This is a genomic window from Paenibacillus camerounensis (genome assembly GCF_000723885.1).
Classification (GTDB): Bacteria; Bacillota; Bacilli; order Paenibacillales; family Paenibacillaceae; genus Paenibacillus_AQ; species Paenibacillus_AQ camerounensis.
On the sequence record NZ_CCDG010000038.1, the window covers coordinates 1 to 57,671 of the forward strand.

47 protein-coding genes and 1 riboswitch are annotated in these 57,671 nt (G+C 53.7%); of the genes, 9 read left to right on the forward strand and 38 right to left on the reverse strand.

The genetic code is table 11. The features are described 5' to 3' along the window. Positions 1-145: 145 nt before the first annotated feature. The 5 genes from pgmB to BN3772_RS14205 all read right to left on the reverse strand — a co-directional run bounded on the left by pgmB (position 146) and on the right by BN3772_RS14205 (position 8,405). Positions 146-3,196, reverse strand: a complete 3,051-nt coding sequence (pgmB, locus tag BN3772_RS14185; RefSeq protein ID WP_086074577.1) for a beta-phosphoglucomutase — start codon at positions 3,194-3,196, stop codon at positions 146-148. Between the two features lie 25 nt (positions 3,197-3,221). Further along, positions 3,222-4,313: a carbohydrate ABC transporter permease gene (locus BN3772_RS14190; RefSeq protein WP_042200192.1), complete on the reverse strand. Its 1,092-nt coding sequence runs from the start codon at positions 4,311-4,313 to the stop codon at positions 3,222-3,224. Next, complete coding sequence (locus BN3772_RS14195; protein WP_042200194.1) at positions 4,314-5,429, reverse strand: carbohydrate ABC transporter permease; 1,116 nt, start codon at positions 5,427-5,429, stop codon at positions 4,314-4,316. Between the two features lie 94 nt (positions 5,430-5,523). Beyond that, on the reverse strand, positions 5,524-6,948 hold the full coding sequence (locus BN3772_RS14200; RefSeq protein WP_042200277.1) for an ABC transporter substrate-binding protein: 1,425 nt from the start codon (positions 6,946-6,948) through the stop codon (positions 5,524-5,526). A 452-nt stretch (positions 6,949-7,400) separates the two neighbouring features. Beyond that, positions 7,401-8,405 carry a LacI family DNA-binding transcriptional regulator gene (locus tag BN3772_RS14205; protein ID WP_086074578.1) on the reverse strand — a complete coding sequence of 335 codons (1,005 nt, stop codon included), beginning with the start codon at positions 8,403-8,405 and terminating at the stop codon, positions 7,401-7,403. A gap of 420 nt (positions 8,406-8,825) precedes the next feature. Here BN3772_RS14205 and BN3772_RS14210 point away from each other — a divergent pair, with 420 nt between their 5' ends. The 4 genes from BN3772_RS14210 (at position 8,826) to pepT (ending at position 13,450) form a co-directional block, all read left to right on the forward strand. Next, positions 8,826-9,842 (forward strand): LLM class flavin-dependent oxidoreductase, encoded by a 1,017-nt coding sequence (locus BN3772_RS14210; protein ID WP_042200195.1) that lies wholly within the window; start codon positions 8,826-8,828, stop codon positions 9,840-9,842. Positions 9,843-10,319: 477 nt separating this feature from the next. After that, entirely contained in the window at positions 10,320-11,333 is a 1,014-nt protein-coding gene (locus tag BN3772_RS14215) for a hypothetical protein (protein WP_042200197.1), read from the forward strand. Between the two features lie 17 nt (positions 11,334-11,350). Further along, complete coding sequence (locus BN3772_RS14220; RefSeq protein WP_052380505.1) at positions 11,351-12,019, forward strand: sortase; 669 nt, start codon at positions 11,351-11,353, stop codon at positions 12,017-12,019. Between the two features lie 198 nt (positions 12,020-12,217). Continuing rightward, complete coding sequence (gene pepT, locus BN3772_RS14225) at positions 12,218-13,450, forward strand: peptidase T (protein ID WP_042200199.1); 1,233 nt, start codon at positions 12,218-12,220, stop codon at positions 13,448-13,450. Between the two features lie 680 nt (positions 13,451-14,130). Here pepT and BN3772_RS14230 read toward each other — a convergent pair. From BN3772_RS14230 to BN3772_RS14260, 7 genes are all read right to left on the reverse strand, one after another. Beyond that, positions 14,131-15,267, reverse strand: a complete 1,137-nt coding sequence (locus tag BN3772_RS14230; RefSeq protein ID WP_042200201.1) for an NADH-dependent flavin oxidoreductase — start codon at positions 15,265-15,267, stop codon at positions 14,131-14,133. 77 nt (positions 15,268-15,344) lie between these two features. Continuing rightward, entirely contained in the window at positions 15,345-15,719 is a 375-nt protein-coding gene (locus BN3772_RS14235; RefSeq protein ID WP_042200203.1) for a winged helix-turn-helix transcriptional regulator, read from the reverse strand. A gap of 165 nt (positions 15,720-15,884) precedes the next feature. Then, positions 15,885-17,276, reverse strand: coding sequence for an ABC transporter substrate-binding protein (locus BN3772_RS14240; RefSeq protein WP_042200205.1), 1,392 nt, complete (start codon positions 17,274-17,276; stop codon positions 15,885-15,887). Positions 17,277-17,367: 91 nt separating this feature from the next. Continuing rightward, positions 17,368-19,029 carry a response regulator gene (locus BN3772_RS14245; RefSeq protein WP_052380506.1) on the reverse strand — a complete coding sequence of 554 codons (1,662 nt, stop codon included), beginning with the start codon at positions 19,027-19,029 and terminating at the stop codon, positions 17,368-17,370. Then, on the reverse strand, positions 19,004-20,767 hold the full coding sequence (locus BN3772_RS14250) for a sensor histidine kinase (RefSeq protein ID WP_042200206.1): 1,764 nt from the start codon (positions 20,765-20,767) through the stop codon (positions 19,004-19,006). Before BN3772_RS14250 ends, BN3772_RS14245 begins: the two co-directional genes overlap by 26 nt. 50 nt (positions 20,768-20,817) lie before the next feature. After that, complete coding sequence (locus BN3772_RS14255) at positions 20,818-21,636, reverse strand: carbohydrate ABC transporter permease (RefSeq protein ID WP_167336673.1); 819 nt, start codon at positions 21,634-21,636, stop codon at positions 20,818-20,820. Between the two features lie 87 nt (positions 21,637-21,723). Continuing rightward, the gene (locus tag BN3772_RS14260) at positions 21,724-22,620 is read right to left on the reverse strand and encodes a carbohydrate ABC transporter permease (RefSeq protein ID WP_042181576.1); all 897 of its coding nucleotides are present in this window, start codon (positions 22,618-22,620) and stop codon (positions 21,724-21,726) included. A 253-nt stretch (positions 22,621-22,873) separates the two neighbouring features. Between BN3772_RS14260 and BN3772_RS14265 the strand changes: the two genes are divergently transcribed. Together BN3772_RS14265 and BN3772_RS14270 are read left to right on the forward strand one after the other, a co-directional pair. After that, positions 22,874-25,468, forward strand: coding sequence for a heparinase II/III domain-containing protein (locus BN3772_RS14265; RefSeq protein WP_042200207.1), 2,595 nt, complete (start codon positions 22,874-22,876; stop codon positions 25,466-25,468). A gap of 300 nt (positions 25,469-25,768) precedes the next feature. Next, on the forward strand, positions 25,769-26,089 hold the full coding sequence (locus tag BN3772_RS14270) for a cupin domain-containing protein (protein WP_042181580.1): 321 nt from the start codon (positions 25,769-25,771) through the stop codon (positions 26,087-26,089). Between the two features lie 658 nt (positions 26,090-26,747). Here BN3772_RS14270 and hxlB read toward each other — a convergent pair. Continuing rightward, positions 26,748-27,302 (reverse strand): 6-phospho-3-hexuloisomerase, encoded by a 555-nt coding sequence (hxlB, locus tag BN3772_RS14275; RefSeq protein WP_042200208.1) that lies wholly within the window; start codon positions 27,300-27,302, stop codon positions 26,748-26,750. A gap of 6 nt (positions 27,303-27,308) precedes the next feature. Next, a complete protein-coding gene (hxlA, locus tag BN3772_RS14280) occupies positions 27,309-27,941 on the reverse strand; it encodes a 3-hexulose-6-phosphate synthase (protein ID WP_042200209.1) in 633 nt (210 codons plus the stop codon). 275 nt (positions 27,942-28,216) lie between these two features. Here hxlA and BN3772_RS14285 point away from each other — a divergent pair, with 275 nt between their 5' ends. Then, positions 28,217-29,602 carry an MATE family efflux transporter gene (locus BN3772_RS14285; protein ID WP_042200210.1) on the forward strand — a complete coding sequence of 462 codons (1,386 nt, stop codon included), beginning with the start codon at positions 28,217-28,219 and terminating at the stop codon, positions 29,600-29,602. Between the two features lie 113 nt (positions 29,603-29,715). Here the strand turns inward: BN3772_RS14285 and BN3772_RS14290 are convergent, their stop codons facing one another. The 6 genes from BN3772_RS14290 to BN3772_RS14315 form a co-directional block, all read right to left on the reverse strand. After that, positions 29,716-29,964: a hypothetical protein gene (locus BN3772_RS14290; RefSeq protein ID WP_042200212.1), complete on the reverse strand. Its 249-nt coding sequence runs from the start codon at positions 29,962-29,964 to the stop codon at positions 29,716-29,718. Positions 29,965-30,145: 181 nt separating this feature from the next. Next, positions 30,146-30,376 (reverse strand): cold-shock protein, encoded by a 231-nt coding sequence (locus BN3772_RS14295; RefSeq protein WP_042181586.1) that lies wholly within the window; start codon positions 30,374-30,376, stop codon positions 30,146-30,148. Positions 30,377-30,588: 212 nt separating this feature from the next. Continuing rightward, positions 30,589-30,789 carry a cold-shock protein gene (locus BN3772_RS14300; protein WP_036722718.1) on the reverse strand — a complete coding sequence of 67 codons (201 nt, stop codon included), beginning with the start codon at positions 30,787-30,789 and terminating at the stop codon, positions 30,589-30,591. Between the two features lie 299 nt (positions 30,790-31,088). Further along, positions 31,089-31,367, reverse strand: a complete 279-nt coding sequence (locus tag BN3772_RS14305) for a hypothetical protein (RefSeq protein ID WP_042200214.1) — start codon at positions 31,365-31,367, stop codon at positions 31,089-31,091. Between the two features lie 97 nt (positions 31,368-31,464). Beyond that, positions 31,465-32,571, reverse strand: a complete 1,107-nt coding sequence (locus tag BN3772_RS14310; protein WP_042200216.1) for an MBL fold metallo-hydrolase — start codon at positions 32,569-32,571, stop codon at positions 31,465-31,467. Between the two features lie 89 nt (positions 32,572-32,660). Then, positions 32,661-33,374, reverse strand: coding sequence for an HAD family hydrolase (locus BN3772_RS14315; protein ID WP_042200217.1), 714 nt, complete (start codon positions 33,372-33,374; stop codon positions 32,661-32,663). A 150-nt stretch (positions 33,375-33,524) separates the two neighbouring features. Here BN3772_RS14315 and BN3772_RS14320 point away from each other — a divergent pair, with 150 nt between their 5' ends. Beyond that, positions 33,525-34,565 carry a copper amine oxidase N-terminal domain-containing protein gene (locus BN3772_RS14320; RefSeq protein WP_042200218.1) on the forward strand — a complete coding sequence of 347 codons (1,041 nt, stop codon included), beginning with the start codon at positions 33,525-33,527 and terminating at the stop codon, positions 34,563-34,565. Between the two features lie 92 nt (positions 34,566-34,657). Here the strand turns inward: BN3772_RS14320 and BN3772_RS14325 are convergent, their stop codons facing one another. The 18 genes from BN3772_RS14325 to BN3772_RS14410 form a co-directional block, all read right to left on the reverse strand. Continuing rightward, positions 34,658-36,232 (reverse strand): sensor domain-containing diguanylate cyclase, encoded by a 1,575-nt coding sequence (locus BN3772_RS14325; protein ID WP_086074580.1) that lies wholly within the window; start codon positions 36,230-36,232, stop codon positions 34,658-34,660. A 350-nt stretch (positions 36,233-36,582) separates the two neighbouring features. Beyond that, positions 36,583-37,371 (reverse strand): SDR family oxidoreductase, encoded by a 789-nt coding sequence (locus BN3772_RS14330; protein ID WP_042200221.1) that lies wholly within the window; start codon positions 37,369-37,371, stop codon positions 36,583-36,585. 95 nt (positions 37,372-37,466) lie between these two features. Next, positions 37,467-38,330, reverse strand: coding sequence for a diguanylate cyclase domain-containing protein (locus BN3772_RS14335; RefSeq protein ID WP_244444745.1), 864 nt, complete (start codon positions 38,328-38,330; stop codon positions 37,467-37,469). After that, complete coding sequence (locus BN3772_RS14340; protein WP_052380507.1) at positions 38,311-40,407, reverse strand: cellulose biosynthesis cyclic di-GMP-binding regulatory protein BcsB; 2,097 nt, start codon at positions 40,405-40,407, stop codon at positions 38,311-38,313. The genes BN3772_RS14335 and BN3772_RS14340 overlap by 20 nt, the downstream gene beginning before the upstream one ends. Before the next feature lie 42 nt (positions 40,408-40,449). Continuing rightward, entirely contained in the window at positions 40,450-41,700 is a 1,251-nt protein-coding gene (locus BN3772_RS14345; protein ID WP_042200225.1) for a glycosyltransferase family 2 protein, read from the reverse strand. Between the two features lie 29 nt (positions 41,701-41,729). Beyond that, positions 41,730-43,277 carry a hypothetical protein gene (locus BN3772_RS14350; protein ID WP_042200226.1) on the reverse strand — a complete coding sequence of 516 codons (1,548 nt, stop codon included), beginning with the start codon at positions 43,275-43,277 and terminating at the stop codon, positions 41,730-41,732. Further along, positions 43,274-44,809, reverse strand: coding sequence for a glycan biosynthesis hexose transferase WsfD (gene wsfD / locus BN3772_RS14355; RefSeq protein ID WP_042200227.1), 1,536 nt, complete (start codon positions 44,807-44,809; stop codon positions 43,274-43,276). Before wsfD ends, BN3772_RS14350 begins: the two co-directional genes overlap by 4 nt. A gap of 35 nt (positions 44,810-44,844) precedes the next feature. Continuing rightward, positions 44,845-45,990, reverse strand: a complete 1,146-nt coding sequence (locus BN3772_RS14360; RefSeq protein WP_042200228.1) for a hypothetical protein — start codon at positions 45,988-45,990, stop codon at positions 44,845-44,847. 210 nt (positions 45,991-46,200) lie between these two features. Next, the gene (locus BN3772_RS14365; protein WP_042200230.1) at positions 46,201-47,217 is read right to left on the reverse strand and encodes a potassium channel family protein; all 1,017 of its coding nucleotides are present in this window, start codon (positions 47,215-47,217) and stop codon (positions 46,201-46,203) included. 79 nt (positions 47,218-47,296) lie between these two features. Continuing rightward, positions 47,297-47,689, reverse strand: a complete 393-nt coding sequence (locus tag BN3772_RS14370) for a DUF350 domain-containing protein (RefSeq protein ID WP_042200231.1) — start codon at positions 47,687-47,689, stop codon at positions 47,297-47,299. Beyond that, positions 47,686-48,288, reverse strand: a complete 603-nt coding sequence (locus tag BN3772_RS14375) for a hypothetical protein (protein ID WP_086074584.1) — start codon at positions 48,286-48,288, stop codon at positions 47,686-47,688. The genes BN3772_RS14370 and BN3772_RS14375 overlap by 4 nt, the downstream gene beginning before the upstream one ends. Before the next feature lie 25 nt (positions 48,289-48,313). Continuing rightward, complete coding sequence (locus BN3772_RS14380) at positions 48,314-49,531, reverse strand: glutathionylspermidine synthase family protein (protein ID WP_042200234.1); 1,218 nt, start codon at positions 49,529-49,531, stop codon at positions 48,314-48,316. Beyond that, a complete protein-coding gene (locus tag BN3772_RS14385) occupies positions 49,528-50,250 on the reverse strand; it encodes a hypothetical protein (protein ID WP_042200235.1) in 723 nt (240 codons plus the stop codon). The genes BN3772_RS14380 and BN3772_RS14385 overlap by 4 nt, the downstream gene beginning before the upstream one ends. A 29-nt stretch (positions 50,251-50,279) precedes the next feature. Continuing rightward, positions 50,280-50,498, reverse strand: a complete 219-nt coding sequence (locus tag BN3772_RS14390; protein WP_042200236.1) for a hypothetical protein — start codon at positions 50,496-50,498, stop codon at positions 50,280-50,282. A gap of 178 nt (positions 50,499-50,676) precedes the next feature. Next, complete coding sequence (locus BN3772_RS14395; RefSeq protein WP_042200237.1) at positions 50,677-51,810, reverse strand: response regulator; 1,134 nt, start codon at positions 51,808-51,810, stop codon at positions 50,677-50,679. A 24-nt stretch (positions 51,811-51,834) separates the two neighbouring features. Further along, complete coding sequence (locus tag BN3772_RS14400) at positions 51,835-54,924, reverse strand: ATP-binding protein (RefSeq protein WP_042200239.1); 3,090 nt, start codon at positions 54,922-54,924, stop codon at positions 51,835-51,837. Positions 54,925-55,062: 138 nt separating this feature from the next. Then, positions 55,063-56,358: a nucleobase:cation symporter-2 family protein gene (locus BN3772_RS14405; protein ID WP_042181628.1), complete on the reverse strand. Its 1,296-nt coding sequence runs from the start codon at positions 56,356-56,358 to the stop codon at positions 55,063-55,065. After that, the gene (locus BN3772_RS14410; RefSeq protein WP_042200241.1) at positions 56,352-56,957 is read right to left on the reverse strand and encodes a xanthine phosphoribosyltransferase; all 606 of its coding nucleotides are present in this window, start codon (positions 56,955-56,957) and stop codon (positions 56,352-56,354) included. Before BN3772_RS14410 ends, BN3772_RS14405 begins: the two co-directional genes overlap by 7 nt. Before the next feature lie 199 nt (positions 56,958-57,156). Next, positions 57,157-57,260: riboswitch (purine riboswitch) on the reverse strand. A gap of 155 nt (positions 57,261-57,415) precedes the next feature. Here BN3772_RS14410 and BN3772_RS31045 point away from each other — a divergent pair. Further along, entirely contained in the window at positions 57,416-57,556 is a 141-nt protein-coding gene (locus BN3772_RS31045; protein ID WP_209443654.1) for a hypothetical protein, read from the forward strand. The last annotated feature ends 115 nt before the right edge of the window (positions 57,557-57,671 follow it).

Below are 57,671 nucleotides of genomic sequence, written 5' to 3' on the forward strand. Positions count from 1 at the left end.
CTCTTACTCTTACTCTTACTGTTACTCTTTCTCTTACTGTTACTGTTTCTCTTTCTCTTTCTATTTCTATTTCTGTTACAGTTTCTCTTTCTATTTCCGTTTCTGTTACCGTTACTCATTCCCGTGCTGCAATGAGTTTCACCTTCTATGTCCTCCTGCCCTTCCCGCCGAACAGCTCCAGCAGCTTCTCTGCTGTCAGCTCTGCGGTGGAAGGCAGCAGCAGATCAGCTGCGGCAAGCTGCTCCCGGCGGCCGATGCCGACGGCCAGCATGCCGGCGGCTTTGATGGAGGCGATGCCTGCCGCCGCAGCCTCTATGCCGATGCAGCCCTGCGGCGGGACTCCAAGCAGCTCTGCTGCAGTGAGGAAAATCTCCGCATCGGGCTTGCCCTTCTGCAGCGCCGCCGGATCGGCGATGGCCTGGAACCGCCGGCCGATACCGAGCCGCTGCAGAATCAGCGGCGCGTTCAGGCTGGCCGAAGCCAGCCCGCAGGCGATGCCCTGCTGGGCAAGGGAATCCAGCAGCTCCGGGATTCCCGGCAGAAGCTCTGCCGGCGTCAGCTGCTCAAGCAATTGCCTGTAGCCGGCATCTTTTTTGTCCGCCAGCGCCAGCCGCTCAGTATCCGTCAGCCTGAGCGGGCTGCCCTCCAGTATAACGTCCAGCGCATCCATACGGCTGACACCCTTCAGCCGCTCGTTCACTGCCCGGCTGAACGGGATGCCCAGCTCACCGGCCAGCGCCTGCCAGGCCTGATAATGCAGCCCGGCGGTATCGGTGATAACGCCGTCCAGATCGAAGATCACAGCCTCCAGCTGCCGGGCCAGCGGCAGGCTTACCGGCTGCTGCGGATGCAGCAGCACAGGCTGGCCGCGGTGCCTGATCTGCAGTCCGGTTCCTTCCAGCAGCGTATAAACCGCTGCTTCGCTGCCGATCCAGACGTCGAGCAGCTGGCCGCGGGCGGTAACCTTGAAGCGAAAACTCTGCCACTGCTCCGGCAATGCCGGATCAAAGCACAGCATACCGTGAGTCTGCCGCAAGCCGCCGAACCCGTTCACAATCGACATCCAGGAACCGGCCATTGCAGCCATATGCAGCCCGTCCTTGGCGTTGCGGTTAATATCATCCAGATCCATTCGAACCGTACGGTCGAAGTAGCGGTAAGCCGCAGCCAGATCGCCGATCTCGGCCGAAATAATACTGTGGATGCAGGGCGACAATGAAGAATCATGGGTCGTCAGCGGCTCATAGTACTGATAGTTGCGGATTTTATCGACCAGACGGAACTTGTCTCCAAGCAGGAACATGGCCATGACGAGATCGGCCTGCTTCAGTACCTGATGTCGGTAGATCACCAGCGGATGAAAATGCAGCAGCAGCGGGTATTTATCTGCAGGTGTATGCTCAAAATCCCATTTCTGCTTACTCAGGAACGTATCATCCTGAGCGTAAATGCCCAGCTCCTCATCAAACGGAATGAACATCCGGTCGGCAGCTTCCTTCCACAATTCCGCTTCCCCGTCAGTTAAACCGATCCCCTGCCGGAGCCGTTCATAATCAGACGGATACTCCCGTTCCAGCAGAAGGGACGTCTCATAGGCATAGTTAAGCTGATCCTGAACCATCAGATTCGTATAGGCATTGTTATTAACAATCGCCGTATACTCATCCGGTCCCGTGATTCCGTTAATACAAAAGGCCCCGCCGCGTGCCGGATTAAAGTACCCCAGGTCTGCCCAGAAGCGTGAGGTTTCGAACAGGATTTCCGCTCCCCGGCTGACCAGGAACTCCACATCCCCTGTTGCCTGTACATACTGCTTAATTCCGTAGGCAATATCGGCATTTATATGCGCCTGGGCCGTACCCGCCGGGAAATATGCCGAGTTCTCGCTTCCGTCAATAGTGCGCCATGGATACAGCGCGCCTTTCTGAGACAGCAGCCCGGCCTGCTCCCGCGCCTTATCCAGCGTGGCATAGCGGAATTCCAGCAGCTTCCGGGCAGTCTCCGGCTGGGTGTAGGTAAAGAACGGCAGCATGTACATTTCCGTGTCCCAGAAATAATGGCCCTCGTATCCCTCACCAGTCAGGCCTTTGGCGGCGATGTTCGTCACCCCGTCCCGGCCGGTGGACTGCAGCAGCTGGAACAGATTGAAGCGGATGCCCTGCTGCAGCGCCGGGTCTCCCTTGATTTCCACATCGGTATGTGCCCAGAACCGGTCAAGATACGTGCGCTGTTCATCCGCAAGTCCGTTGAATCCGCAGCCTTCCGCCATCTCCAGCACACTGGCGCTCCGCTCCCGCAGCTCCTCCTCCGGGTAATCCTTCGAGGTGTGATACGTTATATATTTAGTCAATATAACGGTTTCCCCGCACTGCATCCCGGCCGCATGGCTGACCGAGATGTGCTGCCCTTCCAGCTGCCGCTCCACCTCGCGGCCCTCCAGCTGCTGCTCCGTCTCGCGGCCCGACGCCGCCTGCAGCCTGTGGCTTGCAGCCGTCAGCAGCGCAAACCGCGTATGCCGCGTCCGCTGCCGCATCCACAACATCCCAGCAGCTTCATCATAGCCGCTGTCCTCCAGCAGCAGGCTCGGCTCGGCACCGCCGGAGCCGAGCCGCGGATCACTGCTGGCCCCGGACCGGCGGATCTCCCCGTCCAGCGCCGAGACAAACTGCAGCGTGCCGGCGAAGTTCAGCGCCGTCACGGCGTAATCAATCGCGGCCAGATGCTTGTGCCGCAGACAAACCATCCGCCGAATCGCGAGCTTCACCCGCTGCCCGGCAGGCGACTCCCATTCCACCTCGCGGTGCAGGAGGCCGGTCTGCATATCCAGCCACCGCCGGCAGCTGTGCACCTTTCCGCTGTCCAGCCGGAAGGCATGCCCTTCAATCTCCAGGCCGATAACCCGCGCGTCGGTCACATTCAGCATCGACTGATTAACCGCAGGCAGCCCGTAAGCGCCCTCTGGATAGACGATAGGCTCTGAATCGTAGAATCCGTTCAGGTAATTGCCGGCCACCGTGGTGCCGGCCGTTCCGTGATAGCCCTCCTCGAAGTTGCCGCGCATCCCGATATAGCCGTTGCCGAGCGCGAACACGCTCTCGCTGCGCTGATTATACTCCTCCTCATAGGTATCCTCACCCAGGCTCCATTCCCTGTACGGGTACAGTGCAGGCGGATGCTCATACGGCTTCATCTTCATGACAGTCCTTCTCCTCCATTCGCTGTTAGCCTTTCACGGAGCCGCCCATCAGCCCTCTGACAAAATACTTCTGCAGCAGGAAGAAAATCGCCAGCGGCATCAGCATCGAGATAAAGGCGGCCGAGGTCAGCAGATGCCAGTCATTGCCGCGCGAGCCGACCAGATCGGCGATTTTCATCGACATAACCTGCACCGACGGCTGGTTGCCGATAAAGATCAGCGACACCAGGTAATCGTTCCATACCCAAAGGAACTGGAAGATGCCAATGGAAGCCAGCGCCGGAACGGACAGCGGCAGAATCAGTCTGCTGAATATCGTAAAATGGCTCGCACCGTCAATAAACGCCGACTCGAACAGATCCTTGGGCAGCTGGCTGATAAAGTTGTACATGAAATACGTAACCAGCGGCAGGCCGAAGGCGGTATGCGCCAGCCAGATCCCCAGATAGCTGCCGTTTAGCCCCAGCGCCGTGTAATCCTTCAGCACCGGGATCAACGCAACCTGAATCGGAATGACCAGCATCGCAATAATGATGACGAACAGGGTTTTGCGGCCCGGAAACCGCAGCCAGGCGAAGGCATACGCGGCAAAAGAGGCTATCAGCACCGGAATAACGGTAGCCGGCACCGCAATCGTCAGCGTATTCCAGAAGGCCTGGGATAAGCCCGTACCCTTTTGCGTTGTCTCACTGCCGTCGGCTTCCTTGAGCTTATACTCCTTGCCGGACAGGACATTATTGTAATTATCAAGGGTCAGCTCAGGGGTTGTCTTCCAGCCCTGCTCCTGCACGTTCACCGTGCGTGCTCTGCGGTTCTCCCAGATCAGGCGGCTGTCATCTGCCTTCACGCCCGCTTTTAGCTCATCATCGCTGTAGGTCTTGCCGTTTATCTCAATGGGAGCGCGCAGGTCTGAATCCTTGGACAGCTGCAGCGTCTCGCCGGCCGTCCACTCCTGATGGGGAAATACCTTCCACCAGCCAGTCTGCAGAATATCCGCCGCCGGGCGGAAGGAGGAGATAAACAGTCCCAGTGTCGGAAGCAGCCAGAGGAAGCAGATCACGCCAAGGGTAATATTAACGAGCGTTTTACCGCCTTTTCTTTTCTTTTTGCCGACCATTTAGAATCCCCCCTGCTTGCGGAACTGGCGCAAATTAATCAGAATAACAGGCAGCACTGCGATCAGGAGCACAATGGCCAGCGTCGAGCCGTATCCGAAATTCCGGTACATAAAGAACTGCCGGTAGAACTGTGTCGCAACAACCTCTGTATCGTATTGACCTCCCGTCATCACCATGACGACGTCAAATATTTTCAAGGTAAAGACAATAATGGTAGTGGTAACTGTAAGAATAGTTGCAGATATGAATGGTATCATAATGCCGAAGAAAATCTTGATTTCACTGGCACCGTCAACGCGTGCGGCCTCCAGAATATCATCGGGAACCCCCTTGATCGCCGCCGAGAAAATAACCATCGCAAACCCCGTCTGCATCCAGATCAGGATGAGAATGAGGAAAAAGTTGTTCCAGGGCTGCAGCATACTCGTCCACGCCTGCGGTTCGCCGCCAAAAAAGGTGACCATCGCATTCAGCAGTCCAATCTGCTCATCGCCCGGCTGATAATAGTAGACAAACTTCCAGATAACGCCTGCGGCCACGAAGGAAATAGCCATAGGCATAAAAATGATGGATTTGGCGATTTTTTCGTAGCTGCTGCGGTCAGCCAGGATGGCAATAAGCAGCCCCAGGCACACACAGGCCAGCGTTCCGACGAATACCCACAGCAGGTTATTGCGCAGCGCGGTAGCCATCAGCCGGTCACTGAAAATGGCAGCGTAATTGCCAAAGCCGACAAACTTTTCCGAGGAGGCATTAAAAAAGCTCAGGTACAGCGTCCGCAGCGCAGGCAGAATCAGCAGCCAGCCAAGAATCAGCACCGCCGGCCCGACGAAAATAAACGGCAGTACCCTCCTGCGGATGTGATCCGGATATTGCTCAGCCGCCCAGGTCAGGGTGTAATAGATCAGATAAACGCCAAGCACGCCCCACAGCACAGCCAGCACAGCAGTAAACAGCGGGTTAAGCGTGGAATCCCGGAAAAAGAGGAAGATCAGCCCGTTCACCACAATGTTCGCCAGCAGTACACCCAGTGATAACAGCACTGCCCTGACACTGATTTTTTGCTTGGCCTGCGTATTAGTAACGCCTGGCTTTGCTTTTAATTGTGCATCCATATTAGCTCCTCCTAATAAGAAGAAAAAGAGAGGCAGGCTGCAATGCGCTGCTGTCTGCCTCTTCATCGTTCATAACATTTCTGCTGTTCCAGCCCTAGTTGTTCCAGCCCGACTGAATCTGCTCCAGTGCCTGATCCAGTGTAGCGGTGCCGCTCACATAATCCGTCATGCCTTTCCAGAACGTACCTGCACCCACCTTGCCCGGCATGAGGTCGGAGCCGTCAAACCGCAGGGTTGAGGCTTCCTGCACCAGCTGCGCCATCCGGCGGTCAGATTCTGATTGATACCAGTCAAGCGATGCATCATTCATTGGAGCAACCACCCCGCCTGACTGTACCCAGGACTTAATGGATTCACCGGTAGTGAAGAATTCCATAACAGCGCGCACTTCCGGACGGTCGTTGAACATGGCATAGATATCACCTGCAACAAGCACAGGCTTGCCGTACTGCTCATCAATCGGCGGCAGGTAGAACCAGTCATAATCTACATCCACCTTGGCCGTTTCCGGAAAGAAGCTGGTGATAAAGTTGCCGATCAGGTTGAACCAGGCTTTTGGCGGATTATCGAACATCGGCTTCGGCGCATCACCAAATGCGGTTGTTACAATGGATTTAGTCCCGCCGTAGACATAGTCCTCGTTAAGCCATATCTTGGACATGACCTCGATGGCATTTTTCACTTCAGGAGAGGTAAAAGGCAGCTCACCGCTGACCCATTTGTCATAGTTCTCAGGCGATGTTGTACGCAGCATAATATTTTCTACCCAGTCCGTTGCCGGCCAGCCTGTTGCTGCACCGCTCTCAATCCCGATAGCCCAGGCGGGATCTCCGTCCTTGGCAATCTGCTCAGTGAGGGCCATCAGCTCATCCCATGTCTGCGGAACCGTGTAGCCTGCTTCGTCAAACTGTTTTTTCGGATACCATACAAGGCTCTTCACATTACTCCGGTTCCAGATACCAGCCATAATTTTGCCGTCTTTGCCATCCATTGTGGACATATCCAGCCAGCTCTGATTGTAATTGCCCTTGAGCTTCTCCTGATCCAGTACACCAGTCAGGTCAACGACCTTACCGGTCTTGGCAATAGAAGCAAGCAGGCCCGGCTGCGGGAAGTCCGCAATATCCGGCGCATTGCCGCCGTCGACACGGATATTTATGGTCGCTTCGAATTCCTTGGAGCCCTCATACTGGATATCAATCCCGGTTTTCTCTTCAAACTCTTTGATGCTGCTCTCAAATTTCACCTGGTCGGCATCCACGAACGGTCCAAACATGGTGACCTTGGTTCCTTTGTATTCGCCCTTCATCGCCAGCTCAAGCGGAGATCCGGGTACTGCAGAATCCGCACTATTTGTCGTATCTTTGTTGTTATCAGCAGCCGGAGCTTCTGTTGCAGCGGGACTTTTAGTCGGCGCCGCATTATTGCTGTTATTTCCGCCGCAGCCGCTCAGCATCATCGTGAACGATAAACACAGTACCATCGCAAGCGACAGCTTACGTCCTGGAGTTTTCCTCATTTGTACATACATCCCCTTATAATCATATTTAGAGATTGCATTATGCTCCAACTTCCCCGGAATCTTCGTCGTCCGGCTGCTGATCCACCTCCTTGCAAAGGTTTTCAGAACTATATGAACGGGTTTATGGCTTTCTTAAATGAAGTCCGTGCCGGCTGTTCTATTCGCTGCTCTTTGCCCACTTCAGGGCACCGACCATTCCAGCCGCACAATTATAGCGCTTACATTTCTAGATTAACACATAATGTATGCGTTTCCAATTATATTATTTTTGGTTCTATTGTCCTTTTTTTGTTTTGAAGCGACAGTATACGCGGTTTGGAGGAGATAAGGAGAAGCTCTTCTTGTGCAAAGGCCAGGTTTTTGAAAAGCTTTTCATTCTAGTGGAGACAGGCAGGTCAACGTGTACACATTCATTGCAGCGCTGTTACATTAACCTGTGCAGGCTAAGCTTACCTTTCCCTGGAGGATTCTCTCACAATCAGCTTATGCTTCATTTTCTCTTTCATTACAGCAACATTGCCCGTTGTCAGCAGTTCATGCAGCTTCTCGGCAGCCCGGTAGCCCAGCTGGTAGATCGGCTGTGCAATTGTCGTCAGCTTCGGAATAAACATCCCGGATATCCGCAGGTTGTCAAACCCGACAACGGATACCTGCCCCGGCACAAGAATATTGCGGTCTTTCAGGTACGAGATTGTACCCATCGCAAATTCATCTGCTACACAGAATACGGCGCTAAGCTCAGGATAATCGCTGAACAGCTCATGTGCCGCCTGATAAGCCTGCTCAAAACGGTGATTGGCATACTTAATCTTTCCGGCATTCCGCTCCAGCCCGAATTCTGTCAGCGCTCTGACGAACCCGGCGGCACGCGGCGGCCCTGACACCGAATTATCATGATTGAAACCAATCATACCGATCTCCTTGTGACCCAGTTCAATCAGGAACTTTACTGCATCATAGGCAGCCAGCTCATCATCCACCTCAAGGGAAGGCACTTCGAACTCATCGGAGTGGGAGGATACCAGGACAAACGGAATCCGGCAATCCGTAAGCTTCTCATAATACTCCGGATACAGCATATCACTTGCGAACACAATTCCGTCCACCTGCTTCTCATGAAACGTATCCATGTAGGACAGGGTACGCTCCAGCTCACGGTCAGTATTGCAGATCATCAGACTGTACCCGAGCTTAATACAGGCGTCCTGCATTCCGCGGATCATACCGGCGAAATACAGATTCTCAATATCCGGTATCAGCAGCCCCAGTGTAAAAGATTTTTTGTAGATCAATCCGCGTGCGAACGCGTTGGGCTGATACTTCAGCTCCTTGATCGCTTCAATAACCCTGCTGCGTTTACCCGGCACAACGGTCTCCGGCGCATTCATGACCCGGGATACCGTACTGATCGACACCTCTGCCATTCTGGCGACATCTCTTATCGTTGGCTTCATAGACTAACTTCCTTTTTTTAGAAAAGCTTTTCAAGGCGATTATAGCAGGGCTTCCGGAAATTGACAAGAGAATAAATTAAGCGTTTACATTTAAATTGGGATCATGATATGCGCCGCATTGAATATGGCGGGTGGACATGCTGCGGCTTTTTTTTAAAAGCTTCCCAAAATCCCCCCCGGCCTACGGGATGCCTGCGATTCACTCCCGCCGCTCCTCCCTGGTCTAAGCTGCTGCCAGAATGGCGAATCCCCTGCTCTGACGTTATTGATTCCCTGTTCATCCACTTCCCTGGCGCCACAAACTTACTTAAAGTGTGTAAATATTATTATTTCATGTTATACTTTTCGGGTAGATTTATTTACAGCTGCAAATACTGCTGAAAGCTTATAAATCGTATAATTCTCATACCTGGAGGGATTATTGTGAAGCAACTGCGGGATATTCCGATTTCTGTGCTGGACCTTGCTCCGATTGTAGAGGGCGGAACAGCAGCGGATTCACTGCACAATACACTGGATTTGGCACGCCATGCTGAAGAGTGGGGTTATCACCGCTACTGGCTGGCGGAGCATCATAATATGACCGGCATTGCGAGCTCAGCAACCTCTGTTGTTATCGGGCATGTAGCTGCCGGAACCAAGAGCATCCGCGTCGGCTCAGGCGGAATCATGCTCAGCAACCACGCTCCGCTGATGATTGCAGAGCAGTTCGGAACCCTGGAATCGCTGTTTCCCGGACGCATTGACCTCGGCCTCGGCAGAGCGCCAGGCTCCGATCAGGCAGCAGCAAGAGCGCTGCGGCGCGGCCTCGGCAGCGACGGCAGTGAATTCCCTGAGCAGCTTAGTGAGCTCAGAGCCTACTTCGATCCGGACGGTGCAGGATCACGCCCGCTCGGGGTACGTGCTACACCGGGCGAAGGCCTGAATGTACCCATCTGGCTGCTTGGCTCCAGCGGTTTCAGCGCCCAGCTGGCCGGACAGCTGGGATTGCCGTTCGCTTTTGCCAGCCACTTCGCCCCTGATTATCTGCTGCCTGCGTTACACCTGTACCGCACCAGCTTCAAACCGTCGGCTGCACTCAACAAGCCGCATGTGATGGTCGGACTCGGGATTACCGCTGCCGATACTGCTCCGGCCGCACGCTGGCTGGCTACTTCGCAGCAGCAGCAGTTCCTGAATATTATCCGCGGCCGCACAGGCAAGCTTCAGCCTCCGGTGGACGATATGGAGCAGCTGTGGTCGCCGCAGGAAAGAGCCCTTCTGCTGGACAAGCAGAAATACTCCATTGCCGGGGATAGAGCCTCTATCAAGGAACGGCTTCTGCAGATACTCGAAGAAACGGATGCTGATGAGTTCATCATTGCTTCCCAGATTTTCGATCATACAGCACGCCTGCGTTCCTATGAGCTGGTATCGGAGCTTGTTAAAGAAAACTAACCAAATCAGCAGATTTTTTGATCATTCAGCAAGACAGTCGCACGGATACCGGCAATCATGCCGCTCCCGGGCAGGCTGTCTTGTTTTTTATATTCACCAGACCCGGATGTTCTCAATAAAACACACCAATAAATACGATATCTAAAGAAATAAAGAACATTCCGAAGTTATCCGGCGTAAATACTGCTTCATATGCATTTTTCCCGATATTTTAAAGAAATATATATAATTTAAGCGTTTTTGTTTGTTCCCTTTATTGATTATACTGTAGTTATTCGTTATAACGAACATACATAAAAAAGATATACGCACCAAGCAGTCGCTTATTATTTCTGCATTCAGATCACCAGTAAAAATAGTAGTTCTCAAAAATACTACTTCTTTCGACAATGTAGTGGAGAAATTACGGGGTATCAGCGTTATTGTGTCGAGCTGTGGAATACGGCAGGGTGTTCGAGAAGAAAGGGGCGGCGGCGGATGAAGAGAATAGGGCAGATCGCCCTGATTGGCACGTATATAATGTTGCTCATAACTGGTGTAGTCTGGCATGCCGGAGGAGTAAGTGCAGAGGATACCATCAAGCTCACTGTTCATTCGAAGTCAAAGAGCACCGCGGTGATGAACAATATGCAGCCCGGAGACGAGAGCTTGTCAGAATACACGATGATTAATGAAGGATCACAGGCACTTGATTATTTTGTAGACTTCAAATTCCTTTCAGGAGATGCAGAGCTATACAACATCCTGGAGATGACGCTGCAAAAAGAGGGAGTAACGCTCTATTCAGGAGTAATGAGCCAGGCTGAAGGCAGGGTTGCCGTCGGCTCATTGGCTGGAGGATCAGAGGAAGCCATTCAAATGGATGTCACTTTTCCTCTGGAGGCAGGCAATGAGTTTCAGGGGAAGACGGTTAGTGTTACTTTTAACTTTACTGCTTCTGCTGTCCCGCAGCCGACAACGGAGCCCAGCCCGCTGCCTTCAGCTACACCTGCACCTTCCGCTGAAGCCACTCCGACACCAGCCGCCTCCGCTACCCCGGAGCCAACCGGAGGTCCGGGCAGTACACCTGAAGCTTCAGCTACACCAGCGCCAACATCTGAAGTAACACCAACGCCTGCAGCCACTGCGTATCCTGGCGGCACTAACACACAGGCGCCTTCGGCAACACCATCCGCCGCTGCCACGGCTGTGCCTGGAAACGGTGAGGTGACTGTAACGGATCCTCCAGTTCCGCTGGGCGGAGATGAAGGGGATAACAGCAGCAAGGCAGGACCGACTCCGGATGCAGGCAGCGTAGATACCGGCAGCACCGCTGCCCCGTCGCCTGACCAGGAGCTTGTAATCGATGATGAAGAGCTTCCGCTCTCCGGGCCGGACACCGGCAACGAGCTGCCGGATACAGCTGAGCCCTGGTATAACCTGATCCTGATCAGCACGGCAGCAGCCATCTTTAGCATCATCCTGCTGCGCAGGCTGAAGTCTAAGAAGTAAATGAGGGGGAAGAGAGTATGAGGAAGCCGCGTCCGGGGATACTTATCGCCGCCGTCCGCCTAATCCTCATACTCTCTTTGTCTGTTCTGCTCTATTCAGCATTTCAGATCTACAAAGCTCCTGCAGAGGCACGCCAGGCACTGCAAGACTGGGACAAAAAGAGGGAGGAAGCCCAAGTTCCCGCTGTTCAAGCCGAGAAAGAGATCCCCTTGCCTCCGGGGATGGTAACACTGCCTGTGCAGACAAAGAATGCACAGAGAGTATATGCGGATGGCGAGATTATCGGTGAGATTTATTTTCCCGCACTGGACCGCAGGGTTGCTATTCTTGAAGGGACGCAGCGCGCACAGCTGAAGAAAGGCGCCGGACATTATTCGGGGAGCGCAGCGATCGGCACGGACGGCAACAGTGTGCTCGCCGGACACCGGGATACAGTGTTCCGCGGACTCGGCACACTTGCGGAGCATGATCTGATCGAGGTAGAAACGCTCGATGGAACGTTCATTTATGAAGTGACCGGCAGCACCATTGTCGACGGAGAGGAGCGGGGAGCTATTCAGCCGAGCAGCACTCCTGTACTTACACTGATTACCTGCTATCCTTTCAGCTATGCAGGAACGGCGCCGGAACGGTATCTGCTGTCTGCCGTGCTGATCAAGAGCGAGCCGCCGCAGAAGCAAGAGTGAGTTAGCCGGCAGACGTCCGATCTGCCAAAAGATGAGTCCGCGCACGGAACATGATAATATAGTACTGCGAGTAATGCGGCAGGCAACACCGGCTGTACCGGCATACCCGGGCAGCCTGTTTTTGCGGCAGTTATCAGGCTTATGTATAGGGCACCCTGTAATTAAACATATTTTAGATGAAGAGGAGCTGACTTACCTGTGAAAGATGAACTGATTAAACGGTTTGTATCCTATGCACAGATGGATACCCAGTCAAATGAAGAAAACGATACCTGTCCTTCTACCCCGGGGCAAATGGAGCTGGCCCGCAAGCTGGTGGACGAGCTGCAGGAGCTGGGACTAACGGAAGTTACCGTGGACGAGCATGCCTATGTAATGGCTACTCTGGCTGCGAACACCGATAAGGAAGTGCCGGCGATCGGATTCCTGGCCCATCTCGATACGGCAACGGATTTTACCGGTACCCATGTGAAGCCGCAGATCATCGAAAATTATGACGGCGGCGATATTGTGCTGAACCGGGAGCAGAATATCATCCTGTCCACGGCCAGCTTCCCGGAGCTGCCTGAATACAAAGGGCATACCCTGATTACAACGGACGGCACCACCCTGCTGGGTGCAGATAACAAGGCCGGAATTGCCGAGATCATGACTGCTATGGCTTATCTGATCGCCCATCCCGAAATCAAGCACGGCAAAATCCGTGTAGCCTTCACCCCCGATGAGGAGATAGGACGCGGACCGCACAAGTTCGATGTCGCCGCCTTCGGCGCTTCCTATGCATATACGGTTGACGGGGGACCGCTCGGCGAGCTGGAGTACGAGAGCTTCAATGCCGCTTCCGCCAAAATCACCTTTAAAGGTGTCAACGTCCATCCCGGAACCGCCAAGGGTAAAATGGTCCACTCCTCCAAAATCGCAATGGCCTTCCATCTCAGACTGCCTGCCGGCGAATCGCCTGAATTTACAGACGGTTATGAGGGCTTCTATCACCTGATCTCCATGCAGGGAACGGCGGAGCACAGCAAGCTGGCCTATATTATCCGCGACTTTGACCGTGCAAGCTTCGAGAACCGCAAAGCGAACATCTCCGCTATCGTTGACGAGTTCAAGTCCACCTACGGGGATGAGAATATACTGCTGGAGATGAACGACCAGTACTACAATATGCGCGAAAAAATCGAGCCGGTCCGCCACATCGTCGATATCGCCCACGAGGCAATGGAGAATCTCGGCATTACACCGGTAATCCGCCCCATCCGCGGCGGCACCGACGGCTCGCAGCTGTCATATATGGGACTGCCTACGCCGAATATTTTCACGGGCGGGGAGAACTTCCACGGCAAATTCGAGTATGCATCCGTCGACGTTATGCTCAAGGCCGTGAATGTAATCGTAGAAATCTCCAGGCTGTTTGAGGAAAAAGCTTAACCGCTGCTTGGGATCAGCGGATGGCAGTGGCGCCGCCTGCTGATGCGGGAATGTTGCCGTAATTGCAATAATAGTCTTAGTCCATGCGGGTTGCGGCTGTTGGGGCGGCTTCGGCGGTTACGTCGGTTGAGTGGACCAGAGGTACTTGGGCTGTTGCTGCGAGCTGCACAAATTACATCAGCTGGGGCAGACAGGCCAAATCCCGGTTAGTTAAAGTAATCTGACAGTTGCTGTAGCAGGTACGCATGCGTGGCAGCTGAGGAAGGTATCTTAGCCGTGGTAACCGTGATATTCAGCAGTTTTGCAGGGTTTCCGGATGAATAGCTCCTGTTAGCGATATAAAACAACCCCCGGCAAAAGCGGATGCTTTCAGCCGGGGGCTGTTTTTGTGCTTATTTACTTTCTGAGAAGCTCTATCGCTTTCCACCTGTTACTCGCTTAGCCTAAGTCTTGCGGAAACTAGGCACCAGGGGATGAGCTATACCGGGGTAGCAATTGCTCCATTAAAGGGATTTTTCCCTTTAATCAATCATTTTCGGGCCACCACCAGCACCATTAAAGGGATGTTTCCCTTTAATGGTGCACTCCCGGGCCGCCATCGGACCGTCCCAGGCCCAGCCGCGCCCGCCAGCGTTGCCCTAACGCCTAAGCGGCGGCACACGGCACGCTTCCCGAGCGCTCTATCCCTTAAGCGGCAGCCAGCCCGTCGGGCGGGAGATTGCGCCCCACAGCGGGTCAGGGATAACCAGCTCGGCCTGGGCTGAGGTATCCAGCTCGGTCGCAATGTCGGCGGCGCGGCCTTCTGCAAGCTTCTGCACATAGTCCGGATCAATCAGCAGCGGACGGCCGAGCGCCACCAGTTCAATGCCGGTATCCAGGCTCTTCAGCGCATCCTCCGGCTTGTAGAGCGAGCCGACGCCGATGACCGGCACAGCACCGCCCGCGCGGTCGACAATCTGTTCGATTCTCGGACGTTCATCTTCCGTGCCGCGGCGCGGCAGTGACCACAGCTCCATCAGCGAGGCATGCAGGTAGTCGAGTCCTTCCTCTTTGAGCGCATCAATCAGCGCGAAGGTCTCAGCCATTGTAATTCCCGGTGTTTCCGGCTCTTCCGGAGAGAAACGGTAGCCGACAATGAACGGGGTGGATGCATACTCACCCGCCACGCGCTTCACTTCACGCAGAACGGCGAGCGGGAAGCTCAGGCGCTTCTCCAGGCTTCCGCCCCAGCGGTCCTCGCGGCGGTTGGAATGCGGCGAGAAAAACTGCTGCAGCAGATAGCCGTTAGCGCCATGGATTTCAACACCGTCGAAGCCGGCCTCAATGGCCCGGCGGGTCGCTGCACCGAAATCAGCGATGATCACTTGAATCTCCTCATCCGTCAGCGTGCGCGGTACAGGTCCGTGCCCGCCGCCCGGCAGCTCGGACGGAACATCGCTGGCGCTGACGGTCTGGCCGTCAGGCAGCAGCTCCGGCGGACACTGGCGTCCCCCGTGAAAGATCTGCAGCACGGCCTTGGCACCCTCGCCCTTAATCGCCGCAGCCAGCTGGCGCAGGCTCGGGATCAGCTCGTCGCGGTCAGCGCCGAATTCCCCGGGGAAGCCCTTGCCGCCCCGGCTTACATAGACACATGCTGTAACAACCATACCGGCGCCTTTGGAGCGGCGGATATAGTAATCAAGCTCAGGTCCGGAGACCGTACCGTCCTCATTGGAAGAAAAATTCGTCATAGGCGCCATAACCACACGGTTACGCAGGGTAACTCCATTATTGAATGCATAAGAGTCCAATAGCGGACGATAATCAGTTTGCGGCATCTCGAACAATCCCTCCATTATTGTATCTGTATCCTTTATACTACACCGCATCTTGCACGCGTCACCGGATAACAGTGCTATTCTCCAGTCTGGCTGTTGTTTTTCCAGACCACATTATTCCCGTAATCCTTACCCCAGTCATACATCATCCGCAGCACCGGCAGCAGGCTTTGCCCGTAATCCGTCAAAGAGTATTCTACTCTCGGCGGGACCTCGGCATACACTTTTCTCAATACAAGCTGATCCTCCTCCAGCTCACGGAGCTGGTTAGTCAGCATTTTTTGCGTAATATGGGGAATGAGCTTCTTCAGCTCGCTGAAGCGCTTGGTGCCTTCAAGGCCCAGATGCCACAGGATGATCAGCTTCCATTTGCCGCCGATAACGGCAAGCGTAAGCTCCTTCTCGCAGTTAATTTCCTGCAGATTGATACGGTCTTTAATTTCCGTTGCCAAGATATGCGCCCCCCTCTCATTCTTACCTATCATACTACAAAACACCCGGCCCCCGCACATCGCCGCCATCCGCACAGACAACCGGTCCGCCGCTGCCAAGCACCATACACATACCCGTAAAAAACAAAGACCGCAGGCTCAAGGCCCGCGGTCTCAATATTGGATTTACTCGATAACCAGGCTTCCCTGCAGATCAGCTGCACTGAAGTCCGGCTGTGCTTCAACTGTAGTATCTCCTGCAGCAACTGCTTTTTCCAGTGCCGCATTATAACGGGTGTTCAGATCCTGAATTTCTTTATCAAGGTCTCCGCCGGTAAAGATATATCTGTTGAACACGTCCATCTTCTTGGTCCCTTCCAGACGTCCTTCAGTAGCACCGAATGGAGTAGCCGGATAGATTCCGTCGAACTTGGTTGGCAGGAAGTACTCGATGCCCGCAATATCCGGAGCTTTCGCTGCAGCGGCTACAGAAGGGATAACGGATACGCCGTATCCGCCTTCCTGATAGGCGGTCTGTACGTCATCGCTGTACATCCATTCGATGAACTTCCAGGCTGCTTCCTTGTTGGCCGAATCCTTGCTCATTGCCAGATAGCTGCCGGAGATAACCTGGCTTACGCCGTTCTGCTGGCCGTCGATGGTCGGCGGCAGTGCTGCAGCCCAGCGGATTTCAGTCGGGAACTGGGTTTTGTATACGCTTGGCTCTACAGAGTGGTTAAAGTACATTCCGATTTTGCCCTGGGCGAATTGTGCACGCAGCGGGTCAATATCAAGCGATTCCGAGCCCGGCATCATGCTGCCGTCCTCAACGATCTGCCGCAGCGCTTCAAGTGTCTCTTTGTACATGCCAAAATCAAATTGTCCGGTCTGGAAGTTGAAGCCTTCCTGTCCTTCAGTCTTGCTCAGCGTTGTAATCGGATGGGCGATACGCTCAAAGCCGCTGCCGCTCTTGAAATTGCCGGCAAGTCCATAAGCGCCTTCAGCCTTGCCTACCTCGGTAATCTTCTTCGCATCCTCTACCATCTCGGCCAGAGTGGTCGGCGGCTCGGTAATGCCGGCCTTCTCAAACAGATCCACGTTGTAGATCAGGCGCCAGAACTGGCCGATATTCGGCAGGGTGTAGATTTTACCGTCAACGGTGTTCTTTTCATTAATCAGGATGCTCTCGAACCGGCTCTTCATCTCCGGTGTAATGTATTCATCGAAGGATTCCAGGTAGCCCTTCTTCACCCATGTCGGCACGTTGCCTGTATCCACACGCAGAATGTCCGGCGCCTGTTTACTGGAGAAGGCAATATCCACGGACTGTGCATAGTTATCAGCCATTACCTTGAATTCGATATCTACATCAGGGTTAAGCCCCTCGTATTCACTGATCTTCTGTTCAATAAAATCGGAATCATGACGGTCGATCGACCAGTAGACCAGCTTGGTTTGTCCGGCAGCGGCATTACCCTCTTCCGCCTCGGCATTTGTATTATTGGAAGATGCACAACCGGCCAGCGAACCCGCCAGCAGCAGCGAAGCACCCGCCAGCATCCATTGATTTCTTTTCATCTAAAAAAACCTCCCTTTATGTTTGTAATCGCATTCATTTCATATAAAAAGTATAGAATGACTGCCCTCTTGTGAGTGAAGGGGAAAACAACTATTCAGGGGAGACGAAATCACTGTTTCCTCGCTGTACGGCTGAACTGTACTTTGAACGGAAGTCGGTGGGGGTCATCCCGGTGTATTTTTTGAATAACTCTGTAAAATAAGGCCGGTCCTCATAACCGAGCGAGACAGCGATATCCTGCACCTGCATACCCTCAAGCACCAGCTCCTTGGCCTTCTCCATTCTGCGGCTGATAATATACTGGGCCAGCGTCATGCCCATCTCCTTCTTGAACAGGTTGGAGAAATAGCTCGGGCTGAGATGCACCTCACGTGCACAATCCGCAACGGACAGGTTGCGGTGCAGATTGCCGTTGATGTGGGCGATGGCGCGCTCAACCAGCACACGGGCATCGCTGGTCTGGCGGATCTGCACATAAGCGCAGCCCTGGCTGCAAAAATCGCGGATCTGCCTGCGCAGCTCCTCAAAGGAAGCGGCTCCGTTCATCTCGGCCAGCTTCTTCTCCAGCGTCTTGACCTCAGCATCCGAGGCCTTGTCGGAGAAGACCCGGTGAATGGAATGGGCCAGCTCCAGGCACATGGTCTTGACGATGGCCGGATCAGGCAGAACAGGAGAGCTTACCCATTCGCTCCAGATCCCGTCCAGCTGCTCCTCCGCCTTGGCCAGATTAGCCGAGCGCAGACAATAGAGCAGCTCCTTCTCTTTATCATAGGAGTATCTGGGCAGGGCGGCATCCGCCTCCGGCGATTCCACATAGCGGTAGACACTGTTGCCTCCGGTCAAAAAAGTGTTCGTCAGCGCGGACATAGCCTGGGCATAGGATACCGACAGCTGCCCGGCCTCCTCAACGCCGCTGCCAATGCCAATCGATACCGTCTGGTAGGTATGCCTGCAGACATTCTCACGGCATTTCTCAGCCAGCTGCTCGGCATCAAGCGCAGACGGCGGATTCATGACAATGACGAACTGATTGACATGCTCGCGGAATACAATGCCGTCGGTGTGGGCGGCAATCGTCTCCTGCAGAATGTTCTGCACTGCAAAGCGGATCAGCTCCACCTCGGCTACAGCCATGGATGCCGTCCGGTCAGCAAAAAAGTCAATCTCCGCCACCATCACGCAAAAGCCGCTGCGCTTCATCTGAATCGCATAGAAATCCCACTGCTGGCTCAGATGCTGCTGCCGGCTGCCGTAACGGATCAGGAGCCGCATATATTCCTGGCGCAGATAAGGCATGCTCTCGCGCAGCTTCTGCTCCATTCCCCGCATCTGCTCGGCCTGCGAGCGTTCGCGTTCCAGCACCTCTTTGGCCTTCAGGACCGATTCCAGCACCTGCGGCCGGGTAAACGGCTTGACGATCAGGTCGAATGCACCGAGCTTTACCGCCTCCTGGGCGTAAGAGAAATCGGAGTACCCGGTCAGAAAAATCAGCTTGATCTCCGGCTGCTCAGCCAGAATCGTCCGCATCATCGTCAGCCCGTCGGTGAAGGGCATACGGATATCAGTCAGGACAATATCCGGCCGGTGCTTACGGATCTGTACCAGCCCTTCCTCACCGTTGGCTGCTGTTGCAGCTACGGTAATGCCGTGCTCCTCCCAGGGAATCCGCTGCGACAGGCCCCGGACGACGGCCGGAATATCATCAACGATGCATAATGTAATAGGTTCAGCGTGCTTCAGGATAAACTCCACCTTCCAATGGGATTGAGAGAACCGCTTCGGTCTCGGTATACGGGCTGCTGCGGAACAAGAGTCCGCCCTCCCTGCCGTAATAGATCTGCAGACGGCTGCAGATATTGGTCAGGGCATAACCTCCGCTGCTGACAGGCTCCTTCAGCCTTGCGTTCAGCTTGTCCGCGTCCATGCCCGCCCCGTTGTCGGTAACCCGGATTACAAGCTGCCCCTCCTCTTTGGTCACGGCGACCGTTATCATTCCTCCGCCCCTCAGCTCCTTCAGCCCGTGCAGAATAGAGTTCTCCACCAGCGGCTGGATAATGATCTTCAGTACAGGCAGGTCGAGCAGCTCCGGAGCGGCAGTTATTGTATAATCGAACAGCCCTTCATAACATTGCTGCTGGAGATTCAGATACTGGCGGACATGCTCCAGCTCCCGGCCCAGCGTGGTTAGCTCCTGCCCGTTGTTAAGGCCTAACCGGAAGAGGGCAGACAGCGAAATCACCATTTGCTTCACGTCCTCATATTCATCCATTTCACATTTCCAGAAAATTGTATTAAGCGTGTTATATAAAAAGTGCGGCTCAATCTGCGCCTGCAGCGTCTTAATCTCCGCCTTGCGCTTTTCCTTCTCCGTATCCTTTACCTCGGTGATCAGCTCGCCGATCCGGTCCAGCATCTGGTTGAACTTGCGGCCGGCATCACCGATCTCATCCTGGAACGGACTTTCGAAGCGGGCGCCCAAGTCCTCCTGCTCTACCCGGGACATCGTCTTTTGCAGCTTCAGCAGCGGCCCAAGCAAGAGGGCCGACAGGTACCGGGACAACAGCAGGGCAATCACCACACAGCCTGCCATGACCATCAGCACCAGCCACTGGATGCTGCGCACAGGCTGCAGCAGCTCCTTCTTGGACAGGTAGCTGACCAGCAGCCAGTCATCGGCATAGCCCGACTCGGCATAGCTGACCAGCATAGTGCCGCCTGCTGCCGGATACTCAAAGTTGCCGCTGTCCGCTTCCAGCATGCGGTCCATAAAGTCTGCCGAACGCGACCAGTCCGGCCGCTCCTTGTCTCCAAAGACGCTGTCACCCGCCCTGTTCACCAGCATGAACTTGGCACTGCCGAGGCTGGCGCCTCCGCTGACCGTATCCTCAAGAATATCCTCCTTCACATTGACCGCGAGGAATACATCGGGTACATAATTCTCCGTCAGCGGCTGCAGCAGCAGAGAGATAACCTGATGCCTGCCGGCAAACAGCTCGTCGGGATGGCTCTCCACCCAGTTCGACTCCGGGTTCTCCCTTATCCGCTGATACAGCAAAGACTCCATAAATGGAGTCGCTGTTCTACGCAGATTACCGGCGGAATAGAAATCTCCGCCGGGCGTACTGATCAGGATCGATTCAATGGAATTCTCCGTCAGCTCCGCCTGGGTAAAGGGGTTCTGCAGCACGGAGAAATTCGCAAAGTACCGGTCTGTATTATTCGCTTGTATATCTCGTATGGTCTGCTTATAGGCATCGCTCAGCATAATGGTCGAGGAGGCCACGATAATCTGCTTCAGCTTCTGGTCCAGCACGTTGACCGACTGGTTGAGCACATTGCGGTTCAGGTCGGTGGAGTTGCGCTCCATCGCCCGCGAAGCGATCGAGTAGGCCCCTACGCCGGTTATAGAAATGCAAAAGACGGTCAGCAGGGTGAATGACAGCCATATTCTTTTTTTGAGTGAGGTCCGGTACAGCCAGGCCTTCAGCATAATTCCACATCCTTCACCGGCTGGCTGCCCGGACTATCGCCGTGCCAGCCTTAGCCCTTAACAGAGCCAGCCGTCATCTGCATAAATGATTTGTTGGCAAAAATATAAACGATAATCATCGGCAGCATGGACAAGCATGCACCGGCAAGCATTAACTGCGGCTGAGCCGCATCCCCGACGCCGTATTTCAGTCCGGCCAGACCTACAGTCAGCGTCTGAAGCGCCGGCTGGGTCATCGTGAAGACCAGCGGCAGGATATACTCATTCCAAGCGCCGCGGAAGGTCCAGAGTGCAGTTACACCCAGGGCCGGCGTCAGGAGCGGCAAGATAACACGAAAGTATACGCTATAGAAGTTACAGCCGTCAATAAACGCTGCTTCGTCAAGTTCCTTCGGGATGGCCCGTACAAAGCCGATCAGCATGAAGAAGGCCGTCGCATGGGCGCTGATCAGGATGATGATGACGCCCCAGAGCGATTTTTGCAGATTAAGCGCAACCATAAGATCGAACTGCGGGCGGAGCACAACGGCACCGATGGAAATGAACAGGGTGCAGGACTGAATAACTACATACACCCGTTTTCCGTAGAAATCCACTCTCGCTACCGCATAGGCCGCCATTGTTCCGATCAGCAAAGTGCCTATTGTCGTAAAGGTACTGATGAACATACTGTTCCAGGTGAACCTTGCAAAATTAGCCGAGGTCCAGGCCTGGGTGAAGTTCTCGAATTTCCACTCCTTCGGCAGCAGTGTCGTGCCCGTGGTCAGCTCCAGATTGGATTTCAGCGACCCGAAGAAGGCGAGGATGATCGGAAAAAGGGCGAAGCCCGCAACCAGCAGCAGGAAAATCCACAGCAGTACCCGCGACAACAGCGCTTTAGACTTGATTGTACTGGCAGGAGATGAAGTTATTTTTGTATCCGCTTGTAATGTGCTCACTGTTCATTCTCCTCTCTTTTAATAGATATCATTCAGTTTCTTGGAAACGTAGAAGTAGATCAGGGTAATCAGCCCGACGATAACCGCAGTTGTGAAGCCGACCGCACTACCGTAACCGAACTGCTGGATGCTTGAGCCTCCGCTGGATACCGGGAAGAACAGCTTATACAGATAGAGGTACATCACTTCCGTTTTGCCGTAAGGTCCGCCCTCGGTCAGTACCATAATGCTCTCGTAGCCCTTCAGCGATACGGTGATCGCCAGCATGATAATCATCTGCAGCACGGGTCCAAGCATAGGTACGGTGATGCTCCACATTTTGCGCAGCGGGCCCGCCCCGTCGATGGAAGCCGCTTCATACAGATCCTCGGGAATATTCTGCAGGCCTGCGATAAAGAGCAGCATATAGTTCCCGATCGCTCCCCAGATAGCAATAATGATTGCAGTCAGCAAGGCATATTTGGCACCCAGCCAGTCAATCGGAGAGGATATAATGCCTGCACCCAGCAGCAGCTGGTTCACCATACCGTTGTACGAGTTGAAAATAACATAGAAGACAATCGCCATTACCGAAGCACTGATTACGGTAGGCATGAAATAAATCGCCCGCAGCAGCTGCCGGCCCTTGAGTGCCCGGTTAAGAACCACTGCCAGTATGAACGACAGCGGGATCGTAATGATCAGCTTGCCGCCTGCGTAGATAAAGGTGTTGACTACCGAATGCCAGAAATCTTTATCGCGGAACAGACGTTCAAAATTGTCCAGACCGATGAAGAGCGGCGTGCCGAAGCCCTGATAATCATAGAACATGTACTTTAAAGCCCAGAAAACGGGATATACCCCAAATATCAGTGTCAGTATCAGGCTGGGCGCAACAAAGGTCCAGGCGTTTATTTGACGTTTCGTTCCATTCATTGATTGTTCCTCCTGTCTATTCGGCTTGCGCTTATATCCTAATGATACGTCCCTGTGCAGAGAGACCGTTAGGGAGAAAGCAACTGCGCCAAGGGGGAGAAATTCACTTTTCTGTATCTTTTAAAATAAGTCGGATTGTCCCCTCCCCTGTGCCTGTTTGTCCATCCCTGATGAACCCGCAGTACAGCTATACTTATGGAAGAAAGCAGATTGCGAATACAATCGGATGAACAAGGGAGGCTTACATTTAACGATGAGCTCAGCATATAAAAGCACAGCTGCAGCCCGCCCCTTCGGCTGCTATAACCACGAACAGCTGGACGGGATCCGCAGCAGAATAGACCAGCTGCCGGCAGCGGCGCAGGAATTCGCCAGACAGCGGGAGCTGTCGGGACAGTTCGCCGCGCGCGAGGCTGAAGCCCCGCTTCACCGGCTCGGCGTGTTCCGGGTCGAGCCGTTCGTCTTCAAAGCTCCGGCAGGTGCAGCCATGCTGAAGCTGTCCGTGCATATCCGGGGCCGGGGCATTGCCCGGATCGGCGGCGTACAGCTGACGCATTCCCAGCTCGGCCTGCCGGTCACGCTTCAGAACGGCAGCCTCCGGCATGGGCTTGACGGCTGGACGCAGGAGCCGGGAATCGGCGGCAATATCCGGCTGGAGCAGCTGCCCGGCGGCGGGAGCGGCCTGCAGCCCTCCGGCGTAACGCCGGCGGACGGCGCAGCGGAGGAAGAGGTCCGGTGCGTACGCATCCGGAACGAAGCGGAGGACAGCCTGGCGGTGCTGCGCTATGATGAGCTGCTGCCGGTATCGGCAGGCGGCTATTACGGCATCCAGACCGAGCTCAGTCTGGATGCGCCGCTGGTTAACGGCGGAATCGCTGCCGGCGTTGTGTTTATAGATGCTGCGGGGCAGCCGCTGGGCGCAGAGCTGCTCTCGCCGCTCTTTAACCGGCACACGCTGACCAACTGGGCCTATCTGCTGGAGGCGGCCGGTGCAGATGCCAACCTCTATATGGCAACAGGCGAAGACCGGTATGCGGGGCTTGCCAAGCGCAAGCTGCAGTATATGCTGGCTGATATGCGGCAGGGCATGGATATTTTCCGCCGGGACGGCTGGCATGACGATGACACCTACGGTGCGGTTCATATCGGCCGGGGACTGGCTGCCGTCTCGGTTATCTATGACCAGATTGCCGCAAGTGAGGCCGTCTCGGCGGAGGAGTCAGAATCGCTGCTGGCCAATCTCCGCTACATCGCAGCGATGATGATGGATACCGCCTACTACCGGTTCGATCTCCCTGCCTTCCCGGATGAGAAGGGCGGCATGCGCAGCAACTGGAATGCCGACCGGGCAACCGGGCTCGGCGTCTATGCCCTGCTCTTCCCGCAGGAGCCGGAGAGTGCCGCTTATCTGGAGCATGCCTGCTCCGTAGTGGACTGGCAGCTGGCGGAGGTGGTTGACGGGGATGGGGCATGGCCGGAGAATGTCCGGTACCACGGCGCGGTGCTGCACCGTTATTTCCTGTTCTTCGTGCTGCTGAAGCGTCTGAAGGGCACCGATTATTTCCGCCGCGGCAAGGTCAAGGCGATGTACCGCTTCCTGCTCGGCATCGTGACGGCAGAGGACGTGATCCAGGGCGGCGCGGACGGCGTACCCGTTCTGCTGACCCCGGCCGTCGGTGATGCCAACGTCCAGGAGAAGTGGTTCCGCCTGCTCGGCTACGCCGCCCCGTTCTACACGGAGGAGGACCCGCAGCTGGCGGCGGAGATGGTCTGGACCTGGAAGCGCGGCGGTGCACCGGTCCAGGATACCGGCGCGTTCCCGCTGCCGCTGGTCGCACTGCTCTATCCGCAGCCGGAGCTGCCGGAGCAGATGCCGGAGCTTCGCTCCGTGCATTATCCCGGCATCGGCTATGTCATCTTCCGCAGCGGCGAGCAGAACCTGCAGCATTATGCCATCTACGAGGCATCTCCGCTGACCTATCACGCCCATCATGATGAGGGCCACTTCTCCATCTGGGCGAACGGGGTGCCGCTGACCCTCGATGCCGGGACCGGCGGCTATTACAATGGAGACCGGCACTGGTATGTATCCGGTGCGGCGCATAATATTGTCCAGTTCGCCGACGGCTCCGGCGGCTACGCGGACGGTCCGCTGAAAAGCGTCTGCAAGGAGGTCAGCTTCACGGAGGAGCTGGATTATGCAAGAAGCCTCATCCCCGATGTGCACGCCGGCGAGTATGAGCGGCATTTCCTGTACATCAAGGCAGGCTTCGATGCCTACCTGGTCTGGGACCGGATTGAAGCCACGGCGGAGAGCGTCTGGAATCTTCATACGCTGAGCAGCGGTGCAGAGATTACGGAGCAGGCCATTGACGCCGCCGGCCTCGGCGGCATGCGGCTCCATGCGCAGATCGCCGAGCCGCTGCGCCCGGCCGTCACTGCCGGCGAGGGCGCTGTCGGCGGAGCTTACCCGCTGGCTGCGCAGCAGCACTTCCGCGTGCACGGCCGCGCCGGCGAAGACTTCGTCGTGCTGCTGCAGCCGCACGACGAAGGGACACCAGCGCTCCGGCTGGAGCCGCTGGCACTGGAGCCCGCGGACGCCGCTGACGGCGTGCGGCTGTATAAGCTCAGCCGCGCGGACGGCGGCTGGTGCGTCGCCGCCCTTAACGGCTCCGGCGTGACCCGCCGGGTCCGTGTTCCGGGCAGCGCGGCGCTCCGCGTGCTTGGCGCGGCGGCGGGCGGCGAAGACGAGCCAGCTCAAGCGTTGGAGCATGCACAAGAAGCTGCTGCCGGAATCCTTATTCTTGAGCCGGGGGCAATCCGGATCGCTATTCCGCAATCAAGCTGACCACGGCAAAGCTCTATTGCCGTTCGTACAATAGAGCCGGCTCGAACCGGCCTGTATAACGGAGCTGCTGCGCTACGTACAATTGATTTGGCTGACAAGCACTCATAGGAGCGCTATTCCTCAATCCTGCTGTACGAATTACAATAGAATAGCAATTGAACTGAATTAAATTTGAGCATAAAATGCCGCCAAGCTATTGTATAGAATACAGTCAAACATCTGCCGGCCAAGAAAACAAAAATAAACGTACGAAGAGGCCGGCAGCAACTATTTTATTAACCTTAAAGGAGGCAATTAATTATGAGTAACCTTGGAGTATGGGAACCGGCGGAGCCGGGAGTTAAGCGCTGCATTCTGAACGCTGCGGCAAGCCTGATGATGATGGAGGTTCATTTCGAGAAGGGTGCCGAGGGCTATGAGCACAGCCATCCGCATGAGCAGATGAGCTACTGCCTGCGCGGAAGCTTCATCTTCCGCATCGACGGCACAGAGCATACCGTATCGGCCGGCCAAAGTATCGCCATCCCGTCAGGCGCCAAGCACGGCGTTACTGCGCTTGAAGCTGATTCAGCGCTGCTGGACGCATTCACACCGATCCGCGAGGATCTGCTGAAGCGTTAAGCTGAGGCGAAGGTAGAAGTAAGGTGAGCAAAGGGGGCGGAACCAGCGGATTTCGGGCGCTGTTCCGCACAGATTCCGGGGAGCGAATATATAGTTGGATTATCGTTGGATGTCGTTAGATTATCGTTAGCCTGCGTTGGCGAACCTCCATTCAGGTTGCTCAGCAAGCTCCCGTAGGCGATCCGGCAACGCGGCTGTCAGCATAGCTGTACTTTGCTGGCTTAGTTGCTTTTAGTTGCTCTTAACTACATTTAGATACACTTAGTTACACTTAGCTGCTCTTAACTGCTCTTAACTGCTTTTAACTGCTCTTAACTGCTCTTAACTGCTCTTAACTGCTCTTAGCTGCTCTTAGCTGCTCTTAGCTACTCTTAACTGCACTTAGCTGCACTTCGTACAACTATTCCTAGCTTATTTACCCGCACCAGCCGCATAACTGCATTCTGTACAACTAAATCTGCCTAAAATGCTCAAAATCAGCTTTCAACGCCATTTTAGCTGCACAGAGTGCAGCTAAAGTGGCAAAGAGCCAAAAAACAGGCGTTTTAGTTGTACAAAGTGCAATTAAGTTAAAAAGTATGGCATCCGCCCAGAACACCCGGCGGCTGCCATACAAAGCAAATAACGCCTGTCCGGATCAGCCGGACAGGCGTTATTTCTATTCGAGGTTCGCATGCTTGCCGAACATCTGGGTGGTTGTCTGGCCGGTCCATTCCATCAGGCGCAGAATGACGGCATCGTAGAACACCAGCAGCGTCTGCTCAAAGAGCGAAGCCATCGGCTGGATGGTGGCCCGCTCACCGCTGGCCTCCTTGGTGGTACCCGGCAGCTGCACAGTGTAATCGGCCAGCCTGCCAAGCGTGGATTCCGGCGCGATTGTGACCAGCGCGACTGACGCGCCGATGGCCTTGGCCTTCTCAGCCATGGCCACCAGGCCTTTCGTCTCGCCGGAGCCGGAGCCGAGCACCAGCACATCGCCGGCTTCGATTCCCGGAGTCACAGTCTCGCCGACGACATAGGCCGCCCGGCCGGCATGCATCAGCCGCATGGCAAAGGCCCGGCCCATCAGGCCGGAGCGGCCGGCTCCGGCCACAAAAATCTTGCCCGACCGCTGCAGCAGCTCAGCGAACGGCTCCGTTCCGCCGGCATCCAGCTCCGCCGCCGAACGCTGCAGCTCACCTACAATCTCCTGTGCGTAGCCCGCAGTATCCATAGTGGATTAAGCCTGGCTAACGAGGCGCTTCATTTCAGCCGCTGCTGCTTTCTGGTCGCTTTCGCCGGTGATTCCGCCACCAACGATAACAAGGTCAGGTCCGGCTGCGATGACTTCCGGGAGAGTGCTCAGCTTGATGCCGCCGGCAATCGCTGTTTTAGCCTGCTTAACCACACCTTTGATCGCCTGCAGGTCAGCAAAAGAGTTTTTACCTTCAGCCTGATGGTCATAACCGGAGTGAACGCAGACATAGTCAACGCCAAGCGCATCTACTTCGGCAGCACGGCCGGCAATATCCTTAACGTTGATCAGGTCAACCAGGATCTCGCGGCCGGTTTTCTTAGCTTCCTCTACAGCGCCTTTAATGGTGGAATCGTCAGATACGCCGAGCACCGTTACGATATCAGCACCTGCTTCTACCGCCTTCATCACTTCATAACCGCCGGCGTCCATAATTTTCAGGTCAGCCAGCACGGTCAGCGCAGGAAAAGCATCCTTGATCGCTTTTACCGCATGCAGCCCTTCGTTAATAACGATCGGAGTGCCGATCTCAACCACATCAATAAATTCAGCAACCTCCGAGACGATTTCCTTGGCTCCGGCGATATCAACAAGATCAAGCGCTAATTGCAATTTCATATATAGTAGCTCCTTTTTCGGTATAGTTTTGTAAGTTCTGGACTTAGTGTAAGTTCATACAGTCGAAAAGGGAAGTAGGCACTTTCCCGTGATGTAGTTACCCGGAGGATACTATTGGACCGGATATGGCTTTATTCAACGGTGTGTTGAAAGAAACTCCGCCAAACTTTTCATTATTTTCGTGAAAAATACTGCAATTTCATAAAAGCTGTGCTAACATACATTAGGTTTGGAAATAAACTTGTGCGACAGCAATGATCCGAAGAGGTGTATAGATGAAAACGAAAGACCAACAGTTCAATCTTATTAAGCTGACCTGGCCGATTTTCCTGGAATTATTCCTGTTCATGCTTATGGGCAGTGTAGATACCTTTATGATCAGCTCTGTGTCGGATGATGCGGTGTCAGGCGTCGGAGCGGCCAATCAGATCATCACAATGGCTATTTTGATCCTCAGTGTTATCGGTAACGGGGCAGCTATTGTCGTCTCGCAGTATCTAGGCTCCCGCAAGCCGCTGGAAGCAGCCAACGTAACCGGCAATGCCGTAACGCTGAACCTGCTCGTAGGTATTGTTCTCAGTGCAGTGCTGCTTTTATTCGGCGGCCATCTGCTGACTGCCCTGAATGTGCAGGGTGATATTCTTGTCCATGCCAAGGTGTACATAAATATTGTCGGCGGCGGGATTTTTCTGCAGGCACTGCTGAATGCGCTGGCTACCACCATCCGTACCTACGGCTTCACTAAGCAGACCATGATGGTTTCGTTGCTGATGAATGTGATTCACGTAATAGGCAACTATATTCTCATTTACGGACATTTCGGACTCCCGGCACTCGGCGTGCAGGGCGCTGCCATCTCTACGGTAGTTAGCCGGCTGATCTGTCTTGTCCTGTTCTTCCTGCTGCTCTATCAGATCATGGAAGTAAAGGTCAAGTGGAGCTACTATATTTCCCTGTCCAAAAAATACGTGATGCAAATTCTTAAAATCGGCATCCCGGCCGCCTTTGAATCAATTACTTACCAGTCCTGCCAGCTTGTGTTCACCCTGTACATCACTTATCTCGGCGCTGAAGCCATGGCTACCCGCCAGTACGCGCTGAATATATCCAATTACATCTACCTGTTCAGTGTAGCTGTATCGATGGGAACCTCCATTATCGTCGGCCACCTGGTAGGGGCCAGGCAGACGAAGGCAGCCTACAGCCGGGTATTCACCAGTGTAAAATGGGCCCTGCTCGTCACCGTCGTAATCGATGTAATTGTCATCGCGTTCCGCGTTCCGCTGTTCGGGCTGTTTACCGATAATGAGACTATTATCATGATGGGTGCGCAGGTCATTCTGCTCAGCTTCTTCCTTGAGACAGGCCGCACCTGCAATCTGGTTATCATCAACTCCCTGCGCGCCTCCGGCGACGCCAAGTTTCCGGTATACATGGGCCTGATCTCCATGGTCTGTATGAGCCTGCCGCTCGGCTACGTGCTGGTGTTCCAGATGAACATGGGACTGGCCGGAGTCTGGATTGCCACTGCTTTTGACGAATGGGTCAGAGCCGTGATTATGTACTTCCGCTGGAAGAGCAGAGCCTGGGAGAAGCACGGCCTGATCCAGCATGATACTGATATGCAGCCTTCGGCCCCTTCCCCCGCCCCGGCTCACTGATCTATACACACAAGGCGGCCCGCCAAGGTATATGTACCTGACGGGCCGCCTTTTTGCATGAATTCTATACTTACGTTTAAAGGAAAGAGTCTTCAGAGGATTATGCGGATTGGTTATATAAAAATAAGCGCCGTAATCCAGCCCTGGTTTATCGCCACATACAATACAGCTACGAGGACAGCCCCCGCTATATAAGTGATTAGCTTCTTCCGGGTAAACTCCTGGTAGAGGTCCAGACAGATAATAATCCCGCCCAGCGCCAAAGAGATACCGAGCAGCAGCGGATTGTGGAAGCTGACCATCACCACATTTAATACGATCATCATTCCCAGCAGTACTCTGACTGCAACCTTTATAAACATCAGCTTCTCCCCCTTCCTTAGCTATCTTAAGAGAGCACGCAGATTTACCTTCAAATCTTGTATTTATTACTATTAATAACATATATATTCCATATCCCAATCATGGTTCAGTACACCCATAATGTCAATAATCATCACAAAAAGCCTGCTCCCCTAAAGGAACAGGCCGTCCGTTCGGGGCTTATCTGATTGAGATGCCCTTTTTGATTGCTTTCATCTCGTGATTTGTGTTCACAAGCATAGGCAGGATTTTCATACTGCGTGTCATCGGCGAATTACACTGCCAGCAGGTCGGGACATATTGAAACGCAAAATTGTCACGCATCCAGCCGGTGCAGCCCTCTTTTGTACATGACCAGATCGCTGTAGACTCCTGCGGCAAATCTTCCTGAGCTTTTTTGCGAAAATACATAAATAAACCCTCCCCAAGTATAATCTCGTCTTTCGTGTAATCTACACAGAAACCTAAGGCAAGGGCTTATAATAAAATCCCCCGCAAAGTGCAGCCTTCTCATGAAGCTGACTCAGGTACTTTACAGGGACCCCACAACAAATACGCTCTATTCTTCAAAAAAAAGCTGCCCTCAACAGATGTTAAGGACAGCTTCTTCGCTTGTTAGCGTATTACAGTTTTACAACGTTTTCTGCTTGTGGTCCACGAGCGCCCTGAGTTACGTTGAACTCAACGCGTTGGCCTTCGTCCAAAGACTTGAAGCCTTCACCAGTGATTGCGGAGAAGTGAACGAATACGTCGCTTCCACCTTCAACCTCGATAAAACCGAAACCTTTGTCTGCGTTGAACCATTTAACTGTACCTGTTTGCATTTGTATTACCTCCAATAGATTATTTAACACATGTCCTTTTATTCTTACGTATTGTACGAACAAATAAAAATTCACACATTGGAAAAGGTTCATACGCACAAATGATAACCTTTTACAATATGTGAATTAAGGGTTAAATTTATGATTAACAACATCATATCACGTACCGTTACCAAAAGCAAATTAAACTTTATAATTAATTCCAAAGAGCTAAATATGCAGTACGAAACGGCCCCGGAAAGCTGCTGCGACTCAGGAATTCACGGCCCTGCAGCAGCCCTCCGGCCCCGTGGTGCCTTCTAATCAATATAACCGGCAAGGCCCTTATCCATCAGATAATCCATTTCGGCATCAAGAATGGTTTCAACGGTCAGCTCGTCCAGCTTTACATCGCGCTGAGCAGTCACATAATCGACCAGATCATCATTATCAATATCAATCTCACCCTTGCTGTCGGCTTTGGCATTATTGATAAAGGTCTGCTCATGCTTCAGAACCAGCTTGATCAGCTTAGGGTCCACCTTCGTCTTGGCGGCCAGCACCTCCAGCAGCTCTTGTTCATTTACTGTATCGCTCATTATATTCAGTCGCTCCTTAGTATTACATCATCTGCGATGGCGCGGGATGCGCCATGAATATCTATTGTAGCATAACACTGTTCCCCGCGCTCCAGCCTCATCTCCACCAGGCGATCGAAGGGTAGAGGTCAGCTCCCACTTGCACCGGCTCGCCAATTCTCGGTGTAGCCAGTCTCAGCCCCTGCTGCTGCGCCGCGCGCAGCACCCGCTCTACAGGATCGGTCCAATCGTGCATGGCGAGGGTGAAGGCTCCCCAGTGAATCGGGATCATTAGCCTGCCCCGCAGATCAAGCTGCGCCTGGACGGTCTGCTCCGGCATCATATGAATATCTGCCCACCGCCGGTCATATTGCCCGCATTCCATCAGCGTCAGGTCGAACGGGCCGTAACGCTGCCCGATTTCGGCGAAATGCGGGCCATAGCCGCTGTCTCCGCTGAAGAAGACCTTTTCCTGCCCGCCCTGAATAATCCAGGAGCACCACAGTGTAGTATTGCGGTCCAGCAGACTCCGCCCGGAGAAGTGCCTTGCCGGCGCGCTGGTGAGCGTCAGACCAGCAAAAGATATGTCCTCCCACCAGTCCAGCTCGCGGATACGTTCTGCGCTTATCCCCCACCGTCTCAGATGCGCGCCTACGCCAAGCGGGACGATGAACAGGGAGGCTTTCTGCTTCAGCTGCCGGATTGTCCCGTAATCCAGATGGTCATAATGATCATGGGATAATACAACCGCATCAAGCTGCGGCAAATCAGCCAGTTCAATGGGCAGCTGTCTGCTGTAGCGCTTACCTCCGATGAAGGGAAACGGGGATGGTGCACGGCCCAGCATCGGGTCAAGGAAAACGGCAGCTCCTGCGATCTCCAGCAGAACCGCTGAATGCCCGAACCAGGTAGCTCTGGTGTCCTTGTCCTGCCGGATGGAGCCGGTCAGCAGCGGCTGGGGCTGAAGCGGCTGCTTCGGCCTGGAATTGGGATTGCCTTTGATGAAGTCCCTGAGGATCGACAAGCCTCCCTCCGGGGCAGCTTCAGGTGCAGGCGTCTCAAAGGGATAGATGAACTTGCCCTGGCGGTATTGCAGCGAACGGCTCCTTAGTTCACGCTCGGCCCTCGAGCCCCGGCCGCCAAAGGCCGGATACACACTCATGACGATATAAGCAGCGGCAACCAGCGCCAGGATGGACGCTGCAATAATGATGATAACGGTCATTCGGTTGTCCTTCTCTCTTACTGAATTAAGATTATGGACATATTATACGGCGCTATACCCGCCCGGGCAAATGTAGCACTTAGCAGGTCTTATCCGTTCCATCCGGGGATTTGCCGCAAGTCACCGCTCAGGATCTCCACTGTGCTGTTAGCCGGAATACCGCGCGGAGAGGAGGCTGTCTCTATGTAACAGGAATCAATGCCTACAGCATTAGCTCCGGCAATGTCGGTTCGCGGATCATTCCCGATCATGACTGCCGAGCTCAGATCAGCACCGTAATGCTCCGCCAGATAACGGTAAAATAAAGGATCAGGCTTGCTCACCCCTGCTTCCGAGGAAATGGCGATTCCGTCGAACAAATGCAGGATGCCCAGCATCGTCAGCTCCGCTTCAATAAAGGTTTTTTGGCCGTTAGAGAGCAGGAAGACCTTTTTACCCCGGCTTCTGAGCCGCCCCAGAATCTCCGCCACTCCGTCATACAGAGAGATATGAATCATGGATAAGGTCCGCATCCAGCGCACGGTTTCATGGAGCCATGCCTGCCCCGGCTCCCCGCCCAGGTCACGGGCTACAGTCCGGAACACCTCTTCCATTACGAAATCCGGATATTCACAGCGCTCTGCTGCCGCCGCCAGCTGCCGGTCCCGCTCTGCCACATACTGCTCCTTCAGCTCTGCACCGGTAATATTCATACCTTGATAGCTGAAATGCAGGGACAGCCGCTCCCATACCTCCGGGTGCTCTTCATCCGTCTCAATATCAATCAGGGTGCCATACAAATCAAAAATATACGTATCGTACATATCTGCTTTCCCCTTTCTGTATCCCTTTTTCTCACACCAAGTGTACTACAAATGAACAGTCAAACTGAATAACGATGCAACAAAAGCGGTTCCGCTGCCGTTTAGTACATGACAAACAACTGACAAACTCAACCAAAGGAGCTTACAACTATGAGCACATCCCTAAAAACAAGTGCAGTCCTGCTAACCCTATCCCTGGCCCTGTCCACCGGAGCTGTTTCTGCCGCTCCTGTCATTACTTCCCTCAGCACAGGTACAACACCGCAAGCTACCGGCACTGCTGCCGTTAAGACATTTGCAATTGAACTGAACGGTTCCGCCATCTCAGAGCAGGCCTTCCAGCCGTCAGGCGCTGCTGAGCCGCTTGTCCCCCTGCGCGCAGTTGCGGAAGCCCTGGGCTTCACCCTTACCTGGAACCAGGCCGGTAAATCGGCAGAGCTGAACAAAGGCAATATTGTCACCACTGTTAAGAGCGGCGAAGACCGTTATACCGTTAATAGAATGAACACTACACTCGGAACAGCACCGCTGACGAAGGAGAACAAGCTGTATGTTCCCGCCTCCTTTGTGAGCAGTGTACTGCAGCAGACCCTTTCCGTGGAGGGACAGACAATTGTGATCGCCTCAGCAGCAGAGCATATGACGGGGAATGGTGTTATTACAGCCGTCAATACAGACGCAAAGTATCCGTCCGTTCAGATTAGAGGCACCGGAACATCCGGCCTTGTGCTTAATGTAAGCGGAGATACCGCCTTTCAGAAGGCTGACGGCACCAAGCTGACCTTTGATGATTTGCAAATCGGTATGACCATTGAAGCAGAGCATGCCTTATTCTCCACAAGAAGCCTGCCGCCGCAGTCCCCGGCTTATCAGATTACTGTGCTTGATTCTGCGCAGCCGGCAGATTTGCTGGGAACAGAAGGCAGTGTAGAGGAAATAAAGACCTCACAAGACGGGACCTCCATGATCCGCATTAACGGGTTCGGCCTTACTGAAACGTCCCAGAGTGACATTATACTCAACCTGTCCAAAGATACTGTTATTGTTAATGAAAGCGGCGAGCCTGTAGAGGCCGGAGCCGTTGTACAGGGCACACAGGTCATCGGCTTCTATGGCCCGATGCTGACCAGAAGCCTGCCGGCTATCGGGACAGCCTGGAAAATTGTCGTAATAACCGCAGCGCAGGAATAATACGTACACAATAAGGACCGCCGGCCTCGTCAGAATGACGGTCCGGCGGTCCTTCTGTTCGCTTCCGGCATATGCCGGAAGGATTCATAAGGCTACAGCTTACGGGCCTCCAGCAGGGCAGGCTGCCGTCCGAGTGTAACCCTGTTTTTGCCTCCGGTCTTGGATATGTACAATGCCTCGTCCGCCTCACGGTACAATGCCTCAAAGGTTGCACCGCTGTCCTCCGTAAAGGCGATGCCGACACTGACAGTCAGATTAATCCGGTGCCCGCCGTCCAGCCTCACGGTGTGCCGGGACATTTCACTGCGGAACTTCTCCGCCTCCTTCAGTGCGGCTTCCTCACTGTCTGCAAAGAAGCAGACTGCAAATTCTTCGCCTCCGACGCGCCCGGCAATTCCCCTGTCCTCGTACAGACGGAGTATTTTATGCGAGAAATCAACCAGTGCCTGATCCCCGGCCACATGCCCGTATGTATCATTAATCAGCTTGAAATCATCGATATCGAACAGCAGCAGGGCAATTCCCGCCTCATCCTGCAAGGCATAGTTCTCAATCAGCCGCATGAAGTGCCTGCGGTTATAGAGGCCGGTCAGATCATCCACTGTGGCCTGATAGAGCAGCTCGCGCTCATACCGTTTCTTCTCGCTGAGGTCACTGAACACGATTAGCATGCCTGCGGCCGCCCCGTGCCCGGCCTCCGTATCGATCAGAGACAGCCCGTAGCAGGCCCCGTCTGTGCCGGGAACATCCACTTCGAACTGGCCCTCCATACGCCGGTAATAGCTCACCGCGACTTCACCGTACCGTTCCAGCAGCAGGAATATATTTTTGCCCAGCCACGATTTCTCCGTCCGTTCTGCCAGTACCGACAGCATGCGTTCGCCGGCTTCATTGATATCGATTATTATGTTGTGGCCGTCGGTCAGCACAATGCCGTCCTTCATATTCTCAATGATCTGCTTCTTCGCCCGGGGATAGAGGGATAGCTCCAAATTGCGGAAGATGGAAAAGTAACCGACGATTACAGGAGGAAGATAGGTAAAGGCGATAAAGCCGGGAAGCGTAATTTTGAGCAGCGGGAGCAGGAAAATAGATCCGATGGGAACCAGCAGACTGAGCAGCATCAGCACATTCCACTTAAAATAATGTTTGGACGCGTTCAGCAGCGAAACGGCAAGCAAGAAAACAGCATACACGCCAAACAGCTGGTCATACGCAATGAGCGTCATATTCAGCGCGGTCGGATGCACCACAATCCCGCTCACGCCCGCTACTGTATTCATGCCCACTCCGGTACGCATAAGATGATGCCAGGAATCTGTAAAGATCAGCAGCACATACACAGCTACCGGAATGCAAAAAAGAGCCAGCCGTCTGTTCAGCCCGTCCGAGGATCGTGTTATGTATTCTTTAACAAAAGCATAGATAAAAATGGTACTCAAAAAAAGCGGAGCCTGCTGGAGGTTTCTCCACCACAGCTTAGCCTGAAAGGACTGGGAGAGAATTTCTCCGGCCGTAGCCGCAAAAATCACGCTGACCAGCAGCATTAAGATCCATAAGTAGCGCCTCCCTGGTGTGTTGCGGTGCCGGTAAGAGTTGACGCCCATGTAGAGACTTAGAACACTGCCCATAATTAAATAATAGGGATAACCCTGCATCCATGGCATGTCATATTTCTCCTATTTTTATGATAGCTTTGCCTTATTATATCCTACTCCTCTACACAATTGAACCTTCTTCCGAAAATACGCAAAGACCCCGCGGGAAGCCCGCAGGGTCATATTAAAGGTGAGAAGCGAATATTCAGTTATGCCAGTTTCCAGTTGCTAGGGGACAAATCCTGAAAACAACCGACGAAATCTCGATTTTGTTTTCTGTTTCCCTTTCAGATAGTACATGGGTAATCAACTACCTTTCGGAAATACACATTACATGCCGTTCCATCCGTTAATTGATGCCTTCCACTTCCCACCTGCTTATTATTACCCGCATAGGGCGCCGGTCAAACAGCGGCCGTTCAGAGCGATTTCATTGCGCCGCCGTCAATCAGCAGCGCCTGTCCGGTAATATAGGTATTGGCAAAAGAGCCGAGAAAGACCGCCGCCTTCCCGAATTCCTCCGGCGTCCCTGCCCGGCCAAGCGGAATATTCTTCACCGAAGCCCGCTGAACCTCTTCAAGCACCAGCCCCTGCGCTTCTGCCCGCCGGCTGTCCAGTTCGGTCAAGCGGTCTGTGCCGATGCGCCCCGGTGCAAGCGTATTAATCAGAATACCGTCAGGCGCAAGCTCCGCGGCCAGGCTTTTGTTCAGCGCCTGGACTCCGGCCCGGAACACACTGGAAAGAATCAGCCCGTCAATCGGCTGCTTAATGGATGAGGAGCTGATCGTGACAATCCGTCCGCCGCCGGCTGCACGCAGGAAGGGCAGCGCCTCCCGGATCAGCCGAACGCTGCTCATCAGCGTGAGCTCGAAGCCGCCGGCCCAGTCGCTGTCTGCCATATCGGCAAAGCCGCCGCCCGGGGGCCCTCCTGCATTGGTGACCAGCACATCAATGCCTCCCGCCCAGCCGGCTGCTGCAGCAACGGCCTCGCGGACTGCTTCCGGACTCATTACATCCATCTCCACCAGCGCAACCTCCGCGCCGGTCTCCGCTTCAATCTTCTTCGCAGCTGCTTCCAGCTGCGCCTGGCTGCGGCTGGCAATCGTCACCCTCGCGCCTTCCCGCGCGAATTCAAGCGCAGTCGCCAGTCCCAGCCCCTTGCTTGCAGCTGCCACAAATACCGATTTATCCTTAAGACCCAGATCCATTCTCCTTCTGCCTCCTTGTTCAAGGTAGCCCCTGCCGTCGGCGGGATAGATCAATTGTAAAACGGGGCTTCAAGGATATCCAGTCAGGCTTTGCTTTACACATCATACTCCAGCTGCTTCTTCGCCTGCACGATGAAGTCCAGCGGGTTCTCAATTGTGGCTGCCTCGTACTGCACAGCTCCGATTTTGAGTCCCAGATTTACTTTGTATTTGCCGGAGAATTCATTTTCATTCAGCTGCTGGAGCTTGAGCTTGATCCGCTCGATGACAATTTTAGCCCCTTCATGGTCCGTGAAGAGCAGCAGCCCCCAGGTTGCATCGTCCTTGTCCAGCAGATACAGTGCATCATTGGTACGGATGCTGGACTGGCTGAGCTGGGAGACATCATAGATTGCCTCGGACAGCTGCTCCTCCGGGATTAGCCGGCGGATCTCGCTCCAGTATTTGACCTTAACAACGAGCAGAGTCAGGGGAATGCTGTACCGGGTGGAGATACCCGTAAACAGGCTGGCATCCTTCTGAAAAGCAACGCTGTTGCGCAGATCGGTATTCTCATCGACCGTAGCGAGATTGGCGGTGGCCTTCTTCAGCCGTTCATTCTCCGCCTGCAGCTCCCGTGAGCTTGAGGTGAATATCCACATCATGACCGTGATCAGCGGCACCATAATCAGCCAGAAGTAGGTGCTGACCCCGATTGTCTCTCCCCGGGATACCGTCTGGTATACCACAAAAAGCCCGTAGATAAAGATGAACGCAAGGTTAAGGGTCAGTCCCGCTGTTACCGTAGTGAAATAGGTGACCAGAGCAAGCAGAAAAGCAATATTCAGGATAATGATATTCTGCACATACCCGCTGCCTGAACCGGCGATAAACACAACACAGATGAACATCAGCACCAGAAATCCAAGAAAGCCAAGGTCTGAAGCCAGGCTGCTGCGGTTACGTCTCACGTCTATCACCACGTTTCTTCATATGTTTGCGGATCAGCAGAAGAAGCGCCACGAGCACCAGGGCAATGGTAAGGACTACCGCAGCAACGAAGCCGAGCACATCACTGCGCTCTACAATCTGCTCCAGCGCCGAATCCTGCTGTGCCCCGGTGTCCGTTTTGAACCGGTATGCACTGACATTCCCGTCTTTGTCGGTTACGACGCCGTCACCGTATACCTTCCACTTGTCCTTTTCGCTGGCAATCAGCCGGGAAGCGAGATAATAATTCTCCGCATTCACTGCTGTAACCGCCATAAAGCCGCGTCCGCTTCCATATGGCGATTCCACCAGCTGCAGCGTTCCAAGCTCTGTACCGTACTGCTCTTCAATGCTCATCTTTTCATTGGATACGAGGGTTGTACCGTCCTTGCTGTAACGGAAATACAGCTTGTCGTTGTTATCCCGGATGATCTTGTTGTTCCTGTAGGAGCCGACAGCCAGAACATTGTTGTTCTTCAGGTTATCCGCACTTACATCGTCAGTGTAAAAGTGAATATCACCGGTATTGCCGTCCGTATACTGTCCCAGCAGATTGAACACATTCGCAAGGCTCATGTAGGCATAGTCATCCATCTCCTGAGGCAGTACAACAGCTACATGATTGTAGATTCCGTCCCGCAGGAACGGATACGGATAGTTGTTGAACAACAGGTCTGTCCGGTCCTTCGTATTGAGCTGCAGCAGCGATTCCTTGTCAATATAGGCCCAAGGCATCTGCTCCGTATTTGGCGTGCAGACTGCGCTTTCCATCTCCAGATCAAAGGCTACGGTTACCGAGAAGTTTCCGGAGATATTAAGATTCTTGGGCACCGTCAGGGTAAGCGTATCGCCGTTAGCCAGCTCCCTGGTCAGCTTCTTGCTGCCGATTGGCGTGCCGTTGATGCTGACCGTTACCAGGGAGCGCGTGAAATCCAGATTTCCGGCATACCGGAAATCAAGACTGATTTTGCCGGAATCGGCGATGGACCGGTTCGACGGCAGGGCAATGAAATAGGATTGCTCCCGGTGATTCGGACCGGTTAATTTATCGCCGGCTTCAGTCAGCCTTACATCCGAGCTGATGCTGCCGGCTGGCTCATCCGCCTGCGTAGAGCCGTCGACCACCTTCAGGTCACTTGAAATCTGGCTCATCAGCTCCGTGCTTGCCGCAAGCCTCCCCGCCTTGATCAGCAGGCTCTCATCCTTCGAGGTAATGACGAGCGTCGGCCGGGTATCCTTGTTCAGCAGCTGGATCAGCGCGTGTGTGCCGAGATCCTCTGCCGTGCTGAGCTGCTGCTTCAGTTCCGCCGGAACACGGTCATACAGCGCTACCAGTACTACCGCGTCCCTGTCCTTCACAGTAGCCTCCCGGTAAGGAAGCATACTAATCGTTTTGTCCGTCAGGTCATTCTCTTTGGCAAAGCCCGACAGGGCGTACGCAGCAGACTCCAGCTCAGCTCCGGTAGCCTGCTCCGGTACTGTAATCAGGCTTTTGCCGTTCTTCACGATATCAATGCCGGAGAACCGCCCGCTGAAATCACTGATCCCGCCGGTGAGCGCCTTGGTGCTGTAAGTAACAGCTATACTGGAGGTGTTGAAGAAATGCAGCCAGTTGTCAGGCGAATTGTCCACATAGCAGACCTGATTATTGTTAACAGCCGTCTTCAGATCCCCCTGCAGGGTCAGCGTATTGCTGTCCTTCTTCAGAAAGCCCTTCGGCGCATTGATGCTGATAATCTGCTCCCCGTTGTTCTCAAGTGACGGCCGGAACGAGTGGAACGGAATGCCGTTCAGCGAGAGCGTAATGCTCGACTCCTGATCCTTCGTAATCTGTGAAATCTGGAAATGCAGATTAATTTTCACACTATCCACATTCCAATAGTCCATTATTGTAAAAAGCTGCTGTGACGATGCACCGCCTGACAGTGCAATATCACTGCCGGTAAAGGAGGTCTCGTATGTCTGCCTGCCGGCTCCCGGAAGCACTGCCGCAGCAGAGGCTGCCGGAAGCAGAGACAGGAAAAGGGAGAGGCAGAGCGCCCACAACAACATCTGTTTTTTTATCATCTTCTGTATCTCCTGTTCACCTTATTTCTCTTCCTCCGGCGCCTAATAACGCTCGGTCTTGTACCATTTGGCTTCCCGTTTGAAAATAACATCCTTGAGGTAGTTATACATGCCGTATGCGGCGACAGCCATCCAGAGCTGGCAGTACGAGACATACATCAGCAGAATAATGCCCAGATTCGACAGGCTCATCTCGCCCTTCTCTGTGGTCAGCGTGACAAAGACGCCTACTACGAACAGCACAATGGCCAGTATCCACAGAAAGCTGCTGAGGCCGGCAATGGTGGTGTGCACATAGCCCATTGCGTGCAGCACCAGCAAGATGTCCGAGGTAATCAATGAGATCAGCAGCAGAAAATAGATTGAGACATAATACAGGATATCGAAACGGATTTTGGCCGCGGAGCGGTCGAACAGCAGCGGCAGATTTTTGACAATGACATAGACATTCCCTTTAGCCCAGCGCGTGCGCTGCTTGAACCACACCTTTACCGTCTGCGGTTCCTGCTCCCAGGTGACCGATTTGGGCTGGAATTTGATCCGGTAGCCCATCATGTAGATGCGGAAGCTGATCTCGGTATCTTCGGCAATTGCCTTGACGTCCCAGCCGCCGATCGCCTCGACAATGGACCTGCGCATAATAAAGTTAGTGCCGGGAATCGTGCACAGCTTGAACAGCTTCCACCGCCCGGCCTGGGCCATCCATTGAAACGAAAGCGTCTCTATATTAATAAACCTTGTGAGCAGACTGGCATCACGGTTACGGGTTCTGAACTTGCCGATAACAGCGCCGAGGCGCGGATCAGCAGCAATTTCGGCTACCAGATACCGCAGCGCCGTACGCTCCGGTGTATTGTCGGCGTCATAAATGGCGATTAGCTCACCCTTGCTCCGGGTAAAGCCAATGTTCAGCGCATTGGACTTTCCTTTGCCTCCGGTAACCGAATCCGTGTTAATAATCAGCAGATTGCGCTCCGGGTACCTGTCCTGTATATTTCCCAGCAGCACGGCACTGTTATCCGAGGAGTTGTCGTTAATGACAATGATCTCATAGCGGTCATGCGGATAATCCAGCGCCAGCAGCGATTCCACGGTCTTGCTGATGACTACCCCCTCATTATGTGCAGGGACCATAATCGTTACAAAGGGATATTCACCCTTGATCTCCGGAATCTCTTCCCGCTCCGTTTGAATGTAATATAGATATCCGGCAATAATCAGGGCAACATTGACCAGCAGCAGCGACCAGATACAGATCACCGCAATTACCATCAGCACGTCCGAGACTGTCATGTTATCCTCCTTACCCGCGGGCTTTCTTTCTAATATTTCTTCCGGTACAGCCTGTAGCCGACCGTTAGCAGTACCCCGAACAAGAGCAGTGCGACGGCAATGACAACAATGAAGAATTTATTCTGCACGCTGAACAGTGCCTTGAAGCTCTGATACTGCTCTTCCTGGTATTCAAAATCACTGCTCACCGCCTCCGGCATATAGTCGACGTTTATCGGACTGCCGTTTACTCTGATTACACCGCCTGCGGAGTCCACCGTGTAGGTGTCGGTAACCACTTTATGCCCCGTCTGTTTATAGTCGGCAAAAGTGATCCAGTAGCTGTTAACAGTCTGCAGCAGCGCCTCAAGCCCCGCTTTATCCTCCGGCAGGTTCACCGTCACAGCCGTATCTGCCGGCAGCTGCGGCACAGCTTTGCCTTCATGCTTAAGCCCGCTCAGAAATTCCGGCGTTACACTGTATAGCGAAGAGGCAAACGCTGTAGAAACATTGGTCTCCTCCCGGTGGATCACATCCTCATCCTGAAACAGCACCACTGAGTCAAAAAAGCTCATGCCTGCCGCCGCATACTCCTTATCATAGGTCCAGCTGATATCTGCACCCATGCCCAGCGGGGCAATGCCGTTATCCGCCAGCAGATTGAGGAAGCTGTTCATCTTCCCGTTTAATGTAAGGTCGCTGCTGTTGATGGAAGGCATCACCACAGGCGCATTGACCAGAATACTGCCGTTCTTCGACTGTACTGCCTTAAGGGCTTCCAGATACCGCTGCATGGCCGGAAAGTCTGTATTGCTGAATACCGGACGCACACTGGCGATAAACGGCACACCGGCTTCATACAGCCGGCCGGCCAGCTCCTCCAGCAGTGCCAGATCAGAGAACGGGTAGATCTCTTTAATTACCAGATACGTCTGTGCAGGAGCACCGGCTCCGAGCCAATCCTTCAGCACCTCTAACATCGCCAGCTTTCCGGCATTACCTGCTTCCAGATAGGGGACGTAGGTGAACCTGCCGGAGCTGACCGCGTAGGGCACTTCTGTTCCGCTGCCTGTTAGCGACAGGCTGCCGTATGCCCGCTCCGCGCTGCTTGCCGCAATATAAGGAACCTGGCGCAGCATGAGGCTCTCTTCCCGGAACAATCCAAAAGTCAGCTTAGCGCTCTCCTCCGCGATCATGCCGGTATTCAGCTTCATTGCCTGCTTCATTACGTCCGGCGGATTATAGCCGACATGCAGATACTGCCCCTTATAGCCGGCAATATCCTCTTCAGCTGCTTTACTGACAGCCAGCTCCCGGTCGTTAATGACGGTAATCACGTTAGAGAATCCCTTCATCGCACCCTGCTCATAATGATTAAGGGATATCAGGGTAACCTGCATGTGATACGCAGCAAGCTGACGCTGCAGTTCGGGAATATTGCCCCCGCGCGGCGTGCCTGAAGCCAGGCTGTCATAGAGCAGCAATACCCTCGGCTGCTCCGCAGATGCCTGCCCTGTGGCTCCTGCAGGTGCCGCAGGCAGCAGCAGGAGCGCCATCAGCAGCAGCGGCAGCAGTAAGTTCCGCCTGCAGCTGCTCATGCGCTGACACCCTTCTGCACCTTCTGCATACGCGGCGCCACCCCGGCTGCCGGCTCACGGCTGCCGGACACTCTGCGCCCGATCACACCGCTTACCGCCAGAACGGAGACAAGATCAAAGGCCAGCGTGAACAGAAATTCATGCTTGGAGATATCCGCATCACCCGCACCGATAATGGAGACCATAATACCCGACAAGCCTACTGCCATACTCGCAACGATCAGCGCCATCCGCTGCATCCCCCGGGGATCGCGTGCCTTGAGCGCCTGGATGAAGGAGGGCATGTACAGCCCGATTACCAGCGCCATCCATAGCAGGATGAACCCGAAGGTTTTGGGGGCCAGAATACCCTTAAGCAGGCTGTAAAGTGCAAAAAAGTGACTCTGCGCCCGGAAATCCATGCCCGCTGACTGCTCATAATTCCCCATTGCCGCAGGCTTGATCGTAAAAGCGCTTTGTGCAGCCACATCAAGGATAGAGCTGAACTGGTCAGGATTTGCAAGATAATATTTCAGAATTGAGACAAAGCCGTATTTACTGTAGAACTCCTTTTCCAGAAGCGGAGAGTTCACATCAACAGTCCCGTACTGCTCATAATATATATTATTTTTGAGAATAGCGTACTGCTCATCGATCCCGAACGATTTCAGCGACGTTTCCGGATTGGCCGAATCCTTCAGCACCCCGCGGGTCATCGCATGATACTGGTTGATATTGACGAACTCTTTTGAAATATTGAGATAGGTAAGCACTCCCGAGGTCATTAGAAGGATCAGCGAGATCAGCGTCAGTCCGCGGAATATACGGTCCCTTCTTACCCAGAACAGCATGATGCCGAGCACCGCCAGAATAATGCCCACGGGGGCGTTCTGCTGCTTGGAGGTGGTCAGGAGCAGCCCGCTGATGAGAAACAGGGCCAGCAAGAAATAATCATTGTACCGTTTGCGGTACAGCAGCAGCCACGCCGCAAAAACGTACAGCATCATAATCAGCACAATGCTCTCACTGTAGAAGGAATTGAAATAAGCCGTATAACCGGTATCGCCAAATACAAAAACGGCAACAAGCGCGCACAGCATCCCCTGCTTCCGCGTCATACGGCACGTAATAGCTTCTACCAGCAGATAAACGGCAAGCACATAGAGCAGAGTGTAAATGGCTGCCTGAAAACGGATGTCGAACACGGTGCTGCTGAACAGCAGCTTATTCAGGCCGATAGCCAGCTTAATGAATATGGACTGGGACGAGTCGAGCGTTGCCCCGTTCTCGTTAAAATATTGATAGATTCCGAAATGCTTCACAAAATAACCAAAGTACTGGCTGTCATAATCCGGCTGGCTGAAGTAAAGCCCGTTGCTGTAGATATTGCGGAAATAATCGCCGTTATCCGCCATCCCGATATAAGGAGCTGTAAACAGCGCAATTACCGTAATAAGCAATACCCCGAAGGCCGCAAGAAAGGCCGGGGACGTCCGGAGGCCGGCAAGCCTAATGCTCTGCCGCAGGGTTGTTGTCACAGTGTTGTAGATCATGCGGATTCACCTTCGTTATTGTTCGTTATAGTTCATTACCTGGGGGAATAGGAATACGCGAGTAATGCCATCAGATTGTCGAAGGAGTACGCCTGTCCGGTTCCCGTGTCCCCAAACCCGCCGTACAGCGGGCTGGCCGGATCAGTAATCCTGAACTCGTTCATCCGTTCTATGCCTGCGGCATAAAGCGGCGCATCCCCAGCTGCCGCCCCGATCATCGCTGTCAGCGCATAGATGGCCGTAGAGCGTATATCATTTGCCGGCTGCCCTTCGCGCGTATATTGCCCGTAGAGCGTACCGGCCTCAACCTGCTCCCTGATATAGCGGAGACTCTCCGGGTTCTGCCGGCCAACCTCAGTCAGATTCAGAATGCTCAGCAGCGCTTCTACTGTATTGATGTTCTCCGAGCTGTACGTCCCCGTTGTGTAATTAAATCTCGTCTCATAGAAGGGAAAATCATCTGACAAATAACCGCCCTCCATAATTTCACTCATATTATGCATCAAAATACCCTTAGATCCGCTATCAATCGACAAATTTCGCAAAACACTCAGCTTAATATAACATAAAGTTATAAACTCGTTGTTATTATGGTAATAATTGTCGTATATGTCAAACATATAATTATCTTTACTATTATTATTGTAAAACTGCCTGGAATAATAGGATGCCTCTTCCTTGTACTCAGGCTCCGCAAACCGTTCTCCCGCCTCATATAAGGCTTCGATCATCCGCAGATCATCCACGGCGGCATTAACGGTATACCGTTTATCCAGCTTGGGGCTATACCGGTAGCTGAAGCCGCCCTCCATGCCGAATACCTGCTTGCCCAGCTCCCATTGTCTGGAGAATTCCTCTGCCTCGCTATTGCGTACTGCGCTCAGCATCATCAGTGAGGCCGATTCACTCAGGACTTCATGGCCGGTGGAGACTTCTGCCGTCTGGTCCGTATCAATCAAATTCGTATAAACCCCGTAAGGGCCTGTAAGCTTATCTGTTATGAAAGTATAAAGCTGGCGCTCTTCCTCAAGAATCCCTTCCGGCGGCTGAGCCGGGGCCGGTGATGTCCGGGATGTGGCTGCTGCAGTTGCCTGCGGCGCAGGCTCTGCCTTATTGCTGCAGCCGGCAAGAAGGGCTAGAACCGTCAGGCAGGCAACTAATATGCTGCGTCCTTTATCCAAATCACCACTCCTCTACAAAAGGGGTTTTTTGCCGTTAAGTATATTACGGTTATATAAGTCACAAAGTTGAATCTATTTCAAATCATTTTGTGCCAAAACGATAAAATGATTCCTTTTTCCTAGTCACACTCCGAATTTTTTATTTTAACCGTACAAAAAAGGGCTGCCCGGGGTTTGTACCCCGGGCAGCCCTGCTGACAGCAGCCTATTTTATTTCCCTGTAATTCTGCGGTAAGTTTCTTCATCAGACACAATATACAATCTGGCATCTGCCGGAACCGGCAGGTTAAGCTTGCGGTTGATACCGAGATCTCCGCGGTCGGACAGCAGGGTGGCGCCCTGCAGCAGCAGCGCCTGAAAGGCATCACCGTAGGTCTTCCAGTCTGTATTCAGCGGCACCTCATAGATATCATCGCCATGCTGACGGCTGAGCAGCTGGCTGATGACCTCGGAATTGCCTTCCTGCAGCGCCGATCTTACGGCCAGCCTGGAGACAGCATCATGTGACACCACGAACTCATTCACCTGGACATGCCGGAAATTCTGGATATTCTTTTCCTGCATTATCTCTACTGTTGTATGTACCTGCGGAGCGATCCGCTCTATGCTGGAGACAATCAGCAGCGATTTGCCGTCAATCAGGGAAGACTCATCTATGCGGATATCACCGAATACAATGGCTGCCCTGGCGCTTCCAATTGAAGCCTTCAGCAGAATCTCATCACTTGAGGCGTCACCGCTGATAAAGTGCACCTGCTCCATCTGCTCCAGCGGATGCCGGCCGGTCTCGTCAATGATGACAATCCGGCATTTCGGCGCGTAGCACAGGATCTCATCCACAGCAGCCTGTGTTTTCCGGCTCCAGTTGATCAGCACCACATGGTCCGATCCATGAAAGCTCAAGGTCCCAGCTCCTCTCCTTCTCTGCATCTCCCCAAAAGCCTCAACAACCTTGCCGATAACAAGGCTTAAGAGGCCGATACCGAAAATGTATAAGAAAATCGTAAATACCTTTCCCGGAAGCGAAGCCGCATAAAAATCACCGTAGCCGACGGTAGACATCGTTGTCATAACCCAATAGAAGGCATTAAACCAGCTGCTGAAGGTATCCGGTTCAAGCATATAGGCAAGGGTCGCACTCAGCACAACGAAACTAAGGATCATGATGGCAACGGTTCTTCTTTTCAGCGCAATCAGCTTGCCGGATATTTTGAGGAGAAAATGCACCTGCCTCCCCCTCTTCCTTAAGGTAGTAGGGCTGCCGTCCCGCTTCCGGCGGGCAGACAGCCGCAGACGCGCACAGCTGTTAAATAATCAGGCTGCTTACCGCAAACGAGGTTCCGATGAACACCAGACAAAGCATAGTGCCCACAGCTGTATTGCCTTTTTCCAGCTCCTTGGAGATTCTGAACCCCGGAGTAAACAGCTCGAATATCCAATATGCAGCAATCAGACATACATATCCTACCGCAAACCACAGCATCATGTGCCAGATCGACGTGTTTGTGTATGCCGCTACACCCAGGACAATCGCCGTAGCCAGGAACTTGCCGCCGAGCGCAAGCGCCACAGCGACGTTGCCTTTTTTGATTTCATCCATGTCCTTGAACGGAGTCATCAGGGTAAAGACAACCATGCCCAGCACCTGCAGCAGAATAATGGTCAAGACACTGACTGCCAAATTTATAACTATCGTCAATTCGCCCACCCCCGAAATTTCGCATAAGCCGAATCATAATCGGCAAAATCATGCACTTCCTCCAGCACTACTGAGGCTGTTTTTGCTTTTTCCAGTGCCGTGTAGCGCGCATCGTCTATCGGCTGCTTGATCCGGTTGCCCGAGGGCAGCTCAAGCACAGCGAAATTCCTTGTCTTCTCCTGATATTTGGTCTTGTAGACCCCTACAAGATCAACATCGGTTGTGATTGACACCTTCAGGTTCTTCAGATCCTCCGCAGCAGTGTTCTGGTCCGGATAGGATTTAAGTGTTGTCCATTCGGACAGCCGGACCTCATTCTTCTGATCTGCAGAGGTAATCATCTCGGCATCCATATACTGCAGCGTCCAGATTGTGTCGCCCGTAGCGTAGTTACCGTCATTGGGGAGCAGCTCGTTATCCGGCAGCACCGTCATATCGCTGCCGATCAGATCGCCCACCGTGCTCTCTACCACCCGGTAATCCCAGGGCACGCGCGACACACTGTCAGTGGTCTCCGCAGTCCCGGTGTGAAATACGCTTCCCTCATTGCTCGAGCAGGCGCCAAGCAGCAGCACCGCAAACAGCAGCATGCCAAGCATTGCCGCCAGCCGATTTAAATTCCTTTTATTCCTGTCCAAGCTCCCTCACTCCTAACGCAATAAAATGACTCGCATTGCCTGTAATGGGTCCGCCTGCCCGCCCGAGCAGCCCGCAGGGCTGTCCGTTAATCATGAACATGCCGGTCAGCAGGTGAAGCTCTCCCTCTGCAGACTGAATACGGGCCAGCTCAGCCCGCTTCTGGTATACGGTCGGGAACAGTGTACTGCTGTCGAAGCCCTCTTCGTCTTCCAGCTCCAGCTCACCGCTGTCGTCGAACAGCCGGACAGAGCCGCCTTCGCGGCCGAACACGGATTTCGATACGAAGCTTCCGGAGAATACCGGCTTATTATAGGTAGGCAGAATATAACGGGATATCGCCTCACGTTCCTCCTCATTGTATAGCAGCCCCAGTTCATACATCCCCCATACGGCGGCAACCAGGCCCTTGGACTGCAGCAAAATGCTATGAGGCCCGTTGAACAGCTTCAGGCTCCCCGTCTCAATAGCATAGGCCAGCGCATCTCCAGCTTCATCTACTGCCATCCATTCCTTCGGATACAAGGCGAACATCCGCTCAATTCTGCGGTTCTGCCCGTCGTACACGCGTCCCTGATCTAGCCATAGATCCAGGCAGTCTATACATGTAACATCCAGGCCGCTGTGCCGCACCAGTGCCTCAATCGTTCCTGAATCCTCCTGGTGGGAGCCGTAGGCAACGCAGGCAGCGGTGTCAGGACGCTCAATCCCCCACGCTGCAGCCAGCAGCTCCTTCATTGCCCCGTTCGGGCTGCTGATTCCGGCCTGCTCACAGATCCACGGTGTTGCAATTGAGGCCTCCACATAACCCGTGGGTGTATCTGCGTTCAATTCCAGCAGCTTAATGGCCCCTTCATCCGACACGGCAAAATCAAACCGGGCATAACGGCTGATAAGGCCCGGCTCCGGCAGCGGCGTATCATCCAGCATCTGCCACAGCACAGGCGGAATGCCCAGCAGCTCATACAGATCCTGCCGGCGGTGGACATAACGCACCGCTTTGTCCAGAACACCCCACAGCTTCTCTGAGGCAGCAGCCAGCTCCCTGTATGTCCCGGCTGACATTACCGCAATCGCATCCAGCCAGTATTCCTCCTCCTCCAGATCAGCCCAGGTGAAGCCCAGCTCCCGGAGCTGCTCAACCCTGGGCGCGCGTTCAAGCGCCGAATGGTCCAGCAGCTCAAAGACTTTCTTCTCCCGGCTCATCCGCCGAAACCGCTGCTTCTGCCTGAGCTCTTGGAGGATGAACTCTTGGAGCTTCCTGATTTAACAGAGGAGCTTGACTTGCTGCCTGAGCTTGACGAGCCTAGTCCGCTTGAGGTTCCGCCGACGCCGCCGGCCGAGGACGAGCCTCTGCGGGTAATCGAGCCGGTCGATGAGGTGGAAGTTTTAGGCTTCACTACAGATCCGGCAACCTGCTTGTTCTGAAAGCTTCCGCTGTTGTACGCCGGCGGCTTATAGGAGGTCCGTGTCCCTCCGTAGTAGGTTGGCCGGTCATTATACCAGCCCCTGGAGGAATAGTTAGACCCGCTGTTGAACAGCATGTGATAGAGCAGCACATCATCCCAGCCGAAGCCGTTGCTGTAGCCGCCGTAATTATTGATTACCGTTGTATTGCCGGAAGTGACGACTCCGCCTCCTTCCTGTACAGTCTCCTCCGTATTATCCTCCGGATATGGAATGTTCCAGTCTACATTCGCATCGAAATAGGCTTTGACCTCTTCGGATGACCAGGATACCAGCTGCGGCTCCCCGCTTGAGCTGTTTGCCGCATGGACGCCTCCGGGAATGAACATGGCATTCGCCAGCAGGGCAATGCCAAGTGACGTTGACAGCACACGCAGCGGCTTTCCTTCCGTGCTCAGCAATCTGGGCCCGCTGCTGTCTCTGGCGGGTTCCTTGGCTTGTTTATCTTCCTTCTCCACAATCGTTGTCTCCTTTCCCTGCAGTTGCTTTACTCCGCGGTGCGCATCGGCACCAGGAGGAGTTCAAGCTTACCCTGATCTACATTCAGCCTGCCCTCAACCGTCTCATATTCCCGGCTGCCGACCACAATGTAATTGACATGCTCCAGGGCCGTAATCATATTCATGCTCCACATCCGCTCCTCAATCACCTTCAAGTCACCTTCTGGCAGCTTTTCAAACAGAACGACACTAAGTCCATTGTCCACTGAAATTACACTTCCTTCCTGTTAACTATTACGCTTTTGATACGCAACTTTCCTCTTTTCGTTTCATCCTCCGCAGATCTGCAAACCCAGCTCTCCGGTATGAAAAAAATAGCCGGACAGCAGCGCATATGACTATGCGGGCAACTCAGCTATGTAAAGCCCAGACCATGAAATTGTGCTAGAAAGCGTTCTGTACCCAGCTGTCCATTATCCTGCCCGGACCGATGCCTAAATCATTCTGTAAAAGGGCTTTATAGTTCTCATAATGCCTCCGGAAGCCCGGGAAATCGCTCAGAGCCGCGTAGCTTCGCAGAACCAGCCGGCAGATATCCTCCGAGTAAGGGTCTATCTCCTGCAGTGCGGCCAGACGGACAAATGCCTGCCGCGGCCGCTCGGTATCCAGCTCATACTCAGCGGACCGCAGGGACATCTGAATATAATGAACCTGCAGCTCCTTGCGCTTCGTCTCTGCCCAGTCATAATGATGCTCACCCAGATAATCGCCCCGGTACAATGACAGAACCGCCTCCCGGCGCTGCCAGTCCGGTTCGTCCGCTACGGCGCCGCCCTGCCAGCCCTGGATGAACCGCTCGGCATCGAGTGCAACATTACCGGTAACCAGGCGGTAACGCTCCTGTGAGAATTCTACGGTTACATCCATCCCCCAGGTCTTGAGCAGCTTGCGGATGTGGTACACGGTCGTATGCAGATTGGTTACCGCCTTTTCCGGCTTAAAATCCGGCCATACGAGGTCTACAATCATATCCTTCAGCACCCACTGCCCGCGGTGATGCAGCATCAGCGCGAACACCTCCTGCGCCTTGCTTGTTCTCCACTGCGTTTTTCTGCCGGCATCACTGCGGTCCTGAAATTCCAGCCGCTTAAAGCAGAGTATCCACGGATTATCCTGCACTGCTCCGCCAGCCGGCTGCTCTTTAGGCCCGGATGCCGGCTCTTCAAGCGCTACCAGCCGTTCCAGTGTCTTGTTCAGCCGCTGCGCGGTAACCGGCTTCAGCAGATAATCGGCTGCATTCAGCTCAAAGGCATCAATGGCATAATCACTGTAAGCCGTAATATAGACTATGCGGATGCTGCGGTCTGCCTGCATAATATGCTCGGCTGCCTCCAGACCGTTCATTTCCGGCATTCCGATATCCAGGAAAACGATGTCGGCACGCTCTTGCTGCAGATGCTGCAGTCCAAGTCTGGCCGAGGTATATTTACCGGTAATCTGCAGCCTGCCATCCTTCAGGAGCAGTCGTTCAAGATGCTGCAATGCCGGTTTTTCATCATCTATTAATATAGCCTTCATAAGCCGGGTTCACCTCTTGTCAGGTCATTCTAGTACCGGGTCTGTCCGCGGTATCGCATAGGAAATCCGGGTTCCGGCTCCTGGAACGCTTTCGATGATCAGGCCCGTTCCGTAAATTTTAAGCAGCCGCCGCTGAATATTTCTCAGTCCGATGCCGCCCTCGGTCCGTTCTTCGGACAGAACCTCGGCGATCCGCTCCTGCGACATGCCGATTCCGTCGTCAGTTACGGCAACGACCAGCTGTCTCGCCAGCAGGCGGATGGACAGCGTAACCGTTCCGCCGGCTTCCTTCTGCATCAGCCCGTGATTCACTGCGTTCTCTACAATCGGCTGAATGCTGAGCGGTGGAATCAGCTCCCTGATCCGCTCCGGCAAGTCATATTCAATATTTAGCCGGTCATCAAACCGGGCCTTCTCCAGAGCCAGATAAGACCGGACCAGCTCCAGTTCCTTCTCTACCGGCACCGTCTGTCCGCGGTTCTGAAAGTCAAAGCTGCTGCGCAGATACATGCTGAGATCCAGCAGCAGGTCTGTCGCCTTATCCGGATCATCCGGACATACTGAAATGATGGCATTAAGCGCGTTATACAAGAAATGAGGCTTGATCTGGGCCTGCAGGAAGGCGATTTCCGTCTCTACAGACTTACGGATCAGCTTGCGCATATCGAGCAGCGTCTGCACACGGGCCCTGAATTCGCGCAGCTCCACCGGCTGGATCAAATAGTCGTTAGCCCCGGCCTCAAAGATGGCCTGTATATTCTCCGGCCGGTTTCCGGAAGTCAGCACAAGGATCGGCAGCTCGGATAAGATGAACCGTTCTCGGATAGCCTGGCACAGCACCAGCCCGGGCATCTCGGACATTGCCCAGTCCATAATAACGAGATCGATATCCGGCTGCTCCTGCATCATCATAAGCGCTTCCGGACCGCTGGCAGCCGTCACCACCAGATGACGCTCCAGCCGCAGAGCGTTAGAGAGGACCAGCAGGTTAACCGGGTCATTATCAACAACCAGAATTGTACAGCAATCCTCGCTGAGCACCAGCTCCAGTTCGCCAGATACCGGCTCAGCGGAAGCAGCAGTTTCCCAGCCTGTAATCTCCAGATAATCCTGAACCAGGAAAGCTGTCTGCTCATTCAGCACCGGAAGCGTAAAGCGAAATACGGTTCCCCTCCCCGGTGTTGACTCCCCTTCTATCCTTCCGCCGTTCAGCTCCACGAGCTTCTGGGTAATGCTCAGGCCGAGCCCGTTCTCACGGTACAGCTTCTGTGCAGAAGCCCCCTGCGGATCGTAGGCATCGAATATCGTCCGCAGCCGCTCCGGAGGCAATCCCGATCCCGTATCAGCGACCTGGATAACTACATAATCTTCTTTAACCTCAGCCGATACAGTTATCACACCCTGCTGGGTATAATGTACTGCATTTGCCAGCAAATTGAATAAAATCTGCGCCAGCCGCTGCTCATCCGTTTCAAGGAGCGGCAGGGAATCCGGCAGCTCTAGCCTGAAGCTCAGCTTCGGATTCCCTGTAACATGGCGGGTAACCTCAATGACAGAGGAAGCGACACTGCGCAGGTCAACAGCCTGCCTCTGCAGGAACAGATCCCCGTGGTTCAGCTTGGCAAAATCAGCCATATCATTGATTAGAGCAGACAGCCTCTTTCCGGTGGACATAACCATGGACAGCTGTCCCTTCTGCTGGGCGTTCAATGTCCCCGCTGCCCCTTCTGACAGGGTCTGGGCAATATTGACGATCCCCTGCAGCGGACTTCGAAGCTCACGAGAGGTAGCGGCCATGAAGTCATCCTTCAGTCCGTCCAGCGTCAGCAGCCGGCGTGACAGCTGCTCTACTTCAAGAAAGGATGCCGCATATTGGCGGGTCATCAGAATAGCCTGAAAGAATCCGAACAGAATAATTTCATAGGACAGCACATAATAATGCAACGGCATATCGCTGAAGCTGACCAGGTAAAAGAGGATAACTACGCTCAGGCTCTCTATACTGACCATCATTAAAAACATATTTTTGCGGTTCTGAAGTGTGCCCGCAATCATGGAGTAGAGTACAAAGCTAATGGCGACAACGCCCCACGTTAACAGCAGTCCTTCCAGATAGCTGAAATACTGCGCCGGAATAAACACCGCCGTCAGCAGCAGCACTGCCGTAATGGCTCTGGAGGCTCTCATCACTGCCTGCGGTACCGGATAGTTAACCGAATTCGCCACATATCGGAGCAGATAATAATAGACCAGTGTTGAAGAGGCGAGCTGAAGCTTAAGCACGATCTCGTAGGGCAGACCAGGCAATACGGCAGCAATCAGCTTTTCACCGTGTGTCAGGATGTATATAAGAGCCGCGATACTGAACAAGCCCAGATAAAGAGTGATTCCCCGGCTTGCCTTAACCTTGGAGAACATAAGCAGAAATAACGCCAGTGCAAAAAATCCGAAGATGGTTGCCCCGTCTACAAATAAGGCGAACTCCCGGTGCTCCATTATGGATTTCTGATCCCCGATAATAATCGGCTGGATAATACCGCCGGAAGAATAATTGTAATTAGCCACCTGCACGATAATCTCAAGCCTGCCGCCGTCAACAGCGGCGAATCCCATGTAAGGAATATTGTTGGCTGTACTTTCAGAGGGCTCGGATGCGGGAAGGCCGCTATGACCGATCTCCTGGCCGTTCAGATAGATCTTGCTTGCCATGCGGATGTTAAGTGCCCGCAGGCCGTATACGACTGCATCCCCTTCAGGAATAACAGCCTGAAGACGGTAAGTCGCATAACCCTTGGCTTGGCTTGTACCATTATCCGACAGGTATGTATTCCACTTCTCCGGCACCCGGATCATTGCAGACACTGCCGGAGCACCCCCGCCGTTATGCGTTGAACGGAAGTCATCCGGTTCCAGCAGCCTGTCACGGTAAAACTCCCATTCCCCGTCCAGCGCAAGCTCCCCGTCCCGCTGAAAATTCCATTGCCGCAGATCAATTATGCCTTGCCTGGAGACCGGCTTATCCTGTGTGACCATCACATTCTGAAGGATGGAGAACAGCGGCACACTGCAGACCAGCAGCAGGCTGGCCAGCACGCTAAGCCAATATTTACTCATATCCCAGGCTCCCTTCTGGCTCGGTATCATTCCTATTATAAAATTATACCTTGAAATTCTTTCCGTGATAAAGAAAAAACCGATTCCTATATTTCGGAATCGGCGGTCTTACTTGTTATACCTTTGAACTGGTAAGTTTTATTTCATTTCCGGCGCCGGCGCTGCAGCAGCACCATCCTGTGATTTGGAGAGGAGGATGTTCAGGACAATCGCCGTCAGGGACCCGGAGACAATACCGTTCTGCAGCAGCATTCTGGCGAATTCCGGCAGCTGGTCGAACATGGAAGGCAGAACGGCCGAGCCGAGGCCCACGGCAATACTGCAGGCCGCAATCAGCAGATTGCCGTCCTTGCGCAGATCAACCTCGGACAGAATAGACATTCCGGAGGCCGCTACAGAACCAAACATAACGATCATCGCACCGCCCAGCACCGCATTAGGTACTACAGTAGTCAGGGAAGCAAGCTTGGGCAGAAGTCCCAGTACCACCATTATTCCTCCTGCTGCAAAGATGACATTGCGCGTCTTCACACGGGTCAGTGAGAGCAGCCCCACGTTCTGGGAGAACGCCGTATAAGGAAAGGCATTGAACAGGCCGCCCAGCATAATAGCAAGTCCTTCAGAGCGCAGCCCGTTCACAACCTGCCGGTTCTCTACTTTCTGGTCGGTGGCCTTGCCGACCGCAAAATATACGCCGGTCGATTCGACCATGGATACAATATTGACAATAATCATCGTGAAGATTGCCGTTACACTGAACTGCGGCCAGCCGAAGTAGAATGGCTGGGCGATGCTTACGTAAGATGCGGTACCGACAGCAGAGAAATCAACAATCCCCATAAAGTAGCCGATTGCGGTTCCGGCTACAAGACCGACCAGAACAGAAACGGAGCGCAGGAAGCCTGTCGCGAGCCGGTTCACCGCAAGGATAACCAGAAGCGTAATCAGGGCCAGCAGCAGATTGCGCGGCTGTCCGAAATCTGCGCTGCCCTGCCCGCCGGCCACATTGTTCATGGCTACAGGAATAAGCGACAGGCCGATTATCGTTACTACCGAACCGGTAACCACCGTGGGGAAAAACTTGAGCAGCCTGCCGTATACAGGGGCTGCCAGCACCACGAACAAGCCGGCAATAATGATCGCCCCATATGCGGTTGCGAGGTTCGAGCCTGAAGCGATGGCGATAATCGGGCTGACAGCAGTGAACGTACAGCCCAGTACTACCGGCAGGCCGCTGCCGAAGTATTTGCTGCCCATAACCTGAAGCAGCGTTGCCAGGCCGCAGGTGAACAGATCAGCGGCAATGAGATAGGCCATCTGCTCTGCGCTTAAATTCAACGCGCCTCCGACAACCAGCGGTACAATAACTGCTCCGGCATACATGGCCAGCACATGCTGCAGCCCCAGAGCGAATATCTTCTGCTTGCTTAACATCCTGCACTCTCCTTAATCAGCTCTTCATTTGCAATAAAGTGAACTTCTCCGGGGGCCATGGATGAGATTCTTGCCAGCGCATGCACGGCAATGCCTCTCTTCTCCAGCAGGCTCCGGCCTTCCTGAAAGCTCTTCTCGATTACGCAGCCTACGCCAAGCAGCTGCGCACCGGACTGCTCTACAATATCCGCCAGCCCGACCAGCGCGGCACCGGTGGCCAGAAAATCATCAACGATCAGCACCTTGTCCTCAGGCCCTAAATATTTCTGCGAAATACTGATTTGGTAGTCCTCCCCGCGGGTAAAAGAATGCACAGGGGCCGAATAGACATCTTCGGATAAGGTTACGGCCTTCTTTTTCTTTGCGTAAATAAAAGGAACCGAGAACGCAATTCCCGCTGCCATAGCGAATTGGATTCCGCTGGCCTCAACCGTGAGGATTTTGGTAACCGGCAAATGGCCGAATATTTCCTTGAACTCCTGTCCGGTCTGCAGGGCAAGCCCGGTATCGACCTGATGATTCAGGAAGGAATCCACCTTTAACACGGTATCTGACAGAATCAGGCCTTCTTTTCTAATACGTTCTTCTAATACTTTCATAACAGCAGCCTCTCTCCTTTAATGGTTGTTGCAGCTGGGTGAACGGCTGAAACAAAAAAAAGGACAGCTTCACTTGAACGTTTCTCTCAAGTGAAGCTGTCCTTCTGGGTTTTTGTCCCTAAGCGGTGTAACACATCAGCAGTGTCCGCATCGCTTGGACCAGCCTTCTGCCAGCATTGCAGCTGATGAAGCGGAACCCTAGATGCGCTATTTCACTCATAGTCGGATAGTTGCAGTGGTTATCCGGTAGAAACTTATGGGCCATATCCCCAAGATTATATGAGTTGTTATATGAATATCCGTATTTAAACCTTTGTATATCTTACACGCTCTGTACGATCCTTACAAGCCCCCTTTACTGAAAAAAACAGATGAATTTTGACAACTTTTCATGTAATTCATCCATTTTCATCCACACCGGCAGGCTATAGACATCCAAACCGGAAAGATTGATGCAGATGGCCAGGCAAAAAGACAGGATAACCGTTACCAGCCGTTCACTTCCGCTGTATAGCAAAGTCAGGGAAATCGTCATTGTAGTTAACAGCCAGACAGTAAAGCTGCCCAAAGGCAGCCGGAGGGACGAATTCTGCTATTGAGAGCCCCTATACCCGTCAGCAGCATGCGGTGGGCGGCGGTGCAGGCGGCCACGCTGTAAACAGCGGTCCGCTTAAGCGTAAAAGGGTACACCGGCGAAAGCGTTAATCAGACCGG

Excerpts from the sequence above, each read along its gene's own strand:
- pgmB (WP_086074577.1), bottom strand. The coding sequence starts at position 3,196 with ATGAAGATGAAGCCGTATGAGCATCCGCCTGCACTGTACCCGTACAGG.
- BN3772_RS14190 (WP_042200192.1), bottom strand. The coding sequence starts at position 4,313 with ATGGTCGGCAAAAAGAAAAGAAAAGGCGGTAAAACGCTCGTTAATATT.
- BN3772_RS14195 (WP_042200194.1), bottom strand. The coding sequence starts at position 5,429 with ATGGATGCACAATTAAAAGCAAAGCCAGGCGTTACTAATACGCAGGCC.
- BN3772_RS14200 (WP_042200277.1), bottom strand. The coding sequence starts at position 6,948 with ATGAGGAAAACTCCAGGACGTAAGCTGTCGCTTGCGATGGTACTGTGT.
- BN3772_RS14205 (WP_086074578.1), bottom strand. The coding sequence starts at position 8,405 with ATGAAGCCAACGATAAGAGATGTCGCCAGAATGGCAGAGGTGTCGATC.
- BN3772_RS14215 (WP_042200197.1), top strand. The coding sequence starts at position 10,320 with ATGAAGAGAATAGGGCAGATCGCCCTGATTGGCACGTATATAATGTTG.
- BN3772_RS14220 (WP_052380505.1), top strand. The coding sequence starts at position 11,351 with ATGAGGAAGCCGCGTCCGGGGATACTTATCGCCGCCGTCCGCCTAATC.
- BN3772_RS14230 (WP_042200201.1), bottom strand. The coding sequence starts at position 15,267 with ATGCCGCAAACTGATTATCGTCCGCTATTGGACTCTTATGCATTCAAT.
- BN3772_RS14240 (WP_042200205.1), bottom strand. The coding sequence starts at position 17,276 with ATGAAAAGAAATCAATGGATGCTGGCGGGTGCTTCGCTGCTGCTGGCG.
- BN3772_RS14250 (WP_042200206.1), bottom strand. The coding sequence starts at position 20,767 with ATGCTGAAGGCCTGGCTGTACCGGACCTCACTCAAAAAAAGAATATGG.
- BN3772_RS14260 (WP_042181576.1), bottom strand. The coding sequence starts at position 22,620 with ATGAATGGAACGAAACGTCAAATAAACGCCTGGACCTTTGTTGCGCCC.
- BN3772_RS14265 (WP_042200207.1), top strand. The coding sequence starts at position 22,874 with ATGAGCTCAGCATATAAAAGCACAGCTGCAGCCCGCCCCTTCGGCTGC.
- BN3772_RS14270 (WP_042181580.1), top strand. The coding sequence starts at position 25,769 with ATGAGTAACCTTGGAGTATGGGAACCGGCGGAGCCGGGAGTTAAGCGC.
- hxlB (WP_042200208.1), bottom strand. The coding sequence starts at position 27,302 with ATGGATACTGCGGGCTACGCACAGGAGATTGTAGGTGAGCTGCAGCGT.
- hxlA (WP_042200209.1), bottom strand. The coding sequence starts at position 27,941 with ATGAAATTGCAATTAGCGCTTGATCTTGTTGATATCGCCGGAGCCAAG.
- BN3772_RS14285 (WP_042200210.1), top strand. The coding sequence starts at position 28,217 with ATGAAAACGAAAGACCAACAGTTCAATCTTATTAAGCTGACCTGGCCG.
- BN3772_RS14290 (WP_042200212.1), bottom strand. The coding sequence starts at position 29,964 with ATGTTTATAAAGGTTGCAGTCAGAGTACTGCTGGGAATGATGATCGTA.
- BN3772_RS14295 (WP_042181586.1), bottom strand. The coding sequence starts at position 30,376 with ATGTATTTTCGCAAAAAAGCTCAGGAAGATTTGCCGCAGGAGTCTACA.
- BN3772_RS14300 (WP_036722718.1), bottom strand. The coding sequence starts at position 30,789 with ATGCAAACAGGTACAGTTAAATGGTTCAACGCAGACAAAGGTTTCGGT.
- BN3772_RS14305 (WP_042200214.1), bottom strand. The coding sequence starts at position 31,367 with ATGAGCGATACAGTAAATGAACAAGAGCTGCTGGAGGTGCTGGCCGCC.
- BN3772_RS14310 (WP_042200216.1), bottom strand. The coding sequence starts at position 32,571 with ATGACCGTTATCATCATTATTGCAGCGTCCATCCTGGCGCTGGTTGCC.
- BN3772_RS14315 (WP_042200217.1), bottom strand. The coding sequence starts at position 33,374 with ATGTACGATACGTATATTTTTGATTTGTATGGCACCCTGATTGATATT.
- BN3772_RS14320 (WP_042200218.1), top strand. The coding sequence starts at position 33,525 with ATGAGCACATCCCTAAAAACAAGTGCAGTCCTGCTAACCCTATCCCTG.
- BN3772_RS14325 (WP_086074580.1), bottom strand. The coding sequence starts at position 36,232 with ATGCCATGGATGCAGGGTTATCCCTATTATTTAATTATGGGCAGTGTT.
- BN3772_RS14330 (WP_042200221.1), bottom strand. The coding sequence starts at position 37,371 with ATGGATCTGGGTCTTAAGGATAAATCGGTATTTGTGGCAGCTGCAAGC.
- BN3772_RS14340 (WP_052380507.1), bottom strand. The coding sequence starts at position 40,407 with ATGATAAAAAAACAGATGTTGTTGTGGGCGCTCTGCCTCTCCCTTTTC.
- BN3772_RS14345 (WP_042200225.1), bottom strand. The coding sequence starts at position 41,700 with ATGACAGTCTCGGACGTGCTGATGGTAATTGCGGTGATCTGTATCTGG.
- BN3772_RS14350 (WP_042200226.1), bottom strand. The coding sequence starts at position 43,277 with ATGAGCAGCTGCAGGCGGAACTTACTGCTGCCGCTGCTGCTGATGGCG.
- wsfD (WP_042200227.1), bottom strand. The coding sequence starts at position 44,809 with ATGATCTACAACACTGTGACAACAACCCTGCGGCAGAGCATTAGGCTT.
- BN3772_RS14375 (WP_086074584.1), bottom strand. The coding sequence starts at position 48,288 with ATGCTTGGCATGCTGCTGTTTGCGGTGCTGCTGCTTGGCGCCTGCTCG.
- BN3772_RS14380 (WP_042200234.1), bottom strand. The coding sequence starts at position 49,531 with ATGAGCCGGGAGAAGAAAGTCTTTGAGCTGCTGGACCATTCGGCGCTT.
- BN3772_RS14395 (WP_042200237.1), bottom strand. The coding sequence starts at position 51,810 with ATGAAGGCTATATTAATAGATGATGAAAAACCGGCATTGCAGCATCTT.
- BN3772_RS14400 (WP_042200239.1), bottom strand. The coding sequence starts at position 54,924 with ATGAGTAAATATTGGCTTAGCGTGCTGGCCAGCCTGCTGCTGGTCTGC.
- BN3772_RS14405 (WP_042181628.1), bottom strand. The coding sequence starts at position 56,358 with ATGTTAAGCAAGCAGAAGATATTCGCTCTGGGGCTGCAGCATGTGCTG.
- BN3772_RS14410 (WP_042200241.1), bottom strand. The coding sequence starts at position 56,957 with ATGAAAGTATTAGAAGAACGTATTAGAAAAGAAGGCCTGATTCTGTCA.
- BN3772_RS31045 (WP_209443654.1), top strand. The coding sequence starts at position 57,416 with ATGGCCAGGCAAAAAGACAGGATAACCGTTACCAGCCGTTCACTTCCG.